The sequence below is a fragment of the Deinococcus multiflagellatus genome (assembly GCF_020166415.1).
In the GTDB taxonomy this organism is placed as follows: domain Bacteria; phylum Deinococcota; class Deinococci; order Deinococcales; family Deinococcaceae; genus Deinococcus; species Deinococcus multiflagellatus.
In genome coordinates this window covers 1-56,804 of record NZ_JAIQXV010000007.1, presented here as the reverse complement: position 1 = coordinate 56,804, position 56,804 = coordinate 1, and the positions used below count along the sequence as shown (strand labels likewise).

44 protein-coding genes and 1 pseudogene (1 of these 45 running past the window's edge) are annotated in these 56,804 nt (G+C 68.8%); 23 read left to right on the top strand and 22 right to left on the bottom strand.

The genetic code is table 11. The annotated features are described in order from the left end of the window. Together K7W41_RS10370 and crtI are read left to right on the top strand one after the other, a co-directional pair. A protein-coding gene (locus K7W41_RS10370; protein WP_224607744.1) for a phytoene/squalene synthase family protein crosses the window boundary here: on the top strand, positions 1 to 242 show its 3' end. 592 nt of this gene lie to the left of the window's left edge; 242 of the gene's 834 nt are visible here — the last part of the coding sequence; its start codon lies beyond the left edge, outside the window; it ends in the stop codon at positions 240 to 242. A 63-nt stretch (positions 243 to 305) separates the two neighbouring features. Next, positions 306 to 1,994, top strand: coding sequence for a phytoene desaturase family protein (gene crtI / locus K7W41_RS10365; RefSeq protein ID WP_224607740.1), 1,689 nt, complete (start codon positions 306 to 308; stop codon positions 1,992 to 1,994). A 204-nt stretch (positions 1,995 to 2,198) separates the two neighbouring features. On the opposite strand, the gene K7W41_RS10360 is transcribed toward crtI, so the two are convergent. From K7W41_RS10360 to K7W41_RS10350, 3 genes are all read right to left on the bottom strand, one after another. Then, the gene (locus K7W41_RS10360; protein ID WP_224607737.1) at positions 2,199 to 2,996 is read right to left on the bottom strand and encodes a M12 family metallopeptidase; all 798 of its coding nucleotides are present in this window, start codon (positions 2,994 to 2,996) and stop codon (positions 2,199 to 2,201) included. Positions 2,997 to 3,232: 236 nt separating this feature from the next. Beyond that, a complete protein-coding gene (locus K7W41_RS10355; protein WP_224607734.1) occupies positions 3,233 to 4,057 on the bottom strand; it encodes an alpha/beta hydrolase in 825 nt (274 codons plus the stop codon). Between the two features lie 108 nt (positions 4,058 to 4,165). Further along, positions 4,166 to 6,265 (bottom strand): S9 family peptidase, encoded by a 2,100-nt coding sequence (locus K7W41_RS10350; protein WP_224607731.1) that lies wholly within the window; start codon positions 6,263 to 6,265, stop codon positions 4,166 to 4,168. Between the two features lie 138 nt (positions 6,266 to 6,403). Between K7W41_RS10350 and K7W41_RS10345 the strand changes: the two genes are divergently transcribed. From K7W41_RS10345 to K7W41_RS10330, 4 genes are all read left to right on the top strand, one after another. Beyond that, positions 6,404 to 6,847, top strand: coding sequence for an OsmC family protein (locus K7W41_RS10345; RefSeq protein WP_224607728.1), 444 nt, complete (start codon positions 6,404 to 6,406; stop codon positions 6,845 to 6,847). Between the two features lie 396 nt (positions 6,848 to 7,243). Next, positions 7,244 to 8,251 (top strand): serine hydrolase domain-containing protein, encoded by a 1,008-nt coding sequence (locus K7W41_RS10340; protein WP_224607725.1) that lies wholly within the window; start codon positions 7,244 to 7,246, stop codon positions 8,249 to 8,251. A gap of 76 nt (positions 8,252 to 8,327) precedes the next feature. Next, the gene (locus tag K7W41_RS10335) at positions 8,328 to 8,882 is read left to right on the top strand and encodes an AAA family ATPase (protein WP_224607723.1); all 555 of its coding nucleotides are present in this window, start codon (positions 8,328 to 8,330) and stop codon (positions 8,880 to 8,882) included. After that, positions 8,879 to 9,445: a hypothetical protein gene (locus K7W41_RS10330; RefSeq protein ID WP_224607720.1), complete on the top strand. Its 567-nt coding sequence runs from the start codon at positions 8,879 to 8,881 to the stop codon at positions 9,443 to 9,445. Before K7W41_RS10335 ends, K7W41_RS10330 begins: the two co-directional genes overlap by 4 nt. A 41-nt stretch (positions 9,446 to 9,486) precedes the next feature. Here the strand turns inward: K7W41_RS10330 and K7W41_RS10325 are convergent, their stop codons facing one another. Further along, entirely contained in the window at positions 9,487 to 9,750 is a 264-nt protein-coding gene (locus K7W41_RS10325) for an acylphosphatase (protein ID WP_224607718.1), read from the bottom strand. Between the two features lie 298 nt (positions 9,751 to 10,048). On the opposite strand from K7W41_RS10325, the gene K7W41_RS10320 reads away from it, so the two are divergent. After that, positions 10,049 to 19,891 carry a translocation/assembly module TamB domain-containing protein gene (locus K7W41_RS10320; protein WP_224607716.1) on the top strand — a complete coding sequence of 3,281 codons (9,843 nt, stop codon included), beginning with the start codon at positions 10,049 to 10,051 and terminating at the stop codon, positions 19,889 to 19,891. 499 nt (positions 19,892 to 20,390) lie between these two features. Here the strand turns inward: K7W41_RS10320 and radA are convergent, their stop codons facing one another. Together radA and K7W41_RS10310 are read right to left on the bottom strand one after the other, a co-directional pair. Beyond that, the gene (radA, locus tag K7W41_RS10315; protein WP_224607714.1) at positions 20,391 to 21,737 is read right to left on the bottom strand and encodes a DNA repair protein RadA; all 1,347 of its coding nucleotides are present in this window, start codon (positions 21,735 to 21,737) and stop codon (positions 20,391 to 20,393) included. Beyond that, positions 21,730 to 22,032: a DUF2087 domain-containing protein gene (locus tag K7W41_RS10310; protein ID WP_224607711.1), complete on the bottom strand. Its 303-nt coding sequence runs from the start codon at positions 22,030 to 22,032 to the stop codon at positions 21,730 to 21,732. Before K7W41_RS10310 ends, radA begins: the two co-directional genes overlap by 8 nt. Positions 22,033 to 22,050: 18 nt before the next feature. On the opposite strand from K7W41_RS10310, the gene K7W41_RS10305 reads away from it, so the two are divergent. Then, the gene (locus K7W41_RS10305) at positions 22,051 to 22,341 is read left to right on the top strand and encodes a hypothetical protein (RefSeq protein ID WP_224607708.1); all 291 of its coding nucleotides are present in this window, start codon (positions 22,051 to 22,053) and stop codon (positions 22,339 to 22,341) included. 8 nt (positions 22,342 to 22,349) lie between these two features. On the opposite strand, the gene K7W41_RS10300 is transcribed toward K7W41_RS10305, so the two are convergent. Then, complete coding sequence (locus K7W41_RS10300; protein WP_224607705.1) at positions 22,350 to 24,590, bottom strand: ATP-dependent Clp protease ATP-binding subunit; 2,241 nt, start codon at positions 24,588 to 24,590, stop codon at positions 22,350 to 22,352. A 287-nt stretch (positions 24,591 to 24,877) separates the two neighbouring features. Between K7W41_RS10300 and K7W41_RS10295 the strand changes: the two genes are divergently transcribed. After that, positions 24,878 to 25,276, top strand: a complete 399-nt coding sequence (locus K7W41_RS10295) for a carboxymuconolactone decarboxylase family protein (RefSeq protein WP_224607702.1) — start codon at positions 24,878 to 24,880, stop codon at positions 25,274 to 25,276. On the opposite strand, the gene K7W41_RS10290 is transcribed toward K7W41_RS10295, so the two are convergent. Beyond that, positions 25,273 to 25,935 (bottom strand): alpha/beta hydrolase family protein, encoded by a 663-nt coding sequence (locus K7W41_RS10290; protein WP_224607699.1) that lies wholly within the window; start codon positions 25,933 to 25,935, stop codon positions 25,273 to 25,275. The two genes, K7W41_RS10295 and K7W41_RS10290, sit on opposite strands and share 4 nt — an antisense overlap. 492 nt (positions 25,936 to 26,427) lie before the next feature. On the opposite strand from K7W41_RS10290, the gene K7W41_RS10285 reads away from it, so the two are divergent. The 3 genes from K7W41_RS10285 (at position 26,428) to K7W41_RS10275 (ending at position 29,169) form a co-directional block, all read left to right on the top strand. Next, complete coding sequence (locus K7W41_RS10285) at positions 26,428 to 27,189, top strand: electron transfer flavoprotein subunit beta/FixA family protein (protein ID WP_224607696.1); 762 nt, start codon at positions 26,428 to 26,430, stop codon at positions 27,187 to 27,189. Between the two features lie 84 nt (positions 27,190 to 27,273). Next, complete coding sequence (locus tag K7W41_RS10280; protein ID WP_224607693.1) at positions 27,274 to 28,224, top strand: electron transfer flavoprotein subunit alpha/FixB family protein; 951 nt, start codon at positions 27,274 to 27,276, stop codon at positions 28,222 to 28,224. A 189-nt stretch (positions 28,225 to 28,413) separates the two neighbouring features. Beyond that, the gene (locus tag K7W41_RS10275) at positions 28,414 to 29,169 is read left to right on the top strand and encodes an SDR family NAD(P)-dependent oxidoreductase (protein WP_224607690.1); all 756 of its coding nucleotides are present in this window, start codon (positions 28,414 to 28,416) and stop codon (positions 29,167 to 29,169) included. Positions 29,170 to 29,282: 113 nt separating this feature from the next. On the opposite strand, the gene K7W41_RS10270 is transcribed toward K7W41_RS10275, so the two are convergent. The 4 genes from K7W41_RS10270 to uvrA form a co-directional block, all read right to left on the bottom strand. Further along, positions 29,283 to 29,732: a disulfide bond formation protein B gene (locus K7W41_RS10270; RefSeq protein ID WP_224607687.1), complete on the bottom strand. Its 450-nt coding sequence runs from the start codon at positions 29,730 to 29,732 to the stop codon at positions 29,283 to 29,285. A 2-nt stretch (positions 29,733 to 29,734) separates the two neighbouring features. Continuing rightward, the gene (locus tag K7W41_RS10265; RefSeq protein WP_224607684.1) at positions 29,735 to 30,445 is read right to left on the bottom strand and encodes a DsbA family protein; all 711 of its coding nucleotides are present in this window, start codon (positions 30,443 to 30,445) and stop codon (positions 29,735 to 29,737) included. Between the two features lie 94 nt (positions 30,446 to 30,539). Continuing rightward, positions 30,540 to 31,238 carry a hypothetical protein gene (locus K7W41_RS10260; protein WP_224607681.1) on the bottom strand — a complete coding sequence of 233 codons (699 nt, stop codon included), beginning with the start codon at positions 31,236 to 31,238 and terminating at the stop codon, positions 30,540 to 30,542. Then, positions 31,235 to 34,333: an excinuclease ABC subunit UvrA gene (gene uvrA, locus K7W41_RS10255; RefSeq protein WP_224607678.1), complete on the bottom strand. Its 3,099-nt coding sequence runs from the start codon at positions 34,331 to 34,333 to the stop codon at positions 31,235 to 31,237. The genes K7W41_RS10260 and uvrA overlap by 4 nt, the downstream gene beginning before the upstream one ends. Positions 34,334 to 35,026: 693 nt before the next feature. Between uvrA and K7W41_RS10250 the strand changes: the two genes are divergently transcribed. The 4 genes from K7W41_RS10250 to K7W41_RS10235 are packed head-to-tail and all read left to right on the top strand — an operon-like array spanning position 35,027 to position 40,559. Beyond that, the gene (locus tag K7W41_RS10250; protein ID WP_224607675.1) at positions 35,027 to 37,588 is read left to right on the top strand and encodes a hypothetical protein; all 2,562 of its coding nucleotides are present in this window, start codon (positions 35,027 to 35,029) and stop codon (positions 37,586 to 37,588) included. Positions 37,589 to 37,618: 30 nt separating this feature from the next. Continuing rightward, positions 37,619 to 38,866 (top strand): M16 family metallopeptidase, encoded by a 1,248-nt coding sequence (locus tag K7W41_RS10245; RefSeq protein ID WP_224607672.1) that lies wholly within the window; start codon positions 37,619 to 37,621, stop codon positions 38,864 to 38,866. Then, complete coding sequence (locus tag K7W41_RS10240; protein ID WP_224607669.1) at positions 38,863 to 39,336, top strand: hypothetical protein; 474 nt, start codon at positions 38,863 to 38,865, stop codon at positions 39,334 to 39,336. The genes K7W41_RS10245 and K7W41_RS10240 overlap by 4 nt, the downstream gene beginning before the upstream one ends. Further along, positions 39,333 to 40,559: an MFS transporter gene (locus tag K7W41_RS10235; RefSeq protein WP_224607666.1), complete on the top strand. Its 1,227-nt coding sequence runs from the start codon at positions 39,333 to 39,335 to the stop codon at positions 40,557 to 40,559. The genes K7W41_RS10240 and K7W41_RS10235 overlap by 4 nt, the downstream gene beginning before the upstream one ends. On the opposite strand, the gene K7W41_RS10230 is transcribed toward K7W41_RS10235, so the two are convergent. From K7W41_RS10230 to K7W41_RS10220, 3 genes are read right to left on the bottom strand one after another with little or no spacing between them, the layout of a single operon-like run. Beyond that, positions 40,545 to 41,111, bottom strand: coding sequence for a flavoprotein (locus K7W41_RS10230; protein WP_224607664.1), 567 nt, complete (start codon positions 41,109 to 41,111; stop codon positions 40,545 to 40,547). The two genes, K7W41_RS10235 and K7W41_RS10230, sit on opposite strands and share 15 nt — an antisense overlap. Positions 41,112 to 41,168: 57 nt before the next feature. Next, positions 41,169 to 41,360, bottom strand: coding sequence for a hypothetical protein (locus tag K7W41_RS10225; RefSeq protein ID WP_224607660.1), 192 nt, complete (start codon positions 41,358 to 41,360; stop codon positions 41,169 to 41,171). 53 nt (positions 41,361 to 41,413) lie between these two features. Continuing rightward, positions 41,414 to 41,608 (bottom strand): hypothetical protein, encoded by a 195-nt coding sequence (locus K7W41_RS10220; protein ID WP_224607657.1) that lies wholly within the window; start codon positions 41,606 to 41,608, stop codon positions 41,414 to 41,416. 112 nt (positions 41,609 to 41,720) lie between these two features. Here K7W41_RS10220 and K7W41_RS10215 point away from each other — a divergent pair, with 112 nt between their 5' ends. Further along, on the top strand, positions 41,721 to 43,016 hold the full coding sequence (locus K7W41_RS10215) for a radical SAM/SPASM domain-containing protein (protein ID WP_224607654.1): 1,296 nt from the start codon (positions 41,721 to 41,723) through the stop codon (positions 43,014 to 43,016). Between the two features lie 536 nt (positions 43,017 to 43,552). On the opposite strand, the gene K7W41_RS10210 is transcribed toward K7W41_RS10215, so the two are convergent. The 3 genes from K7W41_RS10210 to K7W41_RS10200 form a co-directional block, all read right to left on the bottom strand. Then, positions 43,553 to 44,518 carry a TolB-like translocation protein gene (locus tag K7W41_RS10210; protein WP_224607652.1) on the bottom strand — a complete coding sequence of 322 codons (966 nt, stop codon included), beginning with the start codon at positions 44,516 to 44,518 and terminating at the stop codon, positions 43,553 to 43,555. An 8-nt stretch (positions 44,519 to 44,526) separates the two neighbouring features. Next, positions 44,527 to 45,243, bottom strand: a complete 717-nt coding sequence (locus K7W41_RS10205; RefSeq protein WP_224607649.1) for a M23 family metallopeptidase — start codon at positions 45,241 to 45,243, stop codon at positions 44,527 to 44,529. A gap of 813 nt (positions 45,244 to 46,056) precedes the next feature. Next, complete coding sequence (locus K7W41_RS10200) at positions 46,057 to 47,214, bottom strand: branched-chain amino acid ABC transporter substrate-binding protein (RefSeq protein WP_224607646.1); 1,158 nt, start codon at positions 47,212 to 47,214, stop codon at positions 46,057 to 46,059. 677 nt (positions 47,215 to 47,891) lie between these two features. Here K7W41_RS10200 and K7W41_RS10195 point away from each other — a divergent pair. From K7W41_RS10195 to K7W41_RS10185, 3 genes are all read left to right on the top strand, one after another. Next, a complete protein-coding gene (locus K7W41_RS10195; RefSeq protein ID WP_224607643.1) occupies positions 47,892 to 48,143 on the top strand; it encodes a hypothetical protein in 252 nt (83 codons plus the stop codon). A 238-nt stretch (positions 48,144 to 48,381) separates the two neighbouring features. Continuing rightward, a complete protein-coding gene (locus K7W41_RS10190) occupies positions 48,382 to 48,603 on the top strand; it encodes a hypothetical protein (protein WP_224607640.1) in 222 nt (73 codons plus the stop codon). A gap of 256 nt (positions 48,604 to 48,859) precedes the next feature. Next, on the top strand, positions 48,860 to 49,060 hold the full coding sequence (locus tag K7W41_RS10185; RefSeq protein WP_221088306.1) for a hypothetical protein: 201 nt from the start codon (positions 48,860 to 48,862) through the stop codon (positions 49,058 to 49,060). Positions 49,061 to 49,137: 77 nt separating this feature from the next. Here the strand turns inward: K7W41_RS10185 and K7W41_RS10180 are convergent, their stop codons facing one another. Next, the gene (locus tag K7W41_RS10180) at positions 49,138 to 49,398 is read right to left on the bottom strand and encodes a hypothetical protein (RefSeq protein ID WP_224607637.1); all 261 of its coding nucleotides are present in this window, start codon (positions 49,396 to 49,398) and stop codon (positions 49,138 to 49,140) included. A gap of 457 nt (positions 49,399 to 49,855) precedes the next feature. Here K7W41_RS10180 and K7W41_RS10175 point away from each other — a divergent pair, with 457 nt between their 5' ends. Next, a complete protein-coding gene (locus tag K7W41_RS10175) occupies positions 49,856 to 51,514 on the top strand; it encodes an FAD-dependent oxidoreductase (RefSeq protein WP_224607634.1) in 1,659 nt (552 codons plus the stop codon). Continuing rightward, entirely contained in the window at positions 51,511 to 52,896 is a 1,386-nt protein-coding gene (locus K7W41_RS10170) for a sensor histidine kinase (RefSeq protein WP_224607631.1), read from the top strand. Before K7W41_RS10175 ends, K7W41_RS10170 begins: the two co-directional genes overlap by 4 nt. 152 nt (positions 52,897 to 53,048) lie before the next feature. On the opposite strand, the gene K7W41_RS10165 is transcribed toward K7W41_RS10170, so the two are convergent. The 3 genes from K7W41_RS10165 to K7W41_RS10155 form a co-directional block, all read right to left on the bottom strand. After that, positions 53,049 to 53,543 (bottom strand): hypothetical protein, encoded by a 495-nt coding sequence (locus K7W41_RS10165; protein ID WP_224607627.1) that lies wholly within the window; start codon positions 53,541 to 53,543, stop codon positions 53,049 to 53,051. Between the two features lie 115 nt (positions 53,544 to 53,658). After that, positions 53,659 to 55,083 (bottom strand): hypothetical protein, encoded by a 1,425-nt coding sequence (locus K7W41_RS10160; RefSeq protein ID WP_224607624.1) that lies wholly within the window; start codon positions 55,081 to 55,083, stop codon positions 53,659 to 53,661. Continuing rightward, positions 55,080 to 55,589, bottom strand: coding sequence for a hypothetical protein (locus K7W41_RS10155; protein WP_224607622.1), 510 nt, complete (start codon positions 55,587 to 55,589; stop codon positions 55,080 to 55,082). The genes K7W41_RS10160 and K7W41_RS10155 overlap by 4 nt, the downstream gene beginning before the upstream one ends. Before the next feature lie 268 nt (positions 55,590 to 55,857). On the opposite strand from K7W41_RS10155, the pseudogene K7W41_RS10150 reads away from it, so the two are divergent. After that, positions 55,858 to 56,804, top strand: a pseudogene (locus K7W41_RS10150) (tetratricopeptide repeat protein); the annotation flags it as partial.

Below are 56,804 nucleotides of genomic sequence, written 5' to 3'. Positions count from 1 at the left end.
ACCTCTCTACACTGGCACGGACATGGTATGCCGAGGGCCGCGCCGGGATTCCCTGCCTGAACGGCCGCGCCCGGCTGGCGGTGGCCGCCGCCGCCCGCGCCTACGAGGGCATTCTGGATGACCTGGCCCGCGGCGACTTTGACAACTTTGGGCGGCGGGCGCACGTGAGCGGCACGCGCAAACTGCTGCTGCTGCCCCGGGCGTGGTGGGAACTGCGCGCCGCGCCTGCGCCGCTGTCTTAACGCCCCTACCCTTCCTTATTTTCTGTCGCCTGGGGCCATGCCCCAGCGGGAGGCACCCTGCCCATGACCCCCACCACCCTCTCCCCCACCCACCCCCGGCGCAAAACAGCCGTGATTATCGGCGCTGGCTTCGGCGGCCTGAGCCTGGGCATTCGCTTGCAAAGCCTGGGCTTTGACACCACCATTCTGGAGCGCCTGGACGGCCCCGGAGGCCGCGCCTACCAGAAGCGCACGCCGGACGGTTACGTGTTCGACATGGGCCCCACCGTGATCACCGTGCCGCACTTTATCGAGGAACTGTTTGCCCTGGAACGCGGCGCCGCCGGGCTGACCACCCCCGATTACCCGGCGCAGGTGCTGGCCCCGAACGCGCGGATCAAGGCAGGCGACAGCGGCGGCCCCCGCACCCGCGACTACGTGAAGCTGGTGCCCATCCTGCCCTTTTACCGCATTTACTTCGACGACGGCACGTTCTTTGACTATGACGGCGACCCCGAAAACACCCGGCGCCAGATTCTGGCCCTGGCCCCGGACGATCTGGCCGGCTACGAGCGCTTCCACGCCGACGCCCAGGCCATTTTCGAGCGCGGGTTCCTGGAACTGGGCTACACCCACTTTGGCGACATGGGCAGCATGTGGCGGGTGGTTCCGGACCTGCTGAAACTCGACGCCGTGCGCACGCTGTTTTCCTTTACCAGCAAGTATTTTGCCAGCCCCAAGCTGCGGCAGGTGTTCTCCTTTGAAACGCTGCTGGTGGGCGGCAACCCGCTGTCGGTGCCGGCCATCTACGCCATGATTCACTTTGTCGAGAAAACCTGGGGCATTCACTATGTGATGGGCGGCACGGGCGCGCTGGTGCGGGCCTTTGTGCAGAAGTTCGAGGAACTGGGCGGGCAGATTCGCTACGGGGCCGGGGTGGACGAACTGCTGGTCACCGATGACCGGGGCCGCCCGGTGCGCCGCCCCCTGGGCCGCCGCGTGGCGCGCGGGGTGCGCCTGGAGAGCGGCGAGGCGCTGCACGCCGATCTGGTGGTCAGCAACGGCGACTGGGCCAACACCTACCTCAAGCGGGTGCCGGCGCCTGCGCGGCTGGTGAACAGCGACCTGCGCGTCAAGGCCGCCCGCCAGAGCATGAGCCTCGTGGTGATCTACTTTGGCTTTCGCAAGGACGGCGAGGACCTGGGGCTGCGCCACCACAACATCATCCTGGGGCCACGCTACGAGGCCCTGCTGACCGAGATTTTCGGCCGCAAGGTGCTGGGCCAGGACTTCAGCCAGTACCTGCATGTACCCACCCTGACCGACCCCTCGCTGGCGCCCGAAGGCCACCACGCCGCCTACACCCTGATTCCGGTGCCCCACAACGGCAGCGGCCTTGACTGGTCGGTGGAAGGCCCCCGGCTGGTGGACCGGGTGCTGACCTTTCTGGATGAACGCGGCTACATCCCGGGCCTGCGCGGGCGCCTGACGCACCAGGAGTTCATTACGCCTGACTATTTTGAGGGCACGCTTGACAGTTACCTGGGCAACGCGTTTGGCCCGGAACCGCGCCTGACCCAGAGTGCCTTTTTCCGCCCGCACAACCGCAGCGAGGACGTGAAGAACCTGTACCTCGTGGGCGCGGGCGCGCAGCCGGGCGGCGGGACCCCCAGCGTGATGATGTCGGCCAAGATGACGGCCCGCCTGATTGCCCAGGACTTTGGCCTGCACCCCGATCTGCTGGGCGAGGGCGTGAAAAGCGCCGCCGACTGACCGAAGTGCAGACGAGGAGGCCGGGGCTGAGCGTCCCGGCCTGTGTCATAGGAGCTGGGGGGAAATCTGCAGCGTCGGCCCTACCCAACCCTCAGGCTCTGCGGCGGGCCTCATGGCTGCCAGCCTCCTTCCTTCACACCACCCGCTCTGCCCCACAGCAAAACCGCCTGAACCGAAGTCCAGGCGGCCTGTGTTTCGCGGTGCTCAGCGGGGGTACATGAAGTTGATGGTGTTCTTGTCAATGGTGGAAAAGCCGTTGCGCTGGCCCATGCGGTTCAGGTCAATGCTGCTGTTCAGCGGCTTGATCGCCAGCTTGCCGTCAAAGTAGGCGGGGTAGTGCATGATCGAGTCGAAGTCGTAGGCGCCGTAACCCTTCGAGCCGCTGCGGATCTGGTACTGGCTCTGCCAGTCGGCGGGGATGTTCTGCCACTGAATCTGCACGTAGCTGTCGCGGTCGGGGCGGGTCTGCTCGTGGAACAGGCCCATGGCGTGCCCGAACTCGTGGATGATCGAACCGGTGGTGCAGCGGTCAGCCAGGGTGATGGTCTGGCGCCCGCCCACCATCCCCAGGCTGGACGCGCAGGAGGTGCCGGTGTTGTACGTGATTTCCACGTAGTTGCTCTGGTTCGTGCGCGGCGTGACCACCACGTTGGTGGTGCTGCGGATGTTGGCCGCCGCCGCCGCCACGCGGTCACGGATGGCCTGGGGCACGTTGCTGGCAAAGGTGTAGGGAATGGTGCGGGCGGTCCAGCGGTAGCGGGTGTCCACCACGTAGGTGCCCTGGGGCGAGAGCTGGCCCAGCGGCGCCAGGATGATGTCTTCTTCGAGCATCAGGTAGCCGTCTTGCTCGAAGCCGGTGACCTGCTGACGGCTGCCGTCCGGCATGATCAGCGTGGCCGGGTGGGTGTTCGGGGTGGTCCGGGCCTCAGGCGCGGTCAGGGGCGCTGTGGAGCAGGCGGCAAGGAAAAGGGACAGCAGCAGAACCGGCGTGGATCTTGGCATGGGTAACGCACCTCCGTTGTGTGGTTCAGCGATATTAGAGGTTGCTGAGTCGGGCTGTAAAGAGAAGGAGCCAGCAAACGCAGCCCATTTGTCTAGAACGACAAATTTGAAAAGCAAGCGCCACTATCAGTTCTCATATGGACTTCATCAAGAGCGAAAAGGCGGCAGATGGAAAGACAGAGCCCTGCACTGGCGTAGGGCTCCCCGGTGCACCTTCCTCACCCCACGCCGGCCGGCTACACCCGGGCCTGCAACCAGTCCACGATCAACCGGCGGATCTCCTCGCGGGGCTCGTCGTTGAGCAGTTCGTGGTACCCGCCCTGCACATGGTGGAAGGTCTTGTCCTGCGCCCCCAGCGCCTCCAGGAAGCGCTGGCTGCCCCGGGGGTCCGTCAACTGGTCCTCGCTGCCGTGCACCACCAGCGTGGGCACCGTCCAGCGCGGATAGTGCGGCCACAGGCTGCCGCTCAGGCGCAGCATGCTCGCGCCGGTCAGGGCCGGCACGTGGCCGTGGTACATGGTTTCGTCGGCCTCGTAGGCGCTGACTTCCTCGGCCAGCCGCGACAGGCCCCCCGTGGGCAGCGCGGTGGTTTTCAGGCCCGGGGCCACGCGCGCCACCAGTGGGGCCAGCCGCTTGAGCCAGGGCCGCTCGTTTTCGCCCACCAGCAGGGCCGGACTGGTCAACACCACGCCGCTGACGCCCCGGGGGTCACGCGCCACGCTGGCGGCCGTGACCAGCCCGCCCATGGAGTGCCCCAGCAAAAACAGCGGCCCGGACAGGCTGCGCAGCGCTTCTCTGGCCTTCAGGTGGTCCTCGACGAGCGCAAAGAGGTCCACCACGGCCCGCCGCCCGGCCGAGCGCCCGTGGCCGCGCTGGTCGTAGGCATACACCGTGAACCCGGCCCCAACCAGGGTGGGGATCAGGGCGTGGTAGCGCTCCACGTACCGCCCGGCATACTCCCCAAACCCGTGGGCCAGCAGCACCGCCGCCCGGGCCTGGGGTGCAGGCCACACATACCCTTCGACGGGCGCCCCGGGCACCGTCCAGCTCTGACTTTGCATGCACCGAGTCTAAGCCTGGGGCGCGGCCCCTGCCCAGCTGCGGCGCGTGGCCGCCGTAAACCCCCCAGCCAGCCCAGGCGCGACGGGCGGCCCCCCCGGCGGCCGGGCTCAGTCCAGTGGCCCCGCACCCAGGCCGCTGTCCAGCCGGCCCTGCACCGCCGCTTGCAGGAAAGCGTATTCCTCGGCCAGTTCGTTCAGCGCCTCGTAGCGGCTGCTGGAGCCGCCGTGCCCAGCCCCCATGATGGTTTTCAGGACCACCACGCCGCTCCCGGGCGCCGCCAGGGTCCGCACGCGCGCCGCGTACTTGGCCGGTTCCCAGTAGGCCACCCGGGGATCGTTCAGGCCGGTGCTGACGAACAGGTGGGGGTAGCGCCCTGCTTTCAGGTTGTCGTAGGGGCTGTACGCCGCCATGACCGCGTAGTCCTCGGGGCGGTTGGGGTTGCCCCACTCGTCGTATTCGGCGGTGGTGAGGGGAATGGTGTCGTCCAGCATGGTGCTCAGCACGTCCACGAACGGCACGCCCACCGAGGCCGCCGTCCACAGGTCCGGGCGCAGGTTGACCACGCTGCCCATCAGCAGGCCGCCGGCGCTGCGGCCCATCGCCACCAGTTCGCGCGCCACCCCTTGGTCACGCAGCGCCTCGCCCGCCGCGATGAAGTCCGTAAAGGTGTTCATCTTGTGGCCCAGGCGGCCCCCGTCGTACCAGCGGCGGCCCCGCTCCGCGCCGCCCCGGATGTGCGCGATGGCCCACACCCAGCCCCGGTCCACCAGCGGCAGGCGCCCCGCCACGAAGGTGGGATTGATGCTGTAGCCGTAGCTGCCGTACCCGTAGAGCAGCGTGGGGGCGGGCAGCGGCGTGTCGCGGCGGCGCAGCAGGCTGACCGGAATGCGCTCGCCGTCTGGCGCCGTGGCCCACACCTGCTCGCTGACGTACAGGGCCGGGTCGTAGTGCGGCACCGGGGTGGCCTTGACCAGGGTGGTTTCGAGCGTCTCCAGGTTCAGGTCCAGGTGTTCCAGCGGCCGGGTCAGGCTGGTGTGGGTGATACGGGCCGTGGGGCGGTCGTAGACGTAGTTCGGGCCGATGCCCACGGTCACGCTGGCCTCGGGAAAGGGCACGCGCTGGGCGGGGCCGTAGCCGCCCGCCTCGCGGCGCAGGACCCACAGCGCCGTGAAGCCGTCCTCGCGCCCGGCCAGCAGCAGATGATCCTGGAACAGATGGAGATTCTGCAGGTGACGCCCTTCGTCGTAGGGCAGCACGTCGGCGGCGTCGGCCCAGGCCAGGGGCGCACCGTCCTCTCGCTTGGGCCAGCGCACCAGCTTGAATTCGTCGGCCCCGCCGTGGTTGGTCAGGGCCAGCCAGTGGTCGCCGCCGTCGGTCAGCACCGGAACCTCGGTGCCGCGCTCGCGGGCCAGCAGCCGCGCGGGCAGACCCTGGGTGTCGTGGGCAGGCAGCACCCACCACGCCTGGGCGCGGTTGCTGGCGCTGCGGATCAGCAGGGTCTGCCCGTTCTCGCTGACGTGGGCGCCCAGCCGGAAGGTGGGGTCGTCCTCCTGCACCAGCAGGGTGTCCCCGGCCTGAGGCTGGCCCAGCAGGTGGCGCCAGAGGCGGTATGAACGCTGGGTGGCGTCGTCGGTGGCGTAGTAGAGCGCGCGGCCGTCACTGCTCCAGGCCAGCACCCAGCCGTTCAGGCCGCGCAGGGGCGGGTGCGCCAGCTTGCCCGTCTGGGTGTCCAGCACCCGCAGTTCAAACACCTCCTGGCCGGTGGTGTCCAGCAGGTAGGCCCAGAACCGGCCGTCGGGGCTGGGCGCGGTGGCGTACACCCACACGTTGGCCAGGTCCTCTTCGGCCTTTAGGGCATTCAGGTCCAGCAGCACCTGGGGCTCGCCCCCGCCCAGGGGCCGGCGCAGGTAGAGGGGATGGGCCTGCCCCTCCTCGGTGCGGGTGAAATAAGCGTGGGCGCCGCGCACCACCTCGGGCTGTTCGTCGCGCTCCTGAACGTGCGAGAGGAGGTCCTGGTAAATGGCCTGCTGCTCGGCCTGGAGCGGCGAGAGCACCCCGGCCAGATACTCGTTCTCGGCCCTCAGGTAGGCCAGCACCTCGGGGTCCGTCTTGCCCTGGGTTTTCAGCCAGTGGTAGTCGTCCGGGCGCTCGTGGCCGTGCTGAAGGTGACGCGTGGGCTTGCGGGGCGCGCTCGGCGGAGTGGGCATGGGCCCAGCATAGGCGCGCGGCGCCCGGCTGGGGGCCGCCTTTGGGCACGGCGCAGCGGCAGCCGCAGCACCTTTCTTAAGCGCACCTTAAGCCCGGCCACCAGAGCGGCGGCCCCGGGCAGGCGCACACTGGGCGCTATGGCAGAGATTGCACGGAAGGCTTCGGCCCACTGGGAAGGCGACCTGAGAAGCGGCAAGGGCACGGTCAGTACCGGCAGCGGCGTGCTGGACGGCGCGCAGTACTCTTTTGGCACGCGGTTCGAGAACGGCAAGGGCACCAACCCCGAAGAGCTGCTGGCGGCGGCGCACGCGGGCTGCTTCACCATGCAGCTGTCTGCCCTGCTGGCGAACCACGGCCACACCATCGAGGCGCTGGACACCCAGGCCACCTGCGAGATGGTGAAAGAGGCTGGGGGCTTCAAGGTCAGCACCATGCGCCTGACGGTGCGCGGCAAGATCACCGGCAGCGATCAGGCCGACTTTGAGGCCCACGTGCGCGACGCCGCCGAAAAGTGCCCCCTGAGCCGCGTGATGGCGGGCAACGTGGAGATCGTCCACGAAGCGATTCTGGACGAAAGCTGAGGGCCACTGGCCCAGGGAAGGTGGGCCCGCCAGGAGGCTGACGTGGCCCGCTTGACCTGAAAGTCGCTTTGACCTCCGCGCCTCAGGAGGCCAACAGCCGGCCAGGCGGCCCGTCCAGGCCGCTGTCTTGCCAGGACACCCATTCCTCCCGCCTCAGCCCCAACGCCTCTGAGGCCCAGGGCGACTCTGGGTTCCCTGACCGCTCGTCGGGCCCTCTTGTTCCTGCGCCTGTCAGGGGCATGGCACTCCACCTGGGCGTCTCCTTGTCCTTCGCCCTCGCCTCTAAAGACCATGCACCCCCAGCACCGCGAGCCCCCCTGGAGCCGCGTGTTCGTCCCCGGCACCGCCCTGGCGCTGGGGTTTGTCTTTTGCGGGCCGGGCGCTTACGCTGCGCCCATGCGCCCCCTGTTCCTGCTGGCGGCCACGGCCCTGTGCGGGGCGGCCCAGGCCAGCCCTCCGGCCCTCAGCCCGCAGAGCCTGGCGCGGGCCGCCGCCTACTCGGCCACGCACCGGGGCGACGCCCTGCTGGCGGTCCAGGGGGCGCGCGAGGTCTGGGCGCAGGGCCAGAATGGCTTTGCACTGAACGCGCCCCATGTCCTGGCCAGCGGCAGCAAGACCTTTGGCTGCGCGCTGGCCGTGGCCCTGCAAGATGCCGGTGTGCTGCGCCTGGACGAGCGGGTGGCGGACACTCTGACCGAGTGGAGCACGGACGCCCGGCGCGGGATCACGGTGCGCCAGCTGCTGAATTTCACCAGTGGCCTGCCCGGCAACGTGGGCCGTCCGGTGCCCACGCTGAACCTGGACCTCAGCGCCGAGGCCCGGCGCGCGCCCCTGCAGGCGGCGCCCGGCACACAGTTCAGTTATGGCAACGCCCATCTGGCGGTGTTTGCCGAACTGGTGCGCCGCAAAACCGGCCACGAGCCCGAAGCAGAGTTGCAGCGCCGGGTGCTGGACGCCCTGGACATTCACCCTGTCTGGGCCCGTGACCGCGCTGGACAGGCCGATCTGGCCGGCGGAGCGCGGCTGGACGCCCGGTCGTGGGCCCGTTTTGGCGAACTGCTGCTGCGCGGGGGCCGCTGGCAGGGGCGCGCCGTCCTCAGCGCGGCCGGTCTGCAGGCGTGCCAGCAGGGCAGCGCCGCCCTGAACATCTACGGCCTGACCCTGTGGCTGAACCTGCCTGCCGCCGGCACCCTGGACGCCGGCGACACAGTGCCGGTGGCGGCGCTGGGCCTGAAGGGCGAACGCCTGATGCCCTCGCAGCCCACGAACGTGGTGATGGCGGCGGGCCTGGGCAACCAGCGCCTGTACCTGCTGCCCGACCATGACGCCGTGGTGGTGCGCTTTGGACGTGGCGGCGAGTGGAGCGATGACGCGTTCTTGCAGCTGCTCACCGCGCAGCCCTAGCGCCCAGGCAAGGGGCCCCGCCCCCTGCGTCATCTGACGCATGCCCCTCCCCTTCCCAGGCGCCACACTGGGGGCCATGAGTCACCTGTATTACCTCGTGGGGCCCCCGGGCGCCGGCAAGCGCACCGTGGGGCTGGCCCTGGCGCGGCGCACCGGGGCCGCGCTGCTGGACAACCACCTGTTCAACGATCCCATTTTCCGGGCCTACGGCGCCGACGGGGTAAGCCCCCTGCCCGACGAACTGTTCGACCTCGCCGAGACGGTGCGGCAGGCCGGGCTGGCCGCGCTGCGGCTGGCGCCGCGCCACCTCTCGCACATCCTGACCAACCACCTGAGCGGCGGCGAGCGCGGGCAAGAGGTGGTGGCCGAACTGCGCACCCTGGCCGCCGAACGGGGCGCGGCCTTTGTGCCGGTGTGGCTGGAGTGCCCACAACCCGAACTGGAAGCCCGCATGGGCCGCCCCGAGCGCACCGAGCGCCTGAAGCTGCGCGACCCGGGCCTCCTGCGCGCGCTGCTGGAGCGAGGCGGCACCCTGCCGCCGCCCCCCGACGCCCTGGTGTTGAACACCGCCGAGCTGGCCCCCGACGAGGCCGCCCAGCGGATTGTCGCCTTTACGCGGGTGGGGGTGTGACCCCCACCATTTACCATCTGGCCGGACCACCTGCCAGCGGCAAACGCACGGTGGGGCTGGCCCTGTCCGCCCTTACTGGGGCCGCGCTGCTGGACAACCATCTGTTTAATGACGCGGTGTTCAAGCCTTACGGGGCCGACGGATTGCGTCCTGTTTCCGACGAGGTGCGCGCCCTGGCCACCGAGGTCTGGGCCCTGGGCCTGCGGGCAGCGGCCCTGGCGCCCGCCGACGTGGATCAGATCTTCACGGCCTATTACACCGACAACGCGCGTGGAGCAGAGGCGGCGGCGCGCATTCCGGCCCTCGCCAGGACGCGCCGAGCCCAATACGTGCCGGTGTGGTTGAGCTGCGCCACCACAGAGCTGAGCCGGCGCGTGACCCACCCAGAGCGGCAGGTCTGCGCCAAGATGCGCGATCCGGCCCGTCTGGCCGCCCTGCTGACCGGGGGCGGCCTGTTGCCACCTCCGCCCGGCGCCTTGCAACTGGACACCACCGCCCTCAGCCCGGACGAGGCCGCGCGGCGGATCATCCGCTTCGCCCAGAGCAGCCGGCAGGGGGCTTGATCAGCGAGCAACGGGCTGGGCTGGCCGCCTGCTCCCTACCTTCAGTACAGGTGGAAATCCTGCAGGCCGGTGGCCTCGCTGTACTGCGTTTGAACATCGGTCACGCGGGCATGGGGCGGGCCCCGGCGCAGCCAGTGCAGCAGGCGGTCCAGCTCGGGCTGCGGGCCCTCGGCCACCACCTCCACCCGGCCGTCGCTGAGGTTTTCGGCAGAGCCCGCCAGATTCAGGTCGCGGGCGTGGCGCTGCACGTAGCGCCGGTAGCCGACGCCCTGCACAGTGCCAGAAATGAGAGCAGTCAGGCGCATGTCGCGCATCCTACCCGGCACGCCGCCGGGGTGCGCCTTCTCTGACCGTTGCATGAGGATGCGCCGGGTGCGGCATTCACCACCCCCGCCGTAGAATGCTGAGAATGCGGCCAGGAGCATTAAGACAACTTCCGAAAGGTTCCGTCATGGATGACGGAATTTTTTCGACCGAAGGGAGAAGGAAAGGGTACGGCTTTCCGAGAATTGAAGGAACAGCCGGCTCTTTCCCGGCTGTTCCGGAAATGGACGGAATCCGTATCCGGCAGTTCGCGGCAGGCCTCGAGGGCCGCCCCACACCATGACCGACGAGTTGCCGCCGGGCGCCGCCCCGGCCCCCGAGCCCCAGCCTCTCCCGCCCCCGCGTCGCCGCCGTATCTGGCCCTGGGTGCTGGGGCTCCTGGGCGCGGCGCTCTTGGTGCTTGCGCTGCTGCCCACGCTGCTGGGCCGGCTGGGGGCGCAGGCGGGCCTGAGCGCCGAGCGGGTGGGCGGGCCCCTGTGGGCACCCACCCTGGACGGCGCGCGGCTGCAGCTGCCCGGCGTGCAGGCCCAGGCCGGGCGGGTAGAAGCGCAGGTGGCCGGGGTTAATCCGCTGACCAAAACCCTGCGCCTGAACGTGCGCGTGGCCGACGTCGCCGTGGCCCTGCGCCTGAAAGACCTGGTGGGCGGCGCGGGCCGCCAGACGCCGCCGGGCTGGCGCGTGGTGCTGAACCGCCTGGACGTGCAGCGCACCCGCCTGACCGTGGACGGCAGCGGCGTGAATGTCCCCGACGGGCAGTTCACCCTGAGCCAGGACCGGGGCCGCTTGCAGGTGCGCGGCGCCACCCGTGACGGCGACCTGAATGCCGCTGTGACGCTGGGTGAGGGCCGGGGCGGCAACACCGCCACCATTGACCTGGACGCGGACGCCCGGGTCCTGAACCACTACTGGCCCGGCGTGACGGCGGGGCGCATTGCCGGCCGCTACGTGCTGGGGGGCGGCCCGGTGCGCGGCGACCTGCGCCTGACGGGCGGCGCCCTCACGGTGCCCCAGACCCGGCTGGTGAAGGTGACAGACATCACCGGCCGCGCCGTGCACCGGGGCGACGTGGTGGAGCTGCAACTGGCCGGGCGCGGCTGGAACGGGCCCGTGACCGCCCAGGGCCGGGTGGATACGGCGGCGAAGAACTGGCGGGTCACGGCTGACGCCACGCCCACGGTGGCGGGGCTGGCCCAGGCGCTGGGCACCACCGGCCAGGGCACCCTGCGCCTGCGCGTGAGCGCCGGGGGCTGGAGCACGGTGCGGGTCAAGGCCTACGCCCAGGGCGCCGGCCAGCTGGCCGGCGTGACCTTCCGGGACGCCAACGCGGAATACACCTACCTGAATGAAGACGGCCGCACGGCCGGACAGACCAACGATCTGGCCTTCAGCGCCCAGACCGCCGTGGGCGGCGCCGACCAGCGCGTGGCGGGCCGCTGGGCCATTGGCCGCGAGGGCCGCGTGACCGTGGCCGGGGTGCTGGGACAAAAACCGCTGGACCTGACCGCCCGCATTGACGCGCAGAACGTGGTGCGCGTGCAGGGCCAGGGCCTGGGCGGGCCGCTGAGCGCCACCTTCACCCCCAAAGGCCAGCAGCTGCAGGCCCGCCTGAACCCCACCTACGGCGCGGCGCGTGCCCGGATTGCCCTGAGCGGCACGCCCCAGAACCTGCGCGCGGTGGTCACAGACGGGCTGGCGGGCCCCTTTGCGCTGGCGGGCACCGCTGTGCTGGACCGCCAGGGCCTGCGCGCCGACCTGGGCCGTGCCCAGCTGCGGCTGAACCGGCGCTTCCAGGGCAGCTGGGCGCTGGAGGGGCTGCAGGGCGCGGGGCTCACCCTGACTGGGCGCGGACGGCTGGACCTGACTGGCGGCGACGTGAGCGGCACCCTGACCGCCGCCGTGCCCGGCCTGCGCGAACCCCTGAGTGGACCGCTGAATCTCAATTACATCGAGCAGCGCGGCAGTTTTGTGGCCGGGCGGCAGGTGCTGGGCTGGCAGGGCGACAGTTTCCGCGTGCAGGCGCGCAACCTGGCCCTGGCCGGCGACCTGCGCGCCACGGGCGACGTGACCCTGACCACCACCCTCAAGGCCTTTGGGTCGCTGCGGGTGCGTGGGCGCGGCCTGGACCTCAGCGCCTTCGGGCGGGGCACGGCGGCGTCGGTGCGCGGCGAGGTGGGCGGCGTGACCCTGCTGGCCGACACCGCGCTGCAGGCCCCCTACCGCACGGCGGTGCGGGTGCAGGGCACCGACCTGCGCGGCACCCTGAACCTGCAGGGCAGCGGCGCCCTGGCCTTTGACCTGCGCTCGGGCCGGGAAACAGCGCGCGGGCTGGTACAGGGGGACAACGTGACCGCCACCGGACGCGTGGATCTGACCGCCCTGCGCCCCCTGGCCCGCGTGCCTGACCTGGGCGGTACTTTGGACCTGAACCTGCGCGGTCAGGGCGGCGTGGCCGTGGTCAACGCCCGGGCGCAGGGGGCCACGCTGCAAGGCACCCTGACCCGCCGCGCTGGGAACGTGCAGGCCAATCTGTTGGCCCTGTACAGCGGCGCCCGCGCCCGCCTCAGTGGGCCGGTGTTCCCGGCGGTGGCCGTCACTGGCCGGCTAAGTGCCCAGGGCCAGACGCTGACTGTGGCGGTGCAGGGGCCCTACACGGCGCTGCGGGCCCAGGCCACTGGCCGCACAGGTGAACTGTCCTTCGGCGGCGTCACCGTGCCGGCCCAGGCTGTCAACCTGCGCGGCACCCTCACCCCGCGCCTGCAGGCGGCCGGGCGCTGGGGCGACCTAAATGTGGCCTACGACGGCGGCAGCGGCCTGACCCGGGTGAGCGGCACCCAGGCCCTGACGGCCTTCGGCCAGACCGGGCGGGTGCAGGGACAGGCCAGCTGGGGGCTGGGCCGGGGCGGGGCCTTCCGGGGCGCGGTCAGCGCGCGCGGCGTGCTGGACCAGTACGCGGTGACGTTGCGTGGCCCCTGGAACGGCCTACAGGTGCTGGTCACCGACGGCGAGGGCCTGCGGGCCCAGGGCACGGCCTCGCTGCCGTCCGGGCGCTACAACGTGGATGTCAGCGGGCCGCTGGGCGGCGGCCTGTTTGTGAACGGCAACGTGCAGGGCACCGGCCTCTCGCCCCGGGGGCAGGTGGTGGTGACCGACGCTGCCGGCGGCCGGGCCCGCGTGACCCTGCGCGGCTTCGACAACCTGGGGGTTCAGGCCCAGGGACTGACCCTGGGCGGCCAGCGCCTGCAGGGCACCCTGCAGGCCCGGGACGGTGTCCTGAGTGGTCGCCTGCAGGCCGGGCCTTTCACGCTGCAGGCGGCGGGGGGCGGGGTGCAGGTGTCCGGCACCCTGGCCGACCACACCCTGCAGGCCAGCGGGCGCCTGACCCTGCCCGCCACCCTCTCGAACCTGCGCTTGAACGTGACCGGGCCCTACCTGGCCGCCCAGGCCACAGGCGGCGTGGCGAACCTGCGCGGCACCGTGACCCTGAAGCCGCAGAGCGTTGGCAGCGGGCCCACCCGCCTCAGCCTGCCGGGCCAGACCCTGCCCTTCAGCGGCAGCCTGACCGGCGCGCGGCTGCGGGTGGGCGGGCTCACCTATGCCTCGGGCCGCTGGTCGGGTGCCGTGGGGGTGCGCTACGCCCTGGGTGGGCGCCCAGGGACCGCGCAGCTGCTGGGCCGGGGCCCGGCGCTGCTGGCCGCGCCCCGGGGCCCCGTGAGCGGCGAGGTCACCCTGCTGCCGGCCCTGGGCGGCCAGCTGAGCACCGCCCTGGCGCCCTTTACGGCCCCGCTGCCAGAAGCGGTGCGGCGCGAACTGGTGCCCGGCCAGCTGGTGGCGACCCTCTCGCCCGGCGGCGCGCGGCTGGCGCTGCAGGGGGCCCGCTACCTGGGGGGACCGCTGGCCCTGAACGCCCAGGTGGGCTGGACCGGCGGCCTGCGCGCGGCCGGCACCCTGACCCACCCCGGGTCGCGCCTGCCGCTGCGGTACGAGGGCGGTACCCTGAGCGTGCCCGGCGCCTCGCTGGACGCCCGGGTGCTGGCCCCGGTGCTGCCGGGCGCCCAGGGCCGCCTGAGCCTGAACCTGACCGTGCCCGGGGGCCGCTTGGAGCGCGCCGCCGGGCAGGCCACCGTGAACGTGCGCGCCGCTGGGCAGGGCGCCGGTGGGCGCCTCACCCTGCGCGGCGGGCAGCTTTCGGCGGACCTGCGCAGCACGCTGGCAGGCCGCGCCCTGCGCCTGCGCGGGCCGCTGTACCCGCAGGCGAACGCCGTGCTCACCCTGGACGACCTGCGCGCCACGCTGAATGGCCGCGCCGGCCCACGCGCCAGTGACACCCTCACCCTGCGCGTGGGGGGCCGCCTGGAGGGGCGCGCGGTGGACCTGACGGTGGCCGCTGCCGGCCTGACCGGCCCCGGTGCCCGCGTGAACGCCGGGGGCACCCTGGCCGGCGCCGCCCTGAACCTGGGCGCAGCGAAGGGCCCCGGCGAGGGACTGGCCGCGTGGCGCCTGAGCGGCGGGGCCAGCGCGGGCGACCTGCGCCCGCTGGCCGGCGTGCCCGGCCGTCTCAGCCTGAGTCTGGGCGGCACGCTGACAGGCGTCCGCGCCCAGGCCACGGGCGAGGTGTCGGGCGTGGCCTTCTCGGCGCCGCTGAGCCTGACGGGCGGCGTGCTGCGCACCCAGGGCGCGCAGGCCACCCTGGGGCCCGCCGCCCCGGTACAGGGCACGGCGCGCCTGGGGGGCGCCCTCTTCCCCACCCTGGCCCTGAGCACCAAGGTCACCCTCACGAGCGGCCTACCGGGCCAGTACACCGGACAACTGCGGGGCAGCCTGCAAAAGCCGGACGTGCGCCTCAGCGGCACGCTGCGCGGCGACCTCAGCGGCCTGCGCGCCGCCGGCACCCGCCTGAGCGCACGGCTGCTGGGCGCCGACTACCGCCTCACGCTGACGGGCCCCGCCCTGCAGGGCGAGGTGCGCGGGCGCCTGGGCAGCGGCGCGCTGGGCGGACTGCAGCGCGCGGCCCTGACCCTGAACGCCGCCTACGTGGCCCCCCAGACCGACCTGCGCCTGCGCGGCCCGCTGGGCTGGAACGCCCGCAGCGGCTTTACGGGGTCGCTGCGCGTGGTGGGCGATACCCCGGGCGGGCCCCTGGACGCCCTGCTGGACGGCCAGGGTGAGTTGCGGGCCACAGCGGTCTACGGTGCGGGCGCGGGGCAGGCCCGCCTGACGGGCCGCTTCCAGGCGTCGCTGCCGCTGCGCCCGGGGGGCAGCGCCGACCTCGCCGCCTTTGACGTGGGCGCGCTGTGGGGTCGCCCCGGCCAACTGCGCGCGACGGGGCAGGCCACGCTGGGCGGCCCGTCGTGGTCGGCCCTGGCAGCAGCTTTCTCGGGCCGCCTGACCGACGAGGGCGGCGACCTGGGCGGCGAACTGCGTGCCGACTGGCGCGGCGGCGACCTGCGCGCGGCCCTGCAGGGGCCTCGGGTGCAGGCCCAGGCCACGCTGGTGGCGGGCCGCTACGCCCTGAAGCTGCAGGCCCCCGGGCCGCTGCGCGTGGCCCGGCTGCTGCCCCCCGGGCTGGATGTGGACGCCCTGACGCTGGGCGGCACCCTGGACGCCCAGGGCACCCTGCGCGGCGGCCTGGAGGCCCTGAACGCCCAGAACCTGAGCCTGAAGGGTGTTCAGGGGGAAGTGGGGCCGTTTAGTCTGTACGGCCGCGCCCGCTACCAGCCGGGCCAGGAGGCACTGAGCGCCGACCTGAGCGGCAGTCTGCGCGACGGGCTGGTGACGGTGCGCGGCGCGCTGCCGGGCGGGCTGAGCGTGAACGTGCGCCAGCTGAGCACCGACTTCGTGGGCGCCGCCTCGCTGGGACGCGGCAGGCTGAGCGCCGCCCTGACCCTGACGGGCGCCGCGCGCAACCCGGCCGTGGCCGGCAGCGTGACAGTGGACACCGACCGCCTGGGCGCCCAGGCCACCGTGGCCGGGCGACTGCGCTCGGCGGTGCTGAATGCCCGCCTCTCGCCGCGCGGCGACCTGGGCGGCACCCTGTACGCCGAAGCGCGCGACCTGGACCTCGCGGCGGGCCGGGTGCGGGCGCGCCTGTACGGCACCCTCACCCGGGGCGAGGCGCGCGCCGAGGTGAACCTGAACGGCGTATGGCCCGCGCTCTCGGGCACGGTCAGGGCCCGGGTGCCGGGCCTGCCGGACCCCGTGATTTTGCGTGGGGACGGCCAGGGCCCCGACGGACAGGGCCAATACACCCTAAGCGCCGGCGCGCTGGGGGGCGGCACCTTCCGCCTGGGGCGCGCGGCCGGCTTCGTGCCCACCCTGAGCGGCGCCCTGACCCTGACCCCGCTGCCACTGGTGGACGGCCAGGGCGAGCTGAGCGCCCGCCTGAGCCTGGGGGGCACCCTGGTCGCGCCCAGCGTGGCCGGCACCGTCACCTCGCGCGGGGCCCAGGCGCTGGGCGTCGCCCTGGAGGACCTGAGCGGCACGCTCACGGCGGCGGGCCCGGACCTGCGCGCGGCCCTCTCGCAGGGCGGGCGCCCGGTGCTGACCCTCAGCGGCCAGACGGTCACCCTGGACCGCCTGCAGGCGCGCGCGGCGGGGTCCACCCTCCGCGTCTCGGGCGAGGCCAAGCTGAGCGGCGAGGCGGCCCTGACCGTGGATGCCGCCGGCACGCTGGCCGGGCGCTTGAACGCGGTGTGGCGCGCCCAGGCCCTGACGGTCAGTGGCGCCCTGACCGGGCCCCAGGGCCTGCGCCTGAGCCCGGACCTGCGCGCCGACCGCCTGACGGGCTGGCACGGCACGGCCCGCCTGACCGGCGGCCCGGCGGGTGTGCTGACCCGCCCGGCCCTGGTGACCGTGGGCGGCGCCTTTGACCGGCCCCTGGTGCAGGGCGAGGCCGGGCTGCTGGGCGCCGGCGTGCGCGTGGTGGCCGACGCGCGGGGCGTGCAGCTGCGCTTCGTGGACGGGCCCGGAGCCCAGGCCAGCGGCGTCCTGGAAGCGCGGCCCCAGGGCAACGGCCCGTGGGCGTTGCTGGGCGCGGCCAGCCTGACGCGCCCCGAACTGTCCCTGAGCCTCACGCCGGGGGGCACCGTCACCGCCCCGCAGGCGCAGCTCAGCGTGCGCCGGGGCGAGTGGCGCGCGGGCGGCACCGCCAGCCTGCAGGCCGCCGACCTCAGCGTCTCGGACGGCGAGCGAACCGGCACTGTGCGCTGGAACGGCACCGACCTTGAGGCCAACCTGCCGGGGCTGAACCTGGGCCGCCTGGGCGTGCGCGATCTGGGCGGCACCGTGACGGCGGCGGGGCGCCTGAACCCGGCGGCGGGCAACGGCCGCCTGACCCTGACTGTGGCGGACCTGAGCACCCCCTACACCCTGCCCTATGTGGACCTGCCGCTGGACGGGCGCCTGAATGCCGACCTGACCCTGCAGGGCGGGCGCCCGGCCGTGCAGGCGGCGCTGGCCCTGAGCAGCGGCACCCTGAACCTGCAGGCGGCCCAGGGCCCCACGACCTGGACCGGCACCCTGACTGGCCGCGTGGCCCGTGAAGGCGGCACCCTGGACGTGAACCTGCGGGCCGACGCAGCGGGGGTGCAGGGGCGCATCGAGGCCGCGCGCCTGCCGGTGGCGCTGGCCGGGCAACAGCTGGCCCTCAGCGGCAGCGCCGCGCTGGCCGGGCAGACCTTCCGCGCCGACCTGATTGGCCGCGCCACAGCTGCGCAGGTGCCCGCGCAGGTCATCGTGACGGCGTCTGGCGGCCTGGCGGACCTCGTGCCGGCGCTGGCGGGGCCGCTGGCCCTGGCCCCCACCGGCGAGGGCTACGCCCTGCGCGCCACCCTGGACGATCTGGCGCTGGGCGACGTGGTGCCGTCGGCCGCCCTGCGCGGCCGGGTCAGCGGTGAGGCCACGCTGCGCGACGGCGGCGGCACCTTCGTGCTGCGCTCGGACGACCTGACGGTGGGCCCGCGCCGCCTGCCCGCCCGCCTGGAAGGCACGCAGGTGGCGGGCGACTGGCGCATTCGCGGCTTCCTGGGCGAATCGGACTTCACGGCGGGTCTCAGCGGCGGGGACGTGTTCGGGCAGGGCACCCTGCGCGCCCTGCCGGTGGGCGCGGTGCTGGGCGCCGCCACCGGCACGGTTCCCGGCGAGGGCGTGGTGACCGGCGTGGCCCGTTTCCGCTTCCCGCTGGCCGATCCGCTGGCCGGGCGGGTGAACGTGGTGGCCGAGCGCATCCGCGTGAGCGCCACCAGCGGCGAGGGCGCCTCTGCCGTGACCGAGACCCTGACCGGCAGCGGCACCCTGGACTATGCGGCGCGCGAACTGCGCGGCATCAATGTGCAGCTGTCTGGCGCCGGCACCTGGGACGTGCGGGGCGGCTACACCCGCGAGCGGGTGGACCTTACCGCGCGCTTTACCAACACCACCTTTACCCCGGTCCTGCGCCTGATTCCCGGGCTGGCCAACATGGAACCCAGTCTCAAGGGCAGCGTGACCCTCTCGGCGGGCGGCACCTACGACCGCCCGCGCGGCACCCTGGAGGCCCGCACCCTGGCCGGCACCCTGGCGGGTCTGAGCGTGCAGATTCCCGATTTCAGCGGCGAACTGCCCGACAGCGGCGCCTTCCGGGCCAGCGGGCAGGTGCTCACCGGGGGCACCGTGGGCGCCGACGGCGTGGTGAATCTCAGCGGGCAATTGACGCTGGGGCGCCTGAGCGGCACGAACCTCACCTTCCGGGGCCTGCTGGCGCCGCAGGCCCTGGGCGCCCTGCCGAACGCCGCCGTGACCGTGCAGCAGCAGCCCAATGACCGCTGGACCGTCACGGCCAGCAGCGCCAGCACGGGCCCGGCAGGCCCTGGCAGCCTGACCCTGGGCGGCGAGCTGAGCCCCCGCGTGGACCTGACCTTGAGCGCGCGCAACTACAACCTGCCCCTGAACGCCATTTACGGCCGTGAAAGCGTACTGAATGCCGATCTGCGCGCCGCCGACGACGGCAGCGTGATCCGGGTGCAGGGCGCGGCCGACTTTACCCGGCTGGTGCTGGGGCGCGTGAACGCCCCGGCCACCATTCCTGCCCCCGGCCAGAGCCGCGCGGGCGAGGGCGGCCGGGCCACCGACAACTACGCCAGCCCCCTGCCGCCCGAATACACCACCTTCCCCCGCCCCGTTCAGGCGCAGGAGGCGCCCGCCCCCCGCGCCCTGCCCTTCTTGGAACGGGTGGTGTTCGAGGACATTCCCATCCGGGCGGTCAACGGCATCCGGGTGGACGAGAATCTGGTGCGCGCCGAGTTCACAGGCGGGCTGGTGCTTTCGGGCAGCGGCGACCGCCCCCGCTTAAGCGGCGAGATCCGTTCGCAGCGCGGCTTTATCTACCTGCGCGAGAACGAGTTCACGCTGGGCGACTCTGCGGTCACCTTTACCGGCGACAGCGTGTACCCCAAGTTCAACATCACCGCCAGCGGCACCGTCACGGGGCGCACCGTCCGGGGCGACACCCCCGTCACCCAGCGGGTGCCCATCACCCTGACCCTGGCGGGCGAGTTCGTGACCCGCGCGGGCGGCGAGGTGGCCCTGGACCTGGACACCACCCTGGCCTGCACCCAGGTGGGCGGCGACTGCGCCGACCCCACCACGGGCGTGCCCTACGGCGAGGCCGAGCTGTACGCGCTGGTCGCCACCGGGGTGCCCAACCTCGCCACGCTGCCCAACAACCTCGCAGCCCTGGGCAGCAGCGCGCTGCAGACCGCCCTGAACGTCTTTGTGCTGGGCGAACTGGAACGCACGGTGGCGCAGGCGTTCGGGCTGGACGTCTTCCGCTTCACCCCGCAGCTGCTGGGCGACAGCCTGGGCGCCACAATCACGCTGGGCTCGTACCTGACGCGCAACCTCTACCTGCAGTATCAGGTGGACCTGACCGGCCAGGGTCTGCTGAACGCCGAGTACAGCACCCCAGATGGCCGCCTGACCTTCAAGGTCACCACGCCGCTGCGCGGGCTGAACCTGCAGTCCATCCGCCCCAGCTTCTCGGCCGGCTACAACGTCAACCCCCGCACGAACATCAGCCTGGGGGTGCAGACCACCGAGCAGAGCACCCGCCTGCGCTTTGGGGTCACGTACCGGATCGGCGGGCGCTAAGGGTCAGGAAACCCCGCAACAGCCCAGCGCCGCCTCTCAGGTTGAGAAGGCGGCGCTGGCACGTAGACGGAGAGGAGCACTGGTCGGTCCTCTTTGGGCCCTCGAAGTCTTGGCACAAAGCGCTTCATGCTGGCAACTGTTGAGACGTTTGGTGCCCCTATTCAAGCCGATGAGGAGAAGCGACCGGAAGCGCAGGGGGAGGAGCAAGAACACGGCCGCTGCTTCACTTCACCATCTTTCAAAAGGAGAACCCTCTGGGCCGCACCAAGACCCCTTGCCCCCATACCGCCCAGGTCCAGACGAGGCCGTCGTGCCCGAAGGGCGCGGGCCATTGCGCGTTCTCGGAGGATGGCGTCGAAGCCGGACACGTTACCGAATGGAGCGAACCCGCCAACCCCAGTAGAAACTCTTGCCCAGTGCTAACGTCTGCTCCCCCCTGCCCCTCTGGGGTAGGGGGGCTGGGGGGGTGGGGCCACCAGCAGGAACCTCAACAACCCGCCTACGCCTTCGCCCCACCCCACACCGCCCCCACAGCCTCTTCCACGCTCTTGACCCCGGGGCTGCCGTCCAACCCCGGCGGCACGATCAGGCGCTCGTAGCCGGCGCGGCGGGCTTCCTCGGCGCGGCGCAGGGCGGCCTGCGTCGAGCGAACCTCGCCCGCCAGCCCCACCTCGCCAAACACCGCCACATTGCCGGGCAGGGCGCGCCCCACCACCGCCGAGTACACTGCCAGCGCCACCGCGAGGTCCAGCCCCGGGTCCGGCACCTTCAGGCCGCCGGCGAGGTTCACGTACACGTCCAGCCCGCCCAGCGTCAGGTCCAGCCTTCGTTCCAGCACCGCCAGCACCACGTCCACACGCCGGGGGTCCAGGCCCACCACCACGCGGCGGGCGTTGGGGTAGGGCGTTTTGCTGGCCAGGGCCTGCACCTCCAGCAGCATGGGCCGCTGACCGTCAATGGTGGAGGCCACCACGCTGCCCGGCACGCCCAGGGGCCGCTCGGCCAGGAAGGCGGCACTGGGGTTTTCCACGGCCATCAGGCCCTCGCCGCGCATCTCGAACACGCCCAGTTCCCCCGCCTGCCCGAAGCGGTTTTTCACGCTGCGCAGCAGGCGGTAGGCCCCCACCGATTCCAGAAAGACCGTGGTGTCCACGATGTGCTCCATGACCTTGGGCCCGGCCACCGTGCCGTCTTTGGTGACGTGACCCACCAGCACGGTCGCGGTGCCCGTTTCCTTGGCCGCGCGGGTCAGCATGGAGGTGCCGTCGCGCACCTGGGCCACGCCGCCGGGCGCGCCCTCGCCTTCCACAGTGACGGTCTGAATACTGTCCACGATGCACAGCGCGGGCTTGTGTTCGGCCATCAGGGCGGCCACATGCTCGGCGCGGGTGTCGCGGGTGAGCTGAATCTCGGCGGCCACGCCCAGGCGGTCGGCGCGCAACCTGATCTGCTCCAGCGATTCCTCGCCGGCCACGTATAGCACGGGGCCGCTGGTGCGGGCCACCCGGTCGGCCACCTGCAGCAGCAGCGTGCTTTTGCCAATGCCGGGCTCGCCGCCGATCAGGGTTACGCCGCCCGCCACCAGCCCGCCGCCCAGCACCCGGTCCAGTTCGGGAATGCCGCTGGGCGTGCGGGGTTCCTCGCGCCGCCCCACGGTGGACAGCGCCGTGAGCTTGCCGCCCACGAGGCCGCCGTAAGCCCCACCCCGCCCCGCTTTTCCAGGGACAGCGGTGGGCGCTTCTTCCTCGAACGAGTTCCACGCCTGGCAGTTGGGGCAGCGGCCCAGCGGTTTGGCCGCCTGATACCCGCAGCTGGTGCAGATGTAACTGGCGCGGACCTTAGCCACGCTCACCTGGGCTGGACGCGCGGGTGCCTGGGCGGCCATCGGCGCGCCAGTACACCTGACCGTCGGTGGCGAGGTAATCGCTCTCCACCAGTTCCCTCAGCAGAATGCTGGGGTCTTCCAGGGTGCTGTGGTCGGCCAGCACGCCTTCCACCTGCCCCTGGTCGTAGGACACGCCCGGATCAAACAGGCCGGTCAGGTAATCCAGAATGGCCAGCTGGTGCGCGCGGCGGCGGTCGCTGGGCCACCCGGTGATGCGGCCGTGTTCGTCCTGGAAATCGTGAATGCTCTTCGTCATGGGGGCTATCGTATCGGAGTGACGCGCGAGGATGGTTCCCAGGGGCGGGATTGGGTCAGCGAGCCGGTGTGGTTCTCGCCCGCAATCGTGATTGGCGCGCTGACCCCCCGGCACCTGTGCGTCATCGTCCACCCGGGTCAGGGACAGGGCAATGTGGTGTGTGAACTCCCGCTCCATCTGTTCCCCTTTCATCTAAGGCTGCCCAATACCTGGGTGACCCTGGAATACGACCGGCGTGTGGGGCGGGTGGTGCGTGTCACGGCGGGGCAAGAAGAACCGCCGTACCCAGGGGATACGGCGGCTGAATAACAGTTTGCTTACGCCAGAATCTGCCGGGGCGCGGCTTCCTCGCCCTTCTCGAACTGAATACCGTCCTGGCCCAGCACCACGCGCACTTCCTCGCCGTGGTTGTGTGCCAGTTCCAGCGCCAGGGGGTCTTCCAGTTCCTCGCGGACCAGGGTGCGCAGCTGGCGGCTGCTGCCCACGGCGTGCTTGGGACTGCGCGACTTCAGCTTGCCCACCAGCCACGCGGCAATCGCGGGGTCAAAGGTCACCGTCAGTTCACGGCTGGCCAGCTCCTCGCGCATCTCGCCCATCAGCTGCTGGGCCACGCGCACCAGTTCTTCCTCGCCCAGCGACTTGAAGCGAATCACTTCGTCCAGGCGGTCCAGGAATTCCGGGGTAAAGATGTGGCGCAGCGGCGCGTTGTTGTCGGGCGTGACGGGCGAGAAGCCCACCGTGGGGTTCACGTTAAAGCCCGTGTTGCTGGTCATGATGATGATCGTGCGGCGGAAGTCCACCGTGCGGCCCAGCCCGTCGGTCAGGCGGCCGTCGTCCAGCACCTGCAAGAAGGTGTTGTACACGTCCGGGTGCGCCTTCTCGATCTCGTCCAGCAGAATCACGCTGAAGGGCTGGCGGCGCACCGCTTCGGTCAGGCGGCCCCCCTGTTCAAAGCCCACGTACCCAGGGGGCGAACCGATCAGCTTGCTCACCGAGTGGCTTTCCTGGAACTCGCTCATGTCCATGCGGATCAGGCTGCGCTCGCTGCCGAACAGCGTGCGGGCCAGCGCCTTGGCGAGGTGCGTTTTGCCCACGCCGCTGGGGCCCACGAACAGGAAGCTGGCGGCCACGCGGGTGCGGCCCCCCAGCCCCACCCGGGCGCGGCGCAGGGCGCTGCTCAGGGCCCGGATGGCGTCGGGCTGGCCGTACACCTGATCGGTCAGCTGCGTTTCCAGATCGGCCAGTTGCGCGGCCGTCTCCTCGGAGTAAATGCCGCCCATCGAATTGATGACGCTCTCGATGTCCTCGCGGGTCACGAAGGGCTCGCCGTCCTCGGTTTCGGCCACGGGCAGGCCAATGCTCATGTTCAGGCGCACGCGGCTGGCGGCCTCGTCAATCAGGTCAATGGCCTTGTCGGGGAAGTTGCGGCCCGGGAGGGACCGTTCGCCAATGCGCACGGCCAGTTCCAGGGCCTGCTCGGGAATCTGCACGCCGTGGTGTTCCTCGTACTTGGGCTTCAGGCCGCGCAGAATTTGCAGCGTTTCGGCGGGGCTGGGTTCCAGCACGATCACCGGCTGGAAGCGGCGCTCCAGCGCAGCGTCCTTCTCGATGTAGCGGTGGTACTCGCCGGTGGTGGTCGCGCCAATCACCTGAATTTCCCCACGGCTCAGCGCGGGCTTCAGGATGTTGGCCGCGTCCAGCGTGCCTTCGGCGCCGCCCGCCCCCACCAGGGTGTGCAGCTCGTCAATAAAGGCCATCACCTTGGCGTTGCGCAGTTCCTCGATGATCTGGCGCAGGCGTTCCTCGAACTCGCCCCGGTATTTGGTGCCGGCCACCACGCCGCTCAGGTCCAGGCTAACGAGGCGGACGCCGTGCAGGTTGGGCGGCGTGCGCTTCTCGTGAATCGCCAGGGCCAGCCCTTCCACAATCGCGGTTTTGCCCACGCCAGGGTCGCCAATCAGCACCGGGTTGTTCTTGGTGCGGCGGGTCAGGATTTGCGTGACGCGCCGGATTTCCTCGCTGCGGCCAATCACCGGGTCCAGCTTGCCCTCGCGCGCCCACTTGGTCAGGTCGCGGCCGTATTCGTCCAGAAAGGGCGTCGCCACCGGCTTGGCCGGCTTGGTGCCGCTGCCCTCGCCCTGGGCCAGAATGCGCCAGCGGATCGTGTCCACATCCTTGGTCAGTTCCTGCAGAATCCGGAAGGCCACGCCGTCACCCTCGCGGATGATGCCCAGCAGGATGTGCTCGGTGCTGGTCACCTGGGCGCCCAGGGCGCGGGCCTCGGTGCTGGCCAGTTCCATCACGCGGCGGGCGCGCGGGGTGATGCTGGGGGCGTCGTTCAGGCGGTTGCCTTCGCCGCGCCCGATGATTTCTTCGACGCGGCGGCGCAGACCGTCGAGCGAGGCGCCAAATTCACCCAGGATGCTGGCGGCGGTGCCGCCCTCGCGCATCAGGCCCAGCAGGAGATGTTCGGGGCCCACCATGGCGTGGCCCAGGCGGTTGCCTTCTTCCCGGGCATAGTGAAACACGAGGCGGGCGCGGTCGTCGTATCTGTTCATGGGTAACCCCCAGAGCAAGCGCGAGGGCGCGAAAAAGCGGCGGCAGGGTGCAGCAGGACGGCAGCGCCCGGACAGTGAACATGGCGGTGAACCACCTTGAGGGTAGACTATCGCCGCGCTGGCGTGTCAGGCAGGGGAAACCTTACGATCCGTTCACATCTGCGCCACACCTGCGAATCGGGGGGCAGCGCCAGGACCTGAACGAAAAGGACGGCTCTCCGCGAGAACTGTAGCGCGCGGGGTGTTACGGGCTTCTTTCGTGCCCCCGACCTCGCTACCGTGGGCCCATGAGCGACACCCCCCACGCCCGCGACATCATTTTCGGCGCCCAGCAGGACCGCATCCTGGCGCGCCTGCACGACCTGGACCCCGATCTGGCCCACGACATCCAGAGCTACGCCTACGACACGGTGTATGACCGCCCCGGGCTGGATCTGAAGACCAAGGAACTGATTGCCTGCGCGCTGCTGGTCTCGCTGGGCAGCCCGCCCGAACTGCGCACCCACCTGCGCGGGGCGCTGAACGCGGGCGCCACCGAAGCCGAGGTGCGCGGCGCCCTGCTGATGTGCGCGCCTTACCTGGGGTTCCCCCGCGTGGTGGCCGCCTTTGAGCTGCTACGCCAGCATCTGGAGAGCACCAAAAAAACCGGCCCCACACAGGAGGCCGGCCTGGGAAGCGAGGTTTAGAACGTGGTCTTGATGCCGATGCGCGCCTTGAACACGGTGCCGGGGCGCACGAAACGGTTGTCAATGGTGTTGTACAGCGCGTCGCCCTGGTTGATGGTGGTGTTCGTGCTGCCGCTGCCACTGGTGGTCGTGGCGTTGATGGTGGACTTGAAGAACGTATCCACGCCCACGTCACCCACGAGGCTCAGGTTGCCGGTCAGGGCGTAGCTGAGCATCACGCCCGCACCCAGACCAAAGGCGTTGCTGCTGTAGGTGGTGTTGCCGGTCGCGCCGTAGTCCTCGGTGCTGCGGAACATGCCGTAACGGGCGCCGGCGTACAGGGCGGTGCTGACGCCGGGGGCCAGTTCACCCACGTTGTAGGTGCCGTCCAGGCTGGCGACAGTGTGGCTGCCATTCTCCGTGGCGCCAGCAGCCTTGTAAGAGCTGAAGGGCCCGACGCCCAGATCGCTGCTGTCATTGATCGCGTCCGCAGCGCGGGTGTAGGCCACGCCCGCCTTCACGCCGATGGGGCCCACCACGTTGGGGGCATGCACAAAGAACTCGCCGCTGAGGCCGCCAGCGTAGCCGCCCGTCAGGCCAAGCTCAACGCCGCTGAGGGACTGGGCGCCAGCGGTGCCGGCAACGAGGGTCAGGAGGGTCGCGGGGAGAAGCATCTTCATGAGAAGTAGCCTCGGGGGTAAACATGAGAAGCTTCCGTGAGGGAGTTGATGCGGCATTAAGAACTGGCGCTGCCTAAAGGTTGGCTCTGGATACACCCAAGGCTTGAAGAGGGCGGTAAAACGCGTTTGGGCGCGCAGCCCTGGCCTCCTCTCCTTCTGATTGAGCCGGTCCAGCGGAGAGGGAATAACGGGCATCCCTCTCATTGGCACGTCGTGGCGGGTGCAGAGCAGCGGCAAGTGCTCTGGCAACTGGAAGTGGGAGACCACGACAGGTTCCCCTGCCAACACCCCATGTCCACCCATGCTTTGCACGGTTCACCACTGCCCTTCCCCTTCCTCCGTCTGCGCGGCGGGGACGCCACCGGCTGCGTCCCGTTCTGTCTTCGGGCACACTGGTCAGGGTTGGCATGAACTGCTAAACTTGAACTGAGTCTAATTTGTCATGCTGGGCACGCCAGCATCACCTTCCCCAACCTTTATTTCGGAGGCTGCATGAATATCCTGACCCTTGTTCGCCAAGTGCCCGACGCCGAAGCGCGCGTGAAGATCAGCCAGCAGGCTGTTGACCTGGACGGCACCACCCTGGTGGTGGACGGCATGGACGAATACGGCGTAGAAGAGGCCCTGCGCCTGCGCGAAAGCGGCGCCAGCGTGGAGCAGATTATTGCCCTGGCCATTGGCCCCAAGCGCAACGAGGACGCCCTGCGCACCGCCCTGGCGATGGGCGTGGACCGCGCCATCCACGTGGAAACCGACGAGCAGTTTGACGCCGTGACCCTGAGCAAGGTGGTGGCCCAGGTGGCCCACGCCGAGAACGTGGGTCTGATTCTGGTGGGCGGCCAGGAAGCCGACTGGGACTCGCAGGCCCTGGGCGCCGCCAGTGCCGAGCGCCTGGGCTGGCCCCAGCTGACCTGGACCAACGAACTGAAGCTGGACGGCGAGACCCTGAGCGGCCGGCACGATGTGGACGACGGCAACGAGAGCTTCCGGGTCACCCTGCCCGCTGTGGTCACCACGCAGCAGGGCCTGAACGAGCCGCGGTACCCCACGCTGCCCAACATCATGAAGGCCAAGAAAAAGGAGCTGCGCAAGGACGACGCGGCCAGCTACGGCCTGCAGGCGCGCGTGCGCACTGTGGGCGCCGAGATTCAGACCCGCGCCCGGCGCAACACCATGATTGACGGCAAGGACCCCCAGGCCGCCGCCGCCCAGCTGCTGGAACTGCTGCGCAACGAAGCCAAGGTGCTGGCTTAAACAGACTGGGCGGTCTGGCGTTGGGCGCGCCGCCCCTCTTGACCCTTCAACCCTTTGACCTTTGACGGAACCGGAGGTTCCCAGATGATCCTGATTGTTGCTGAACACGCCGCTGGCAAGCTGGGCAAGGCCACCCTGGAAATGGTGACGGCCGCGCGCGAATCGGGCCGTGAGGGCCCCATCACGGTGCTGGTGCTGGGCCAGAATGTCTCTGCCATTGCCACCGAGGCCGCCGCTGTGGCTGACCAGGTGCTGGTGGCCGACCTGCCCCAGCTGGCCACCTACAACGCGGAAACCTGGGCGGCGGCAGCGACCCAGATTGCCCAGGAAGGCGAAGCCCACACCGTCATCATTGGCGGCAGCCGTTCGGGCCGCGAGTACGCGCCGCGCGTGGCCGTGAAGCTGGACGCCCCGTACCTGGAAGACGTGACCAGCCTGAAAGCCAGTGGCGCCGCCCTGCAGGGCCAGCGCTACACCTACCTGGCCCGCGTGACCGAAACCGTGGAGGCCGAGGGCCCTGTGGTGGTCGTGACCGTCAAGCCCGGTTCCTTTGCCGCGGCGGCCCCCGCTGGCGCCGCTGGCGAGCAGTACGACGTGGAACTGACCCTGCCCGCCCCGCGTGTGGAAGTGACCGGCAAGAGCGTGGAAAAGAGCAGCCGCGTGGCCCTGACCGAAGCCGACGTGATCGTGACGGGCGGGCGCGGCGTGGGCAGCCCCGAGAACTTTTCCAAGTATGTGGAAGGCCTCGCCGACGCCCTGGGGGCCGGCGTGGGCGCCACGCGCGCCGTGGTAGACGCCGGCTGGCGCCCCTACGCCGAGCAGGTGGGCCAGACCGGCAAGACCGTGCAGCCCGGCGCCTACATTGCCCTGGGCGTCAGCGGCGCCGTGCAGCACCTCAGCGGCATGGGCAAGAGCAAGAACATCATCGCCATCAACAAGGACGCTGAAGCCCCGATCTTCAAGGTGGCCGACTACGGCATCGTGGGCGACATCAACGAGATCGTGCCGGCGTTGATTGAGGCCAGCAAGCGGTAAAGCGGGTTGTCGGTCGTGGGAGGTGGGCTGTGGGAGAAACCCGGCAGCCCACCTCCTTCTTATGTTCACTGCGCCCCGCACCCCACCTTCCCTGCCGTTCCCACTCACCACTACCCACTCCCCTCGCCCCCCATTAAGCCACCCTTACAACTTCTGCCCCCTCCCCCGGCCCGCCCCCGACACTGAGGCATGAGTGACTCTGCCTCTCCTCCTGGGGTGATCGTGACGGGCGCGGCGCGGGGGATTGGGCGCGCCACCGCCGAGCTGTACCTGGAACGCGGCTGGCGCGTGCTGAGCGTGGATCTCACCCCATCGCCGCCGCTGCGGGGTGGGCGGCGGGTGAAGGCCGACATCAGCACGCCGGCGGGGCGCGAGCGCGTGGTGCGCGCGGCGCGCGAACTGGGGCAGGTGCAGGTGCTGGTGAACAACGCTGCTTACCAGGGCGCCCCCGGCAGCGTGCTGGAGGTCAGCGAGCGCGGCTGGGCCCGCACCCTGAATGTGAACCTGACCGCCCCGCTGCTGCTGACCCGCGCCGTGGCCGAACTGCTGCCCCGGGGCGGCGCCGTGGTGAACGTGGCCAGCGTGCAGGGCCTGTTCGCCGAGCAGAACAACGCCGCCTACAACGCCAGCAAGGGCGGCCTGATCAACCTGACGCGCGCCATGGCTCTGGACCTCGCGCCGCATGGCCTGCGGGTGAACGCGGTGGCCCCCGGCGCCATCAGCACCGAGGCCGTGCTGCAGAGCATTCAGGAAAGCCCCGACCCCGCCCAGACCCGGCGCGACTACGAGGACCTGCATGCCCTGCGCCGCCTGGGCACGCCGCGCGAGGTGGCCCAGACGGTGTACTTCCTGGGCAGCGACGAGGCCAGCTTCGTGACGGGCGCCGTGCTGACGGTGGACGGGGGCATGACCGCGAGCTTCATGATGGCGGGACGGCCGGTCTAGGGGGGCAGTGGGACGTGGGGGGAGGAAAGGACGGGAGGCGGGTGGCGGTGCGCGGGATTTGAGGCAAACAGAAGGGGCCACCCATGCGGTGGCCCTTTGCACCTCTCGGCGGCTTATGCAGCTGGGGGTTCGGTAACCCTGGGTTCTCGTTTCCAGCTCAGGAGGGCGATGATCAGCGTAAAGGCGATCATGCTGAGCACGGGAATGGTGAGGATGGTGTTCAGGGGCGAGCCCATCCCCCACACCGGCCAGGGGGTGCCGCACGAGGCGGCGGGGTCAGCGGTGCAGGCTTCAAGTTCTTGCACCAAGCCCCAGGTTTCCAGGTTCTGGTACAGGGCGATCAAGAGCCCGGTGACCGCCAGGGGCAGCACGTAGCGGCGCACGCGCAGGTCGCCGCCCAGGGCCGCCACGCCCAGGATGACGGCCAGCGGGTACATAAAAATCCGCTGAAACCAGCACAGAGGGCAGGGGTTAAAGTGCCGGATCTCGCTGAAGTATAGGCTGCCCAGAGTGGCAACCAGCGCCACCACCCAGGCCAGATACAGGCGGTTGTCGCGGGTCATCTTTATTTGCTGGCGGCGTCAATGGCGCGGCTGATGTCCTCGAAGGCGTAGCTGCCCCGCTTGCCGTCGGCGGTCATCACCTGCGCGCCATTCACGAAGATGGTGGGGGTGCCGTTCACGCGGGCGTCACTCACCTGCTTCTCGTCGGCGTCCACACGCGCGGCGGTGGCGTCCGTATCCAGGCAGCTGTCGAACTTGGCCTGATCCAGTCCTTCCACGTTGGCCGCCAGGTCCTTCAGGCGGGTCTTGGTGGCCCAGACCTGGCTTTCGTCGCCCTGGGCACGGAACATGATGGTCTTGAAGCTGGCAAACGCGTCGTTGCCGCCCTGGTCGTACACGCACTTGGCGGCCTGAGCGGCGAGCTTGCTGTCGTCGGTAGGCAGACCACGCGTATCCGCCAGGAAGGGCCAGACCAGACTGTACTGCTTGATCTTGCCGGCATCCACGTACTTTTCCTTCAGCTGGGGCGCCACCGTTTCTTCAAAGTTCTTGCATACCGGACATTTGAAGTCCTCAACGACCACCACAGACACGGGCGCGTTCTCCTGGCCCACGAAGGGCTGCCCGGCCAAGTTGAAGTTGGCCTTCAGGGCGGCGCCAGCGGCGGGCTTGCCCTGCACGGCAAAGACCGCCAGCGCAATGAGCACGGCGGCCACAAGGGTGCCCACCACGAGAAAGGTGCGGTTCTGGTTGTTGCCCTGCAATCTGGTCATAGCGCGAGTGTACCGGTTGCCCCCGGGGCGGCGTGCCCACAGGTGCGCGCCGTCCCCAGAAACAGTCAGGGACGGCGCGGGCAGGAGAACAGGATTATCCGGGCAGGGGCACGGGCCGGCGGCGCCGCGCGCGCACGCGCAGCACCCAGTCAATGATCTGGCGCACGGCGCTCACCAACAGGCCCAGCGCCAACGCCACCAGCGCCGTGCGCTGAAAGTCCACCCGGGCCGGCAAGGTGAGGCCCGGGTCCAGTTTGGTGCCCAGGCGGGCGGCGCCCAGCAGGGTGCCGGCAAACAGCAGCCCCGCAAAGGGCAGCACAAACACCCCCCCCGAATGCTTGAGCAGCAGCAGGCCCCCCAGCGCCCCGCCCACCAGCGGCAGAATCACCGACCACTGCTCGGGGGGGGCCACCGGGCTCAGGGAGCCCAGCGCGCCCATCGCCAGCCCCGCGTAGCCGTACCAACCGCCAAATTCATCGGCCAGGATGGTCAGCAGCACCCAGGCAAAGAGGCGTGTGGTCCACTCGCCCGGGGTCCACATGAAGTAGGCCAGCAGCCCCAGCACCAGCAGCCCGCCCAGCAGGTGAATCAGGGCGTGGGTGGTGCCGCGCGTGGGGCCCTGCGGCTGGGGGGACTCCAGCACGGGGACCACGGGCGCGGGGGCTTCGGTGTCTGGGGCGGGGCGGCCCAGGGACCGCGCGGCGGCCGGCGCCGGGCTGGTCGGGGTTTCCGTGGGCTGGGCCTCGCCTTGCGGCGAAGCGGCGGGGGGCTGGGGGTCGGGCGGAACGGTCATGCGCTTTCTTTCTTAGCACGAGTCTTGCGCTCGGGGGCGGCGGCCACCAGTTCACCCTCGTCGTCGGCCGCCGCTGAAGCCACCTTGCGGGGGGCCCGTTTGGCCGGTTTGGCGCTGACTTCCGGCTCGGCTGCCGTTCGCGGCTGGGCCGGTTCGATCCCCGGCACCCGGCGCAGGTATTCGCCCGTGTGGCTGGTGGGGTGCGCGGCCAGTTCCTCGGGCGTGCCGACAGCGACGATGGTGCCGCCCCTCACGCCCCCTTCCGGGCCCAGGTCAATGATGTGGTCGGCGCACTTCATCACGTCGAGGTTGTGCTCAATGATGACCAGGGTGTTACCGCCCTCCACCAGGCGCTGCAGCACTTCCATCAGCTTGCGCACGTCCTCGAAATGCAGGCCTGTGGTGGGCTCGTCGAGAATGTAGATGGTCTTGCCGGTGGCGCGTTTGCTCAGCTCGCTGGCCAGCTTGATGCGCTGGGCCTCACCGCCGGACAGGGTGGTGCTGGGCTGGCCAATGCGCATGTAGCCCAGGCCCACGTCGCACAGCAGGCTCATCTTGCGCTCGATGGCGGGAATGGCCTCGAAGAACTTCTGGGCGTCTTCCACGGTCAGGTCCAGCACGTCGGCAATGGTCTTGCCGTTGTACTTCACTTCCAGCGTCTCGCGGTTGTAGCGCGCGCCCTTGCAGACCTCGCACGGCACGTAGATATCCGGCAGGAAGTTCATCTCGATCTTCATGACGCCGTCGCCCTTGCAGTGCTCGCAGCGCCCGCCCTTCACGTTGAAGGAGAAGCGCCCGGCCTGGTAGCCCCGGCGCCGCGCTTCGGGGGTGCGGGTAAACAGGTCGCGGATCTCGGTGAAGACCCCAGTGTAAGTGGCCGGGTTGCTGCGAGGCGTGCGGCCAATAGGGCTCTGGTCAATCTCGATGACCTTGTCCAGGTGGTCCATGCCCTCGATGCGGTCGTAGCGCCCCGGCGTGGTCTTGGCGCCGTTCAGTTCACGGGCCAGGGTGGCGTGCAGGATGTCGTGAATCAGGGTGCTCTTGCCGCTGCCGCTGGGGCCGGTGACCACCGTCATGGTGCCCAGTGGAATATCAATGTCCACGTTCTGCAGGTTGTGTTCGCGGGCGCCAAACACCTTCAGGCGCTTGCCGTTGCCCCGGCGGCGGTGTGACGGCACCTCAATCTTCAGTTCGCCGCGCAGGTACTTGCCGGTCAGGCTTTCGCGGTTCTCTTTCACCTGCTGCGGCGTGCCCACCGCCACCACCTGCCCGCCGTGCACCCCGGCGCCGGGCCCCATGTCCACGAGGTAATCCGCCTCGATCATGGTGTCCTCGTCGTGCTCCACGACCAGCAGGGTGTTGCCCAGGTCGCGCAGGTTCTTCAGGGTGCCGATCAGGCGGCCGTTGTCTTTCGGGTGCAGGCCGATGCTGGGTTCGTCCAGCACGTACAGCACGCCGGTCAGGCCGCTGCCCACCTGGGTGGCGAGGCGGATGCGCTGCGCCTCTCCCCCACTCAGCGTGTTGGCGGTGCGGTCCAGGCTCAGGTAGTCCAGGCCCACATCCACCAGGAATTTCAGGCGGGTACGGATGGCCTTCAGGATGGGCGCCGCCACCGCCGCGCCGAAGTCGTTGAGCTGGTATTCGTAGCGCAGGGGCCCGTGGGCCCTGGCCGTGCCGCCCAGGTGGCCCTTCAGGAAGGGCGCAATGGCGTCGTGGTTCAGGGCCTTGTCCTGCAAGGCGGTGAAAAAGGCGTCGGCGTCCAGCACGCTCATGCCACTGGCCTGCGAGATGTTCAGGCCGCCCACCCGCACGCCCAGGATCTCGGGCTTGTAGCGGGTGCCGCCGCAGGTGGGGCAGGGGCGCAGTTCCATCAGCTCTTCGAGCTTCTCGCGCATGAACTCGGATTCGGTGTCGGCGTAGCGGCGCTCCAGGTTCGCCAGCACGCCCTCGAATTCGGTCATGAAGCGCATGGTTTCCTTGCCGCCGCGCCGGTACACCACCTCGAAGGGCGCGCCGGGGCCGTGCAGAATGGCTTCCTGCGCCGCCTTGGGCAATTCACGCCAGGGCACTTTCACGCTGAAGCCCATGTTCTCGGCCAGGGCCTGCAGCTTGTCCCAGTAGTACACGCCGCCGCCCGTGCCCTTCTTGCTCCACGGCAGAATGGCGCCCTCGGCAATGGACAGCTTCTCGTCAATGATCAGGTCCGGGCTGAATTCCTGCTTGCTGCCCAGGCCCGCGCAGTCGCCACAGGCGCCGTAGGGCGAGTTGAAGGAGAACGAACGGGGTTCCAGCTCTTCCAGGACGCTGCCGTGTTCGGGGCAGGCGAACTTCTCGGAATACAGTTCCTCGTGGGCGCCGCCGTCCTCACCGGCATCGGGGAGCAGCACGCGCAGCAGGCCCTCGCCCCGGCGCAGGCCCAGTTCCACGCTCTCGGCAATGCGGGGGCGGTCCCCTTCGCGCAGGGTCACGCGGTCAATCACCACGTCCACATCGTGCTTCTCGAACTTTTCCAGCTTCAGCTTCTCGGCCTCGTCCAGCTCGTACAGGGTGCCGTCCACCCGCACGCGGGCAAAGCCCTCGCGGCGCAGGTCGGCGAACAGCTTGCGGTACTCGCCCTTGCGCCCGCGCACCACCGGGGCCAGCAGAATGGCGCGCTTGTCGGCAAAGCCCGACAGCAGGCGGTCCGTAATCTCGCTGGGGCTCTGCTTTTCGATCTTGCGGCCACAGAGGGGGCAGTACGGCGTGCCCACGCGGGCGTACAGCAACCGGAGGTAGTCGTGAATTTCGGTCACGGTGCCCACGGTGGAGCGCGGGTTGTGGCTGGTGGTTTTCTGGTCAATGGAAATGGCCGGCGACAGGCCGGTGATGCTCTCCACGTCCGGCTTTTCCATCAGGCCCAGGAACTGCCGGGCGTAGGCCGACAGGCTTTCCACATAGCGGCGCTGGCCCTCGGCATAGATGGTGTCGAAGGCCAGGGTGCTCTTGCCGCTGCCAGACACGCCGGTGATCACCACGAACTGGTCACGGGGCAACTCCACCGTGATGTCCTTGAGGTTGTGCTCCTTGGCGCCGCGAACGATCAGGTTGTTCTGCAAGGTGGGAACTCCTTGAAAGGTGCGGCCAGCAGGGCTTTTCTGGGCCGCCCGGGATTCTGCTGAATGCGTAAGGTCACCCCTCCGCTTCTGAAACGAGACAGTCTAGCAGGTGGGGCCAGGAGGGGACCATAGGCCAGATGAGAGGGGACGACAGGAGAGCCGCTCGCTCCCCTGTTCGCATGCGTGGCGGCGTCCATAGACTCCGGTTGGCTCATGTGCGAGAAGGGGTTAAGACAGCCCTTCTCACAAGGTGGGGCGGGGTACAAGGCCCCACCGGGCAGAGCGTCGGCAAACGGCGCCCCCATACGGTCTTCAATCCGTGATCGAATCGGGAAACCAGCGCTTCGATCACGCCTCCCGCGGCCACCGTTTTTTCCTTCTCACTCTGCCCGGGTTGAACAGTGCCACAAACCGTTCAACCACAATCCGTATCACGGTCTGGCGACTCTTAATCAGCGGGTTCGCTGAATACCGGCCGTGTTAGCGCACGTCTGCGAAAGCTTTTTCTGTGGGCCGGTTGTGGGCTGCCCTTCAAGCACTGCCACCCAGCGAAGGCCCCGCGCCCTCTGGCGCGTGCACGCTGGCGCTCCAGGAGCCTGCCACAACTCTTCCTCCTCACGCCTCAATCTTCCTCTAAGCTGAAAATGGAGCGGCAACCTACAAACAAGGTGCTGCCTCTCGCTGGAGACCGCCATGTGGCACCAACGTTTGACTCAGCAGATTCTTGGCCACTCAGATTCCGTCTTTCTTGTTGGTGGCCCCGAATGGGGCACGTGGCAGGTACTGGGGCAACTTCAAGACGCGCGGCGCCGTAAGGTCTGGGTCCACCTCGACGACTCGTTTTCCTGGGATGAATTCACCCTGGGTCAGCGGCTGGCAGAGGCAATCAACCGGGCACTTGGGTACGGCTTTTTAAGGCCAGATGTCTCCTGGCCTACGCTGCTCACCACACTGCACGGTTTACAGCGTGTTCTGGCCCCACTCCTGCTGATCCTCTCCGGGGCTGAATGCGCCCCTGATTTCGCTGAAGCGCTGCTGTCGCTGGAAGGTGTCCACCACCTTGTGCTGGTATGGACAACGTTCCCTGCCGCGCCGGTCCCACTGGGCGTTCTCGTCATGGCCGAGAACACGCTGGCTCTGCGCCGCGAAGAAGCGGTGGATCTGGCGGCTTTCCCCTCTCCTTTTTCGCCGCCCAAGAGCGAAGAAGGTTTCCTGGATGAGGTGTCGCCCGGCCTGAGCGCACCGGCGGCAGGGAACGTGGACCACTTGCTCCACCTCAGCCAGGGCGCCTACGAACGCTTTTTAACCGAGGTCCACCGCCTCCTGCGCCTGCCGCCACCGGTGCGCCCACTGCCCTGGAAGGCGGCCTTGCAAGACGCGCCCCAGCATAATCCGGGGGAGCTGCTGCGGCACCTGACCCACGCTCAGCGGTGGCGGCCCGCTTTTGAATTGGCGATTCACTGCGCCCCAGCCCAGGCGGTGAAGCTGCTTGAGCAGGCTGGGCACCTGTATCACGAGCAGGGCCTTCACGGCCTTCTGGCTGCCCTCCTGGCCCAGTTGCCCCCTGCCGAGCGGCGGCAAGAAGTGGTTCTCTTCTGGCGGTTGTCTGCAGCCCATCGCCTCGGCCACGTCGAAGACATGCGGGCCGAGGTGGAGGAGGTGCTCGCGCAGGCAGAAGCGCCAGAGCTGCGGGCGCTCTATGCGGGGGTCCTTGCCCCCCTGGAACAGTTTCCGGCCGAGGCTGAGCGCGCGGCGCGTGGGCGGGCGACGCCCTTCACGCTCTATCAGTATGGCCTGGCCCTGGCGCTGCAGGACCCCGAGCGCAGCGTGACTGTCCTGCGGCAGGCGCTCCACGCCGCTGAGCAGGCGGGGCGCGGCTACGAGGTGGTGCGCAACGCCGCTGCACTGGGCGAGCAACTGGGCCGCATGGGCCGCTACAGTGCCGAGTACGGCCTGCTGCACTACGCGCTAGAGGAATATGATCGTCGCGGCCTTCACGACGAACAGCGGTCCACCCATCTGCTGAACAATCTGGTGTTTACCAGTTTGCTGGTGGGCAAAACGCAGGGACTGGAAAAGACCATGTCTCAAGCCATTGCCCGCCTGGGCGATACCTCCCCCCACCTGCGCTGGACACTGCGCACCACCCTGGGCGACGTGCATATGGCTGCCGGCAACGCCAACCAGGCGTTGCCGCTGTATTGGCAGAATTGGCTGGAGGCGCCGCGCCTGCAGCAAGGGTGGCTTGGACGTTGCCTCGTGCGCACCCTCCTGGAGCTCCGGCGCCTGGACCTTGCCCAGAAGGTAGCGGACCAGGCATGGGCCGTGACCCGAGGTGAACACTTTGAATATCAGCGCCAGGGGGACCTGGCCAAAGGGATGGCCCTGGCCCTGGCCGACCCGGCTCTGGCTCTTCCCTACCTGGAACAGGCGCTGGCGGCCTTTTCTCAGCCCATCTACGCGACCCGCGTTGCCCAGAGCGGCTTGTACCTGGCGCTGGCCAGGCTAAACACAGACGACAAGGCAGGCGCGCTAGAGGCGTTGCAACGGGCGCAGCCTGGCCTTCAGGAGATGCACCCCAGTGCGCTCCGACTGCTGGCCGGCCCTGCAGACGCCTTTGAGGCCGTGTTTGCTTTGCTCCCGGACCAGCGGCGGCAGGACCACCCAGCGCCCCCGGAACTCGAACTGACTTTTCTGGGCGGGCAGCAAGTCAGGTTCCGAGGCCAGGCGCTCAAACTCCGCCCCAGTTACGCGCAGATTCTGGCTGTGTTGGCGCTGCATCCTGACGGACTGAATCTGGAACGGCTGCACGTGCTGCTGTATGGGGATCAAGACAAGCTCTCGACGCTGAAAACCCACCTCTCGCGCCTCCAACCTCTGGTGCCGTTTTCCAGCAAGCCGTACCGCTTGGCGTTCCCCGTGCGCGCTGATTTTCTGGAGCTCCATGAGCTGCTGCGGCGCGGCCAGGTGGCCGAGAGCCTGGCGCTGTACCAGGGCGTCCTGCTGCCCGGATGTGAAGCGCCAGCGGTCGCCGACGCCCGCGAAACCCTGAGCGAAGCGCTGCGCCAAGCCGTCCTGGCCCAGGACGACGCCGGTCTCACGATTCAGCTGGCCGAGCGACTCGACGATGATCTGGAGCTCTGGGAGCAGGCCTTGTCGCGCCTGCCGGCACATGACCCTCGCCGTCCCCTGGTCGCCACGAAGGTCAAACTCCTGGCCCGGCAGTACCACCTCTCGCCCCAGGCGGCAACCTGACGTCAACCTTGGGCGCCTTATGGTCGGGGCGTGGACATCTATACGGCGGGGTACCTGGACAACGGGCTGGGCTTTTTGCTCGCGCCGCGCCCCGGCGCCCATTTGGTACACCTGGCCCTCTACTTTGACCACGGCGTGAAAGACGAGGACCCGGCAGAAAACGGCATCTGCCACCTGCTTGAACATCTGCTGTTTAACGTCAATCGCTTTCCTAAACGCTTGGCCCGACTCTTTGAACCCTTGGCCCGCAGCGGCAGTCAGTTTGCCGCTTATACCGGCAAGGAATACACGCGCCTGACTTTTTCCATGGCCCCTGAACACCTCGAAAGGGCGCTGATCTTCCTGCGGGCCTTGCTCGAACGGCCACCACTGGAACAGGCCACCCTGGAACACGAGCGGCACATTGTGATGGACGAAATTGCACGCAAACGGGGCCGCCCTGAGTTCCTGTGGAACCTGCTCGAAGAAGCCCTGTTTGCGCCGCCTTATGGCCTGCCCGTGCTGGGACAACCCGACGTGATCGCCGCGTTTTCTCTGGCGCAACTCAAAGAGCGCGCCAAACAGGCTTTCTCGCCGCGCCGCGTCCGGCTGGTGCTGACCGGACGCGTCAAGGCAGAAGCGGGCGAAACCATCCATAAGCATCTGGCCACCTGGACGGGACACACCCAGGCCAGTGAGGCGCCGTCCGTCGAAATCCTGCCGAAAGCTGTGGCTGTGGAGGCCGGCGGGTCACGGGCTGCGCTGTATCTGGGCTTTCCCGCACCGGCACTGCCCGACGCTGAGCGACCTGCGGCCGAGGTGTTGGCGCAGTTGCTGGGGCTGGGGCTCCGCTCGCGGGTATTTAAACAGTTGCGCGAGAAGTCGGGCCTGGCCTACGCCGTAGGTGGGGGGTCAGTGCACTGGCGGCTGACGGGTTACCTGCATCTGGCGGCCGAATTGTCCCGCGACCGACTGGCTGAGGCTTACGTTTCGTTCCTGAAGGTGATCCACGATCTGCATCACCGTCCTCCGGACGCACAGGAGGTTCATGAAGCCCGCGAAGCCCTCTGCATGCGCATTCTGGCCGAAGCCGAGGGACCACATTTCACACACCGGTTGGGGCTGTACTGGCTGGCCGGCGAGCTGTACTACCCAGCGCAAGAGGCCAGAGCCTACCGCGACATCAGCGCGCATGACGTTCAGATGGCGGCGCACTTCCTTGACCCGAACCGCATGGCGCTGGTTGGCGTTGGGGTCGGCGAGGAGACACTAACGCAGCTGCTTGAGGTGACCCTATGACGAACGCCGCCAGCCTACAGCTCAGCTCGGCCCTCTGGGGCACCTTTTCGGCGCTGCTCGACGGCCCCGCCACACCGCGCGCACTGGCCAACCGGTTGGGACGGCCACTGGCGATCATTGTGCAGGACCTTCAGCGCCTGTGTTCCCAAAACATGGTGATTGAAGACGGCACAGAGCGCACTGGCCGCTTCGTGGAGCGGCGGTACCGCTTGCCTGAAGGCGCTCTTCAAATTCATGACCAGTCTGCCCTCCCCCTGGCCCTGCGAGAAACAGAACGCGGCTATTACCGGGCCACGCTGCGCCAGCTGCCAGCGGCCGGCGGACTGGTGGCGGTTTCCGTTGAGCCGGCGCTGATGCACGAGGCACTCACGCGTACGCGGCACCTCCTGGATGAACTCGAACGGGCCAGCCAGCCAGGAACCGGCGTCCGGTTCAACCTTCTCTCTGTGGGCTACCAGGAGGACGTATGACCCATCCCATTGCCCTGCCAACTTTTCGGCAGCTGCTCACCACCCGGGTGCTGGCCACCCTCAGTGTTGGTTTCTACAACGTGCCGCTGCTATGGTGGGTGCTGGAACACACCGGCTCTGGCAGTGCTGTGGCCGCGCTGGGACTGGTCGGCGCCTTGGCGGCCATGGTTGTTGCCCCGTGGGGTGGCGTCTTGGCCGACCGCGGACAGAAAAAGAACCTGATTCAGCGGACCTATCTGCTCGATGCAGGCTTGCTGCTGGCCGGGGCGGCGCTGCTTGGTACCCATACGCTGCCGGTGTGGGGGGCTTTCATCCTGGTGGGCACCAGTGACCTGGTGGCCAATCTGCGCACCCCCGCGCTGGCGGCTCTGCTTCCCCTCAGCGTTCCCGAAACCAAGTACCAGCAGGCCAACGCTTCCATGAACTTGGCTGTGTCTGTTTCCAGCCTCGCCTCGTTTTCAGTGGCGGGCCTGGTGACCGGGCTCCTCGGCGTGCCTGCTGCCCTGCTGACCGGGGTGGCGCTGCTGGCCCTGGCCGCGCTGAGCCTGTTGGCATTTCGGGAACCGCCCAGTGCGCCCAGTCAGAACGCGGCCCAGCCTGCAACACGCAGTTTCCGGGAGGGTTTGGGGTACGTCATGGCCAGCCCGTTGCTGCTGTCGCTGGTGGGCGTGGCCATGCTCCTTAACCTCATCATGACCCCGCTGGCGGTCCTGCTCGCTCCATATGCCAAGGCGCTGGCCCTGGGCGCGGCCCACTACGGCCTGCTCAATGCGGCAAATGTCGCGGGAGAACTGCTGGGGTTCGGCCTTCTGAATTTCGTGCGGCTCCGCGCGCCGATCCCCGCTCTGTTCCTGGGCACGTGCGTGATGGCCAGCGCGGCTTTTGGCCTTGGACTGGCGCCCAACCTGGCGCTGGCCATGGCTTCTCTGGCCCTTTTCGGTGCAACGGCGGCCAGCATGAATACCTTGCTGTTCAGCCTCGCGCAGTCAGCCATCCCCGCTGCCATGATGGGGAGGGTCTTGGGCGTGGTGCAGGCCATGGCCATGGGGCTGCAACCCCTGGGTTACGCCCTGACTGGCCTGCTGCTGCAGGTGATGTCCGTGCGGCAGATTTTTGTGGGCATGGCGCTGCTGCTGGCGCTGGCCAGCTTTGCCTGGCTGCGCCGTCCCGTTCGTGAGGGGGTGCAGCCAGAGGCGCCGCGCCTGGAGTTAGGCCGGTCGTAAGATCGACAGTGCACGCAACTGGGCCATCAGCTCCTTAAGGGGCGGAATCGCACCCAGCGCGACCCGGCGATCAGCCACCGCATACCCCATGCCCGGCTCGATTACGTGGTGCCCTAAGGCGCGCAGGGTCCCCACATTGCGCTGCACGACCTTGCTGAGCCACATGGTTTCGTTCATGGACGGCACAAACACCACAGGCGCCGTACAGGCAACGATACAGGTGGAAATCAGATCATCACAGATGCCGTGTGCGGCCTTGGCCAGGATGTTGGCCGTTGCCGGCATGACCAAGAGGGCGTCTATTCCCCTGGTCAGCTCCTTGTGTGGGACCCGGACGCCATCACGCGTTTCAAAGTGGCAGGTAAAGACACGTTGTCCAAGGAGCACCTCTACTGCGTAAGGGCGCAAGAACTGTTCGGCAGCCGCCGACATGGCCACATTGAAGCGCCACTGTAATTGCTGCAAGGCCAGAAGATGCTGCGGCATGCCCAGGACGGCCACAGAGCCGGTCATGGCGATCAGGACGTTTGGGCGGCTCTCTGTCAAAGACATAGACACTCCTCAAAAAAAGTTCGGCTGGAAGCTTCCAGCCGAACTTTCGGATAGGGTTTAGCAGAGAAAGTTGTTGGTGTTGTTGCCCTCTTCCAGTGCCTGCTCAATGTTGGCAATGAGTTCGGGATCATCCACGAAGACCTGTTCGCCCTCGACCCGCAGGCCGTGGGCCACGGCCGCGTTCCTGATGACCAGCTTGCCGTCGGTGGTGCGTTCGATGTCGCTGGCGGAAACGTTTTTGTTCGTCATGTGCATGCTCCTTTGTTGCTGAGGGAGGGCGGTGGGTGCGGGTTAGGAACGCTTCAGCCTCCTGGACCCGGGCCAAAAATGATCTGAATGCCCTCATCGTCTGCGCCGCTGAGTTCCGGCGTCTTGACCAGTTCCGGGCTCTCGAGCACCACTGGTGCGGCCAGCGGGACCTCTGGGGACCGACTTGACTCCGACGCCCGCGCCTGGACAACCGGCGCTTCAGGGGTCACCTCGCGCTGCTTTGCCATCTCTTCACCTCCCTGGGCACCACTACAGCACCGCAAACGTTGATTCCAGGTTGACGCTGTGGGTCAACCTCGAGTCAACATGTGAATTTCAACAATGGTCTCTGGAGGCGCCATGTACAAACGTTCACGCTATACCCTTCAGCGACAGCAAGATGGTGCGCTTTACCTGCAGAACACCTTCACTGGGCGCGGCGGAATCTATCCTGCCGAAGCGCTGGGCCTGCTCAAAGGCCGTGATGGGCCACCTGAAGTCCAGGCCCGCCTCATCCAAGAGGGCCACCTGGTCCCACAGCACGCCGACGAGCTCGCCCGCGGCCAGGCTCAGCAGCTTGTCGGGCTGAACAAGAGTGACGTGCTGCACCTCATTCTCATGCCCACCGAAAAATGCAATTTCCGTTGCGTGTACTGCTACGAACGTTTTGAGCACGGCGTCATGACGCCGCCGGTGCGCCAGGCGGTCCGGTCATTGGTGGCGCAGCAAGCCCCTTCTCTTAAAGCCCTCAAGATTTCGTGGTTTGGTGGGGAGCCCCTGATTGCCCATCAGGTGATGGTGGAATTGTCCGAGTTCTTCACCGAGGTTGCCGCGCAGCACCGCCTGAAGTACGCGGCGCATGCCACCACGAATGGCTCGCTGCTGACTCCAGAGCGCGCGGCGCAGTACGCCGCTTTGGGCCTGCGTGACTACCAGATCACCCTGGACGGTCCCGCCCACTTTCATGACCAGAAACGCAAGCTGCTGGGCGGGGGCGCCACCTTTGAAACGATCTGGCGAAACCTGACGGCCCTTCAGGCGCAGACGCTCGATTTCCGCGTGCAGCTCCGGATCAATCTCGACAAGGAGAACTTGGCAATCGCCTCGGGGTTTGTTACGACACTGGGCGAGCAGTTTGGCCATGACCGACGCTTTCAGCTGCATGTTCACCCGGTGGAGCGCTGGGGGGGCGAGAATGACGGTGCGCTCCAGGTGCTCGACGCTCCACATTCACCCATCCCTGCCCTCTATGCACAGGGCGCCGCTTGTGGGCTGAGCCCCGCCATTGATCCACTTTTTAGCCCTTTTGGCGCCGTGTGCTACGCCGCATTGCCATTTTCTTTTGTGGTCAGGGCCGATGGCCGCCTGAACAAATGCACGGTGGCCCTGGATGACGAACGCAACCAAGTGGGCCGCCTCGCGCCGGACGGTTCCCTGCACCTGGACCAGGACAGGCTCAGGCCCTGGCTGGTCGACAACGCGCTGACAGATACCGGGTGTCAATCCTGCGCGCTGCGGCCTGCCTGCCAGGGGGCCGCCTGCCCACTGGACCGCATGAATACGGGGGAACGTCCCTGCCCGGATGCCAAGCGCGACTTTAAGGCCTATCTGCCCCTGCTGCTGGCCGGGCGACAAGAAGTGAGTGTGACGCAATGAAACGTTGGTGCTGCCTTCTCCTGACCACCCTCTTGACCCTGAGCACCTTTGCGTCCGCCGAAAACAGTCCTCCGATTGGCGGCGGCAACCGCCTCATGCCCTCTGTCAACCTGGCCACCGGGCCTGACCATCAATCTTAGGGGTCGCCTCTCTCTTGTCAGAGGAGGAGGGGGGCATCAGTTACAGACGCGCCTGTATGCCCTCTTCTTTCAGTGCTGACTGCCAGAGAGTCAGCACCTACACTTCCGAAACTTCCGCCAGATCTGATACGGCTTCCGAAACATTCCGTCAGGTGTGACGGAATGTTTTCACCGGAGGGGCTCGCAAAGCTGCGAAACGGAGGGGAAACCAACATCCAGAAATTGAATCCCTGTCCGGCGCCTTGCTGAATACAACCGGAGCAGAGGGCCTTCTCCCAGCCTCCCATGGACGACACAAGAGCTGGTGTTCAGCCCAAGGCAACGCCGTTCTGCCGTTGTTTCTTGCCCGCCGCTCCGTGGCGTATGCTTGCCACTTGGCCAACCCCAGCAGTGCTCCTACGGTAACTGCACCACGCGCACGTTCCCATCCTTCGCACTGAGGTAATTGAGCAGCTTGCCGTCTGGGCTGACGCCCCAGTCGCTCTGGCGCACCTGATCGCCCAGGTCGCCCAGGGTGGCCCAGGCGCCTGTCTGCACGGTGTACTGCCGCAGCACATGGGGCCCGCCCGCCGCGTTCAGCGGAATCAGCAGCAGGCGGCCCCCATCCCGCCAGCGGTACGAGCCGTAATCGTTCAGTTCGCGTGGTGTGCCCCCCGCCGTGGCCTGGACCCACAGGCCGTTTCTGGCCGCCGAATCAAAGGCGATGGTGTAGGCCACGAACCGGCCATCCGAGCTGACTGTCACGGCGCGCAGATTCAGGGCCTGCCGCAGCACCCGGCGGGCGCCGCTGCGGATGTCCAGGGTGAACAGTTCGCGGTCGCGGGCCTGGGGGGTGGGCTTGCCGCTCAGCAGCAGGGTGGTGTCGCCCAGCCACGCGTGGAGGCCGCCGCCGTACAGCGTCGCCACCTGCCGGGGGGCCCCGAACACGTCGGCCACAAACACCCGCGAGGTCCGGCGGTCAAAGTTGCCGGTGGTGTCGCTGCGCGTATAGGCCAGCCGGGTTTCGGCGCGGTTCCAGGTCACATCGGCGCCCCTGGTCGGCAGGGTAAAGCGCCGCCCGTCGGCCAGCCGTTCCAGGGTTGTGGCCTCGCCGCCCCCGGGCCGCACCGCCCAGTTCAGGGCCGGGGAAAAAAAGGCCACGCTGGAAAAGCGCTGGGTGACGGCGCCGCCAGCTGCGCTCACCTGATAGATCGCGGTGCGGCCCCGCGCCGGGGGCCCGTCCAGAAACAGCAGGGCGCGCGAATCGGGGGTCCAGACCACGCCGGGGCAGCATTCGCCGCTCAGCACTGCGCGCGACGGCAGGGTGGCGGCCAGGACCGGGCCCGTCAGCAGCGCGGCCAGAGCCAGGGCCCGCTTGATCATGGCCCGTTTCACCGCGCCCCCCCGGGTGCCGGCGGCCAGGGATTGCTGAACTCGTTGAGCAGCGGCCCGCCGCGCAGGGCCGGAGGCTGGCTGTCGGGGGACTGCCACTTGCGGGGCTGGGTCAGGTCGTACTGGTAGCCGCGCCCAAAGGAGCCGGCCAGCGCCAGGGTGTTCCAGTCGGCGGCAATGTAGGGCAGCGGATTGAAAAAGCGCTGGTGCGAGCGGTCGCGCAGTTCTAAGTGCAGGTGCGGGGCACTTACGCAGGTGCCCTGCGAGTCGCCGCTTTCGCCCACCACCTGCCCGCGTTTGACCTGCTGCCCCACCCGCAGCGGCGAGCGCACGCGCAGGTGGCCGTACAGGCTCGACAGGTTGCCCGCGTGGTTGATCACGAGGTTGTGAGGCGGGCTGCCGTGGGGCCCGTCCACCTCGGCCACCACGCCGTCCCCGATGGCCCGGACGGGCGTGCCGCACGGGGCACTGAAATCCAGCCCCGCGTGAATGCCCTGCAGGTTGCCGTAGGTGCTGCGGCGCTGGCGGTAGGCCCCGGTGGTGTTGCCGTACCCCTGCCCCAGCAGCCACGTATCTGGGCCCGGGGGGCCTGCGAACGGCAGGCCAAACTGTGCACGCGGCGGGGCAACGGCGCTCAGGGGCAGCGGCGCGGCGTAGTGGGCCAGCGCCACCCCCAGCAGGGCCAGCGGCAGGGCAATGAGCAGGCGGGGCAGCATGGCCGATGCTGCCGCGTTCGGGCGCCGCCCGGCGTAGGCGGGCGCACCATCTGCCCCTCTGGCACTCGCCCCTGCGCCTTCAGCTGATCTTGAGCGTTCAGGCCACCGCCAAGACCCTGACAGCCAATGGGGCGGACCGTGTTCAAGCGTGGCGAGTGGCCCAAGGAAGAAACGTCGTCTGGGACGCCCCACTCGCTTTGCCCCTCTGCTGCACCGCTCTGCGAGTCCCCCACGAGGAGGGAGGAGAAAAACAGCGTGTTGGCCAGGCTCTCCTCTGTGGACTGCTGAACGTGTCCGCACCATTGGACGGCAGGGTTTGTAAGCCAGCGCTGGCGGTGGCCGACCTTCTGGACCCCGCGTGGATGCCTCATAGCGGTGACCACAAGACCTGAAGGGTTCCCGTTCAGGTCTTGTGGGGCGAGCGGAGCGAGTGACCGCGACAGACAGTGGTTGGAGTGGAGTTGAGGGGGTCCCTTCATCCCCAGGGCGGAACGGAATACCGCTGTCAGTTTTTTCCCGCAGGCGAGGGGTGGGCGGAATCGAGGCAGTTGCGCCGCAGCGCGAACAGGAGAAAGTCGGGGGCTCTGGCGATGGAAAGCACCCCTGGGCACTTCCCCAGCTGCTTGGGCCGCAGAGAAGTTCCGTATGAGCGCAGCACGCAGCGCCAGGGAGGGCAGGCCCGCTTCTGGCGCTGGGTCGAATACGGTCAGTGCCTGTCTTTAACGGCAGCGTGGACAGAATGAATGGGCCGCCCTGTGCCCCCACGGGCTACTGGGCGGCCACTTTCCGGCCGTCTTCCATTGGCCAGAAGTGTCAGGGCTGCGCGGGTTTCACGCGGGTGATGGTTTTCAGGCGGATGGCCCCGCCGCTGACGTTCATCACGTACAGGCTGGCTTCTTTGCGGTCACCAACGGAGTTAAAGCTGACGTTGCCGGAGAGCAGGCCGGTGTAGTTGCCCTTGCGGATGGCGCTTTCCACCTGCGCGCGGCTGGGTAGCTTGTTGCCGTTCGCGCGCACCGCGTTCAGCACGCCCTGCACCACGACCTTCGCCGCGTCGTACCCGAACGCCCCGAAGCCCTGCATCTCATCCCGGTACGTATTCCTGTAGTTCGCCGCGAAGACCCGCGCTGCCGGCAGGGCAGACATCGGCGCGGCGACGGTGGTGAAATAGATGTTGTTGGCATTGGCCTTGCCGACAATGACGGGCAGTTCGCCGCTGTCCATGCCGTCGCCGCCCACCACGGGGGTGGCGAGACCGGCTTCACGCAGCTGCTTGATGAACACGCCCACCTGGTTGTAAATGCCGCCGAAATAGATCGCGTCGGGCCGCTGCAGGCGAATCTTCGAGATGATCGTCGAGAAGTCGCTCTTCTCTTCCGTCCCTTCGTTCGCCACCACCTGCACATTCCGGGCCTTGAGCGCCTGCTCAACCGCTTTCGCCAGACCTTCGCCGTAGGCGGTCTTGTCGTTGAGGACGTAAACCTTCTTGGCCTTCAGGTCGCCAGCGATGAAGTTGGCGCCGGCCGGGCCCTGGGCGTCGTCGCGGGCGACGATGCGGTTCATGTTGCTCAGGCCACGGTCGGTGACCTGGTTGGCGGTGTTGGCCGGCGAGACCATCGCCACGCGGCTCTTGACGAGCACAGCGCTGGCGGGGATGGCCACGCCGCTGTTCAGGGTGCCCACCACGGCCAGAATCTGGCGGTCGGCGGCAATCTTGTTGGCGGCGGAGGTGCCGGTGGCGGGGTCGGCCTGGTCGTCGTAGGGGACGAGGACGAGGTCAAAGCCGAGCTTCTTGAACTGGGCCTTGTACTCGTTGACGGCGAGCTGGGCGCCGTTGCGAATCTGGGAGCCGAGGTCGCTCTGGCCGCCGGACAGGGGGCTGAGGGTGGCGATCTTGATGGTGGTCTGGGCGGAGGCAGTGCCCAGCGCCAGGGCGGCCAGGACGGTCAGCGGAAACGCGGTCTTCTTCATGAATTCTCCAAATTGAGGCAGGAGCGAGTTGAGACAGGCTTGAGGACGAGCGATGACGCTCAACCTTCCAAAAGCAGCGCAGAAGGGCTGTAAAGGCGCCTTGAGTATTGGAGGGTTCGCCTATCAAAATTGTCACGATTGACATTCGGAAGGCGTCATTCTCGGCCCAACTGAAAGGTGGAACACGTTTTTCGCGCGCACCCCCTCAACGCTCAAGCCGGCCGGGCGCCCGGATGACTGGTGGCTGCAGCGACGCTGGGGAGCGACCCCGGGTTCTTGCTGGAGTCCCGCCGGAGAGACTTGCCAGCGGCGCCGCAGCGGAGAAAAGGGATAACGCCGCCCGGGACCGCAGCAGGGCTGAACGCAGATCCCAGCACGGGCTGTCCCAGCAGACTCGGTGCCAAAGAAGTCGCCGTTTTGCGCCATAAGCGCCGTGAGCTTTTCGGTCATTGAACATCGGTCACCCTGGTGTACGCCGGACCCCCTGAGCGTCCCTTGTGTCCCGCATCAATCGCCGGACACCCTGCCCAAACGGTGATTTGGGCCCGCCACTGGCGAACAGGACAGGCCAGCAGCGTGGAATTCAGCCGGGGGCGGCGCGAGTCCCACACTCATAACCGGGGCGTAAGATGACGTGTTCGAGTTCACGCTTTCGACTCTGACAAAGTGAGGTCCTTATGCCCCCTGCGTCTTCCGTGACGTTTTCCTGGGTGCCCGGTACCATGGATCAGGTGCGCTTCAGTACGGGTGAGCGCAGCTACACCGTCTTGCTCAAAGATGTCCAGCAGCTGAGCGTCCACAGTGCCGCCGACCTGTATCTCAAAGGGCGCGTCGTGCTCCCAATCACCGCCGCACACCATGCTGAGCTGACTGGTCACCTGGCCCTGACGAGCGGGGTGCGACGCGTGTCCGCTGCCCCGGCGACCTGAGCTGCCCGCCGGCTGTTCCGCCTACACGTTGGCCGACATCTTCAGGACACGCCTGGAGCCCTCACGCTTGGCTACGCCAGGGCCGTTTTTATACGTCGGGGTCTCACCTCAATGTGAGGAGCGCCTACAGGCGGGCAACACACGTTTGCACACGCCACCCCAGCGAAGTGCCCCGCCTTTCTGGCGACGGCATAGGAAACGTAACCGACGCTCTTCAGGAGAGCCGCAGGAGCAGCTGATGGATCATCTTATTTACGCCTCCGTGCGCATGATTGCCTCGACTTGGTATGCCATCGCACTGCTTCAGCAGAAAACCCCCAACGCCGCTCGCGCAACCGGGATCATGCACGCAGAACTCTATCTGAGCGATCTGGGCATTGTGGACGCTCCCGCCGCCCCTTACCTGGAAGGCGCGAAGCAGGCGCTCGAAGCGGGCCTGAGTACGGAACTCAAGAACTAAGGCGGGTCATGAGGCCATGTCCACAGAGAGGCACACCGTGCAGCGGATGGATGTGGGCGGTGCGCGCGGCAGCCCACTGCACGGCGCCGTTCTTTGACCAACCGGGCAACGTCCCCGCGAAACCCCTGCCCCTCCATGTCTCACCGCTGTGCCCTGAAACCACCCCTGCGAGGCAGGCGAGAAGTGTCTTGGGGCATGGCTAGGCTTCAAAACGAAAACGTGGGCCGGCGCGAAACCCACATCCTGAGGAGGACCAATGGACACCCACCGAGTGGCGTTTGCGACCGCAGAACATTTATTTCGGCTCTACCTGATGGTGGCGAGCGGAACCGGCACAGAGAAAGAAGCGCTCACGACCGCAGGTGCAGCCGTGGAAGCGTATCTGATGGATTGTGGGATGTCGGCTCAGGAAGCGGGGCGCCGACGGGACGACATCATGCTGTCCCACTCGCCTTAACTGCCATCTGTGGCGTTCGGCATCCAGCCGCTGTGGGTCTGCCGGCAACATGGACGGCAGCGCACCGGGGGCCGGTATTAGCCCCGGGGTAAGAACGAAAGGTGCCCCTCGAATGCGCGCAGGCGGAACCGGGTGTGCGTCCTCTCCGTCAGCGTGCCGCGCATCCAGCCAAATACCGTGTTGACCTGAACCTCGCACTGCCCGGCATTCAGCGCGCAAGCCGCTTCCACAGCGTGAAGATCGTGGGCGAGCACCCCAGTCAGTGGCCGCGCCTGTTCAGCAAAGAGCGTCATTCGTTTGGTTGGAGGGATTTTATAAAGGCCTTGAAGAATTAACATTTAAGGAGAATATCACTTATTAGTTGCTGCAAATGAATGAAATGAACGATTGGTTTTAAATCGTTCGACTAAGACCATTACCATGCATTTATTTGTCCAATGATTTCAAGACTCAAAAAAAAGGGCCTGAGGCCTCTGATGCCAGGGGCAGTCATGTGATGCTGCGTCAGAAGGATTCACCGGCCGAATCCGCCCAAACTAAGAGGGAGATCAAGACATAAATCTGCCTTGTGAGGGCTCTTGTCGCCTGCAGTTCGAGGACCAACCGTGGCCAAATCAGTGCTGATCTCATGTACAGGTCAGGAGCCACGGTGCTCTGCCAAGCGTTGACCTCGACCCTGTCGCTACGTGAAACAGCAGCTTCCCCGAACAGGTCAGAAGGGGACGGCCGTCTCAGACGCTCCAGCCGCCCAGGCCGTAGCCCCCACACGCCGCCGGAGCGTAGGCTGGGGCCACCATGCCCACCCCCGTCCTGCTGACTGTTGATGACGACCCCCAGGTGCTGCGGGCCGTGGAGCGCGACCTGCGGGCGCGCTACCGCCAGGACTACCGCGTGCTGCGCGCGGCCTCCGGGCCCGAGGCCCTGGAGACGCTGGGCACCCTGGCCGAACGGGGCGTGCCCGTGGCCCTGATTCTCTCGGACCACCGCATGCCCGAGATGGACGGCGTGGCCTTTTTGGGCACCACCCTGCCGCTGTTCCCCGATGCCCGGCGCGTGCTGCTGACTGCCTACGCCGACACTGACGCCGCCATCCGCGCCATCAATCAGGCGGGGGTGGACCGCTACCTGCTGAAGCCCTGGGACCCACCCGAGGAGCACCTCTACCCCGTGCTGGATGAGCTGCTGGCCGAGTGGCAAAGCAGCTACCGCCCGGCCTTTGAAGGGGTTCGGGTGCTGGGCAGCCGCTGGTCGCCGCGCGCCTACGAACTGCGCGAATTCCTGGCGCGCAACCACGTGCCCTACCTGTGGCTGGATGTGGAAGGGAGCAGCCCCGATGTGGCCCGCCTGCAGGGCACCCCAGAAGCCCGCGCCGGGCTGCCGCTGGTGGAGTTGCCGGACGGCACCCGCCTCTCGGCCCCCACGCCGGCCGAGCTGACCGAACATGTGGGCCTGCACACCCGCGCCGAACAGGATTTTTACGACCTGCTGATTGTGGGGGGCGGCCCGGCCGGGCTGGCGGCGGCGGTGTACGGCGCCTCTGAAGGACTGCGCACGCTGCTGGTGGAGCGCGAAGCCCCCGGTGGGCAGGCGGGCCTGAGTTCGCGCATCGAGAACTACCTGGGCTTTTCCACCGGCATCTCTGGCAGCCGGCTGGCGCAGGAGGCGGTAACGCAGGCCAAGCGTTTTGGCGTGGAAATCGTGACGCAGACGGTCACCGCCCTGCGCGCCGACGGCCCCTACCGGGTGCTGGACCTGGCCGACGGCTCATCGGTCAGCGGGCACGCGGTGATCCTGGCGACCGGGGTGCAGTGGCGCGCGCTGGACGTGCCGGGGCTCGCCGCCCTGCAGGGCGCGGGCGTGTACTACGGCGCCGGCACCACCGAGGCGCTGGCCTGCAAGGACGAAACCGTGTACATCGTGGGCGGGGCCAATTCGGCGGGGCAGGCGGCCATGAACTTCTCGCGCTACGCGCGCGAGGTGGTGCTGCTGGTGCGCGGCGGGTCGCTGGCGGCCAGCATGTCGCAGTACCTGATTGAGCAGATTGAGCAGACCCCGAATATCCGCGTGGAACTGAACAGCAGCGTGGTGGGCGTGCACGGCCAGGAGCGCCTGGAAGCCATTGACGTGCACTGTTCGGCTTCCGGAGAGACCACCACCCTCAGCGCCAATTCGCTGTTTATCTTCATTGGCGCGGTGCCGGGCACCGAGTGGCTGGCGGGCACGCTGGAGCGCGACCCCCAGGGCTTCGTGCTGTCCGGGCCGGACCTGATGCGCGGCGGCAAGCGCCCCAGGGGCTGGCCCCTGAACCGCGATCCGGGGCTGCTGGAAACCAGCCTGCCGGGCGTCTTTGCCGTGGGGGACGTGCGCCGGGGCTCGGTCAAGCGCGTGGCATCGGGGGTGGGCGAGGGCTCGGTGGCGATTTCCTTCGTGCATCAGTACCTGGCGCACGTATGACGGCCCTGCGCGGCGCCCTGCGGCGCATTGGCGTGCTGGCCGACCTGCCGGACGACACCCTGGACTGGCTGATTGGGCAGGGCCGCGAAAGCCGCTACGCCCCCGGCGATGTGGTGAGCCTGCAGGGCGAGAGCGCCACCGAGATGCTGCTGTTTCTGGAAGGCGCTGTGGAGGCCCGGCGCGACGAGGAAGGGCTGCTGGGCCCGCGCTACGTGGCCCGCGCAGGCGAGCCCTTTGAGGTAAGCGGCAAGCTGCCCTATTCGCGCCTGACGGTGTATCCCTCCACCTCGCGCGCGCTGGAACCCACCTGGGTCTTCCGGGTGCCCGAAAGCGCCTTTGACGAGTTGCTGCGGCGGGCGCCCGCGCTGGGCCCCCGGCTGGTGGCGGTGATGGCCGACCGCATCCGCGATTCGGCGCAGAACGAGGTGCAGCGCGAGCGCCTGCTGGCCCTGGGACGGCTGGCGGCGGGGCTGGCCCACGAGCTGAACAATCCCGCCGCCGCCAGCCGCCGCGCCGCGCGGGGCCTGCGGGTCGCGTTGGCCGAACTGAACAGCGCCGAGCAGGCCCTGGCGGCCTGGGCGCTGGACGGCCCCACCCGCGCGCAGCTGGCGGCGCTGGAGGGCCGCGACCGCGCCGAGCCGCCGCACCTCTCGGCCCTGGCCCGCGCTGAGCAAGAAGACGCGCTGCTGGACTGGCTGGAGACCCAGGGCGTGACCAGCGCCCCCGACCTCGCCCCGGTGCTGGTGGAGGCCGGCCTGGGCACAGAGGACCTGACCCCGCTCAGCGCCGGCCTGCCCCCGGCCGCCCTGGACGCGGCGCTGCGCCGCCTGGGCGCCCACCTGACCCTGGCTGACCTGATTGGCGAGGTGGAAGAAGGCACCGGGCGCATCTCGGCGCTGGTGGGGGCCATAGGGGAACACACCCACGTCGGCCGCGCCCCCCGCGCCCCCACCGACGTGCGCCGGGGCCTGGACAGCACCCTGACCATGCTGGGCCACCGCCTGCGCGGCGTACAAGTGGGGCGCGACTACGCCCCAGACCTGCCCGTGACCGAAGCCAGCGCGGGCGAACTGAACCAGGTCTGGACCAACCTGATCGCCAACGCCGCCGACGCCCTGGGCGGCCAGGGTCAGCTGCAGGTGCGCGCCGTGACCGAAGGCGGCTCACACCTGCTGGTGGAAATCGTGGACAGTGGCCCCGGCATTCCCGAGGACGTGCAGGCCCACATCTTCGATCCCTTCTTCACCACCAAGGGCGTGGGCGAGGGCAGCGGGCTGGGCCTGGACATCGCCCGCCGGATCGTACAGGGCCACCGGGGGGAAATCAGCGTGACCTCGCACCCCGGCGAGACGCGCTTTCAGGTCCGCCTACCGCTGGACTGATAAGCATTCCGGTTGAACGGTGACAAAACCTGTTCAACCCGGGCAGAGCAAGCAAGAAGAAAAACGGTTGGCGGGAAAGCCGTGATCGAATCGGGAAGCCGCCGATTCGATCACGGCTTGAGCGGAACCTGTATGAGGCCCCCCTGCCCGCCTTACTGCGGCGCTTTCTTGTACAGCGTGATGAACCTGTCAATCAGGTCTCTGGCCGCCTTCTGGGTCTGGGCGTCGAACTCCTTGGCGGCGGCGGTTCCGTAAGACGACACGCTGAACACGGTCACCACGGCCGGGATGTCCTTGGCGCCCCGCACCACCGAGAGCGTCACGGCATAGAAACCGTGCTTCCTATCGCTGGAGTATTCCTGCCTGATATCCAGGTCCAGCATGGCAAATGCGCCGGGCCCCTTGTGGGCCTGCGCGGTCTCGACCAGATCATCTTCGAAGGACTTGAAGGACACGGGCACGCCCCCCCTTTGAACGGCTTCTTTCAAATAGATCTCGGCCTGGTCTTCCATGTCGCTGACCCCGCCCGGCCAGAAATACAGGTCGAGCTTCGACAGATTGGCCAACCCGGGGGTCCGCCAGGGATTCTGCTGCGCCCCTGCAAAAGACATGAGCGCCAGAACACAGAGCGAAAGGGAACGTTTCATCCGGCGCATTCTAGCCAGCACCCCGGGCCCCTTCTGGCCGGCCCCCGTGGTGCGGGACCACAGCAAGCCGGCTGTGCGCCCAGCCACCTGAGCGCACAGCCGGGCGAGTGCCGGTTTAAGGCACGGGGGACCCCACCACGTAGCTGGTGGGTGCACTGCTCAGGGGACCGCTGGTGAAGGTATACACGGTGGTCGTGGGGTTGGTCTGGCTGTAGGTCAGGTAAACCGGATACCAGCCTGCCGCCGCGAAGGTGTAGCGGTAGTCGTACTGCTCGGTCATCACGGTGCCGTCGGGCAGGGTGTAGGTGGCCGTGCACTGCGCCGAGGCCCGGCCCGGCTGATCCACGTACACCAGCGAGGCCAGAGAGGGGTTTTCTGTTTCCAGGTAGAACTTCTGGGCCGCGCGCCGCACGTACAGGCTGCCCTGAGCCGCGCGCAGGGTGCCCGGCTGCAGGTCCACGGTGCACTGGCTGGTGGGCGCAATGGTCAGCGGGTCCAGGGTGCTTGGTGTGGGCAGCGACAGGTCAAAGGTGCCGCCTGTGCCCACGGACGCGCGGCTCAGGACCACGGCGGCGCTGCCACCCCCGCTTTCCAGCGTGACCTCGCCGCTCTCCTGGGGCCACGCACGAATCTGGCCGCCTAAGCGGGTGCTGGGGGGTGGCGGCGGCGGGGGCGGGGCGGCCACCTGCACAGTCACGGTGCCGCTGACCTCAGGGTTGGCCACGCTGGTGGCGCGCACCGTCACGGTGGCGGGGCCGCCTGGGGCCGTCAGGGTCACGCGGGGCCCGCTCGCCGCGCTGAGGGTGCCGCCGCCACTCACCACGGTCCAGGTCAGGGCCGGATCAAAGGCGCCGGTGCCGTCCACCTGGGCGCTCAGCACGCTCTGGCCGCCGCTGGGCACCTGGGCGGGGTCCGCACTCAGGCGCACAGCGGTCACGCGGGGCTGAACCGGCGGGGTCACCGTGACGGTCAGGGGCCGGGCGCGCTCTGTTTGCGAGTCGGAGACAAACAGCGTGTAGGTGCCGGGCTGCACGCCCGCCGCCGTGCTGAGGGTGAAGGTGCCGGTGCTCACGCTGCCGTCGCCGCCGCCCAGGGTGATCTCCCCGCGCTGCTGGCCGACAGGTTCGCCTGTCCACTGCACCGTCAGCCCCGCTGGTAGGGGGGCGTCGTTCACCGTAAATGGGTCCGGTTTGGGGTCGTAGGGTGAAGGCTCCAGGGTCATCTGCTGGCGGGTGCCCACCCACACGTCGCTGACCGGCTGTTCCAGCGGGCCGCCGGGGTCGCCGTAGGCGCAGCCATCTGGGGTGAGGTTGGGGGGCAGTCCATTGCCCTGCGCCAGCACGTTCTCTTGCTCGGCCGGCGTGATGCAGTCCTTGGTCAGTGAGACCGTGACCGTCGCCTGGCCGCCCACTGGCACGCTGACTGCCGGCGCGCTGAGTTCAAGCGTTGAGGGCGCCACCGACAGGTTCGAGATCTTGATGTCCACGGTGCAGGCCGCCAGGGCCAGCGGCAGGCTCAGCCACAGCAGGGCGCGCTTCACTGGGTTCCCCCGGCCAGCTTCACCTGGAAGGGCGCCAGCGCCACGGTCACCGGCACCCCGTGGCAGGACACGGTGCGGCTGCCGCCCGCCACGTTCAGGGTGCTGGCGGGCGCCACGGTGCCGTAAAGCGTCACGTCGAAGGTGGCGCCGCAGGCCTCCACGCTCAGCGGCAGGGTCACGCGGCCCCCAGCGTTGGTGCCGCTGAGGCGCTCAAAGCGTTCCTGACCGTCCAGACCGCGAAACAGCGCGTAGCCGCTCAGCGCGCCGCCCGCGCCCTGGTCCAGGTGCAGGTAGGTGGCGACCGCGCCGCTTTGCAGCGTGGCGGGCCCCAGGCGAACGGTGGCGGTGGTCTGCGCGGCAAAATTGCCCTGGGCGGGCGCGGTGGCCACCGGCGCAGGCAGTCCCGCAAAAGGATCGGGGGTGGGGGCGGGGTCGGTGCTGGGCGGGGCCTGGCAGGCGGCCAGCAGCAGGGCAGTGGCGGCGGCGAGGAACAGCAGTCTGGGCATAGGGTCCTCGGGGAAAAAGGGAGTGCAGCGACCCCGGGGGAGCGGGGCCGGGCGCGCGGGGGCGGTGCCGGCGCGGGCCCCGTTGGCCTCGCCGCCTCACCTGCCCGGTATGGTGCGGCGCCCCGGCTGACGGCCCGCTCACGAATGCGCCCTGGGTGGGGGGCCACTCTCCCCCACCGTTCCCCCCGCGCTCCTCTGGACAAGCACCCCCGCACAAAGGGACCCGGGCCACCATGCGCCGGGGCCGCCCGTCTATGCTGCTTTTCACATGACCCCCCTGCCCACGGTGGCCGAGGCGCTGACCCGGCGCCTGCGCCAGACCCTGAGCCTGCGCCGGGGCCTGGCCGCCGCGCTGTGCGGCGAAGCGGGCATTGGCAAATCCCACGCGGCGCACTCGGCGCTGCTGGCACTGGGGGGCCGCAGCCTGAGCGTGCACGCCACCCTGCCGCCCGGGGCGCTGCTGTCGCGCCTGCCAGGGGGCGCGGCGCTGCCCGCCTGGGCGCAGCAGGCCCGCGCGGCGGCCCCGCACGACACCGCGCTGCTGGACGCCGTGGGCGCCGCCCTGGCCCAGAGTGCGCCCTTTGTGCTGTACGCCGAGGACCTGCACGAAGCCAGCGCCCCGGCCCAGGCGTGGTGGTCGGCGCTGGCGCGCGCCGCGCCGCAGCTGCCGGGGGTGGGGGTGGTGATCAGCACGCGCGGCGAGGCCCCGCCCGGCTTTGAGCCCTGGCCGCTGCGGCCCCTGGACCCTGTGGCCCTGGACGACCTGCTGCGGGTGGCCGCCGGGGCGCCGCTGCCCGCAGAGGCGGCAGGGTGGATCGGCGCGGTGTCGGGGGGCAATCCGCTGTTTGCCCTGGAATACTTCCGCACCCTGGCGCGCGCCGGCTCGCTGTGGAGCGACGGGCGGGTGTGGCGCTGGCACCCGCCCCAGCGGGGGCTGCGCCCCGCCGCCGTGGACGCCATTCTGGACAGCACGCTGGGCGACCTTGACCACGACCCGGCCGCCCTGGCCGCCCTGGACCTGCTGGCGCTGTGGCCGGGCGAGGGACCGCAGGCCCGGCTGGGCGCACTGTGCGGCCTCAGTGACGCCGAACTGGCCCCTGCCTTGCAGCGGCTGCAGCGCCAGGGCGTGCTGCGCGGGGTGGCCTTTACCCATCCCCTCTACTGCGAGCGCCACCGCGCCCGCGCGCCGGGGCGGCGGTTGCAGGCGGCGGCGCG

What these genes read in the sequence shown, in the direction of transcription:
- K7W41_RS10175 (WP_224607634.1), top strand. Translation starts at nt 49,856, where the DNA reads ATGCCCACCCCCGTCCTGCTGACTGTTGATGACGACCCCCAGGTGCTG.
- K7W41_RS10345 (WP_224607728.1), top strand. Translation starts at nt 6,404, where the DNA reads ATGGCAGAGATTGCACGGAAGGCTTCGGCCCACTGGGAAGGCGACCTG.
- K7W41_RS10325 (WP_224607718.1), bottom strand. Translation starts at nt 9,750, where the DNA reads ATGCGCCTGACTGCTCTCATTTCTGGCACTGTGCAGGGCGTCGGCTAC.
- K7W41_RS10320 (WP_224607716.1), top strand. Translation starts at nt 10,049, where the DNA reads ATGACCGACGAGTTGCCGCCGGGCGCCGCCCCGGCCCCCGAGCCCCAG.
- K7W41_RS10235 (WP_224607666.1), top strand. Translation starts at nt 39,333, where the DNA reads ATGACCCATCCCATTGCCCTGCCAACTTTTCGGCAGCTGCTCACCACC.
- K7W41_RS10265 (WP_224607684.1), bottom strand. Translation starts at nt 30,445, where the DNA reads ATGACCAGATTGCAGGGCAACAACCAGAACCGCACCTTTCTCGTGGTG.
- K7W41_RS10200 (WP_224607646.1), bottom strand. Translation starts at nt 47,214, where the DNA reads ATGAAGAAGACCGCGTTTCCGCTGACCGTCCTGGCCGCCCTGGCGCTG.
- K7W41_RS10350 (WP_224607731.1), bottom strand. Translation starts at nt 6,265, where the DNA reads ATGCCCACTCCGCCGAGCGCGCCCCGCAAGCCCACGCGTCACCTTCAG.
- K7W41_RS10250 (WP_224607675.1), top strand. Translation starts at nt 35,027, where the DNA reads ATGTGGCACCAACGTTTGACTCAGCAGATTCTTGGCCACTCAGATTCC.
- K7W41_RS10170 (WP_224607631.1), top strand. Translation starts at nt 51,511, where the DNA reads ATGACGGCCCTGCGCGGCGCCCTGCGGCGCATTGGCGTGCTGGCCGAC.
- K7W41_RS10155 (WP_224607622.1), bottom strand. Translation starts at nt 55,589, where the DNA reads ATGCCCAGACTGCTGTTCCTCGCCGCCGCCACTGCCCTGCTGCTGGCC.
- K7W41_RS10190 (WP_224607640.1), top strand. Translation starts at nt 48,382, where the DNA reads ATGGATCATCTTATTTACGCCTCCGTGCGCATGATTGCCTCGACTTGG.
- K7W41_RS10335 (WP_224607723.1), top strand. Translation starts at nt 8,328, where the DNA reads ATGAGTCACCTGTATTACCTCGTGGGGCCCCCGGGCGCCGGCAAGCGC.
- K7W41_RS10310 (WP_224607711.1), bottom strand. Translation starts at nt 22,032, where the DNA reads ATGACGAAGAGCATTCACGATTTCCAGGACGAACACGGCCGCATCACC.
- K7W41_RS10355 (WP_224607734.1), bottom strand. Translation starts at nt 4,057, where the DNA reads ATGCAAAGTCAGAGCTGGACGGTGCCCGGGGCGCCCGTCGAAGGGTAT.
- K7W41_RS10210 (WP_224607652.1), bottom strand. Translation starts at nt 44,518, where the DNA reads ATGATCAAGCGGGCCCTGGCTCTGGCCGCGCTGCTGACGGGCCCGGTC.
- K7W41_RS10185 (WP_221088306.1), top strand. Translation starts at nt 48,860, where the DNA reads ATGGACACCCACCGAGTGGCGTTTGCGACCGCAGAACATTTATTTCGG.
- crtI (WP_224607740.1), top strand. Translation starts at nt 306, where the DNA reads ATGACCCCCACCACCCTCTCCCCCACCCACCCCCGGCGCAAAACAGCC.
- K7W41_RS10300 (WP_224607705.1), bottom strand. Translation starts at nt 24,590, where the DNA reads ATGAACAGATACGACGACCGCGCCCGCCTCGTGTTTCACTATGCCCGG.
- K7W41_RS10165 (WP_224607627.1), bottom strand. Translation starts at nt 53,543, where the DNA reads ATGAAACGTTCCCTTTCGCTCTGTGTTCTGGCGCTCATGTCTTTTGCA.
- K7W41_RS10360 (WP_224607737.1), bottom strand. Translation starts at nt 2,996, where the DNA reads ATGCCAAGATCCACGCCGGTTCTGCTGCTGTCCCTTTTCCTTGCCGCC.
- K7W41_RS10290 (WP_224607699.1), bottom strand. Translation starts at nt 25,935, where the DNA reads ATGAAGATGCTTCTCCCCGCGACCCTCCTGACCCTCGTTGCCGGCACC.
- K7W41_RS10215 (WP_224607654.1), top strand. Translation starts at nt 41,721, where the DNA reads ATGTACAAACGTTCACGCTATACCCTTCAGCGACAGCAAGATGGTGCG.
- K7W41_RS10195 (WP_224607643.1), top strand. Translation starts at nt 47,892, where the DNA reads ATGCCCCCTGCGTCTTCCGTGACGTTTTCCTGGGTGCCCGGTACCATG.
- K7W41_RS10230 (WP_224607664.1), bottom strand. Translation starts at nt 41,111, where the DNA reads ATGTCTTTGACAGAGAGCCGCCCAAACGTCCTGATCGCCATGACCGGC.
- K7W41_RS10280 (WP_224607693.1), top strand. Translation starts at nt 27,274, where the DNA reads ATGATCCTGATTGTTGCTGAACACGCCGCTGGCAAGCTGGGCAAGGCC.
- K7W41_RS10220 (WP_224607657.1), bottom strand. Translation starts at nt 41,608, where the DNA reads ATGGCAAAGCAGCGCGAGGTGACCCCTGAAGCGCCGGTTGTCCAGGCG.
- K7W41_RS10205 (WP_224607649.1), bottom strand. Translation starts at nt 45,243, where the DNA reads ATGCTGCCCCGCCTGCTCATTGCCCTGCCGCTGGCCCTGCTGGGGGTG.
- K7W41_RS10180 (WP_224607637.1), bottom strand. Translation starts at nt 49,398, where the DNA reads ATGTTAATTCTTCAAGGCCTTTATAAAATCCCTCCAACCAAACGAATG.
- K7W41_RS10340 (WP_224607725.1), top strand. Translation starts at nt 7,244, where the DNA reads ATGCGCCCCCTGTTCCTGCTGGCGGCCACGGCCCTGTGCGGGGCGGCC.
- K7W41_RS10270 (WP_224607687.1), bottom strand. Translation starts at nt 29,732, where the DNA reads ATGACCCGCGACAACCGCCTGTATCTGGCCTGGGTGGTGGCGCTGGTT.
- K7W41_RS10275 (WP_224607690.1), top strand. Translation starts at nt 28,414, where the DNA reads ATGAGTGACTCTGCCTCTCCTCCTGGGGTGATCGTGACGGGCGCGGCG.
- K7W41_RS10240 (WP_224607669.1), top strand. Translation starts at nt 38,863, where the DNA reads ATGACGAACGCCGCCAGCCTACAGCTCAGCTCGGCCCTCTGGGGCACC.
- K7W41_RS10260 (WP_224607681.1), bottom strand. Translation starts at nt 31,238, where the DNA reads ATGACCGTTCCGCCCGACCCCCAGCCCCCCGCCGCTTCGCCGCAAGGC.
- K7W41_RS10295 (WP_224607702.1), top strand. Translation starts at nt 24,878, where the DNA reads ATGAGCGACACCCCCCACGCCCGCGACATCATTTTCGGCGCCCAGCAG.
- K7W41_RS10225 (WP_224607660.1), bottom strand. Translation starts at nt 41,360, where the DNA reads ATGACGAACAAAAACGTTTCCGCCAGCGACATCGAACGCACCACCGAC.
- K7W41_RS10285 (WP_224607696.1), top strand. Translation starts at nt 26,428, where the DNA reads ATGAATATCCTGACCCTTGTTCGCCAAGTGCCCGACGCCGAAGCGCGC.